This window comes from Flagellimonas lutimaris (assembly GCF_003581615.1).
Classification (GTDB): Bacteria; Bacteroidota; Bacteroidia; order Flavobacteriales; family Flavobacteriaceae; genus Flagellimonas; species Flagellimonas lutimaris.
The window spans coordinates 115,344-173,014 of the sequence record NZ_QXFH01000004.1 but is presented as its reverse complement, the minus strand read 5'-3'; the positions used below and the strand labels follow the sequence as shown (position 1 = coordinate 173,014).

Genomic DNA, 57,671 nt, shown 5'->3' with positions numbered 1-57,671 from the left:
AATGGACCAAGTAAAATGTATCCTCAAATTCCAATAACACACCTTTGGAAGTTCTGTAAAGTTTCATAAACTTAATTTACAAATAGACTGATAATCAATACTGAAATAATAGAAGTTAGCCCGATGACCAAGGTTCCCAAACTGTGAAGTTTATATCCCTTGCCAATGTTCATTCCGCTCATTTGGGTGACCACCCAAAAAAAACTGTCATTTGCATGAGAGACCACCATGGACCCCGCCCCTATTGAAATCACCAACAAGGCTTTATCCATTTCGGTGACAAACCCTAGGCTTCCCATCATAGGAAATACAATGGAAGCCGCTGTAATCAAAGCCACAGTGGACGAACCCTGTGCCAATTTTATGGCCGATGCAATTAAAAAGGGCAGAAAAAAACTAAGGTTCAAATCGCTCAATGCATCTCCCATAACTTCTGCTATTCCAGAATTTTGAAGCATCTTTCCAAAAACACCCCCTGCTCCGGTGATCAACAAAATATTGGCAGAATCCTTTAAGGCCTTACCGACCCATCCATCCGTTGAAATCAACTCCCTGTTCAATTTTTTGGGCAGGGCAAAAGCCAGAAGCATTCCAATGACCAGGGCAATGACCGGTTCTCCCAAAAACATAAGAAATGATTGCCAAGATGCTATTTCCTGCGAGGGAATCAATCGTAATCTGGAATTGACCATGATCAAAATAATGGGAACCACGATTGGCAACGATGCTTTAAATGCTGAAGGTGCAGTTTTCATTCGAAGGTCAATATTTTCCTGAGAAATTTCCGGATTTGGGTCAATATAGGTACGCGCTGCAAATTTGGTGGCAAAGAGCAATGCCATAATGAGCGCAACCATACTTATGGGAATGGCCAAGGCCAATACCAGCCCTAAATCAGCGTTTAGAATACCTGCCGCTGCTATGGGCCCGGGAGTTGGAGGTACTAGATTGTGGGCAATGGTAAGGCCCATGGCCAATGCGATGGCCGAACCTGCCAAACTGATTCCCGCTTTTTTTGACAGACTTTTATTCAATGGGGAAAGCAAGATGAAACCACTATCGGCAAAAACGGGAATGGATACAAAGTACCCCAAAATTCCCATGGCCGTAGGCACTCGCTTCTTTCCCACAACTTTAAGGACCGCTTCGGCCAGTGCATAGGCACCACCTGTATTTTCCAAGAATGCCCCGATGATTACCCCGAAGATGATGACCAATCCAATTTTGCCAAGCGTTCCCCCAAATCCATCGTTTATCGTCTGTAAAATAATTTGATAGTCCATTCCTGCTGCTAAACCAAAAAATATGGCCACCATAAAAAGGGCTAAAAAAGGATGTAGACGTAGGTAATTGATCAAACCGATAATTAGGGCGATGCTCAACAACAAATAAACTACTAACATGATTGGTTCTTTAGATTATGATGGTCAATGTAAATCTCCCTTTACCTCACTGCCAGAACCTCCCACCAAAATATCAAAATCCGCACCCTTGTCGGCTTGCTCTACATGGTTCAGATAAATTTTCACGTAACCTCTATCGGTATGTGGCTGGGGTGGTTTCCAAGCTGCTCTTCTTTTAGCCAGTTCTTCTGCTGTTACATCCAAATGCAATTTTCTGTTTTCAACGTCCAATTCAATGTAATCTCCATTTTTCACCAAAGCCAAGGTGCCGCCGACGGCTGCTTCGGGCGATACGTGAAGCACCACAGTACCGTAGGCAGTTCCACTCATCCGCCCATCGGAAATTCGGACCATATCCTTCACTCCCTGCATAATCAATTTTTCAGGAAGGTCCACATTGCCTACCTCCGGCATACCTGGGTAACCTTTTGGCCCTACATTTTGGAGAACGATTACACTATCCCCATCTATATCTAAATCTGGGTCGTCCACACGGGCATGGTAATCGTCCATACCGTTAAAGACAACAGCTTTGCCCTTATGCTTCATCAATTTAGGAGTTGCAGCAGAAGGTTTTATAACAGCTCCATTTTCACACAGATTTCCTTTTAAAACTGCAATTCCTGCATCTTTTTGAAAGGGAGTATCGATTTTCGCAATGACCTCCTCATTGTAGCAAATGGATTTTTCGCAATTCTCATGATGGCTCTTTCCGTTGACCGTAATGGTTTGATGTAATTTTGATTTCAACTCCTTTAACACCACAGGAAGACCGCCCGCATAAAAATAATCTTCCATCAAATGTTTGCCGGAGGGCATAAGGTTGAGCAGCAATGGAATTTTGCTTCCAATTTCATCAAAATCTTCCAGTTTTAAAGGAACTCCTATCCTGCCAGCAATGGCAAGCAAATGAACTATCAAATTGGTGGAACCTCCAACGGCTGCGTTCACCACTATCGCATTTTCAAAAGCCTCCCGGGTCAATATTTTGGACAGCTTTAGGTCTTGATTGACCATTTCCACGATTTTTCTCCCAGAAAGTTGTGCCATTACCTTTTTCCGGGCATCTACTGCAGGTATTGCCGATGCTCCCGGTAACGTCAATCCCAAGGCCTCGGCCATGGTGGCCATGGAAGAGGCGGTTCCCATGGTGTTGCAATGCCCCGCACTTCGTGCAGCGCATATTTCGGCCTCTAAAAAGTCTTCCTCTGTAAAATTGTCTTTTTTCTGCTTCTCCTTGATCATCCAATTAAAGGAACCGGAACCTATCTCCCCTCCACGGAATTTTCCGTTCAACATGGGTCCGCCAGGTACTACAATGGTAGGAAGGTCCACACTACAGGCACCCATAATGGTCGAAGGGGTCGTTTTATCACATCCTGTAAGCAAAACAATACCGTCCAATGGGTTTGCGCGTATGGATTCCTCAACATCCATACTGGCCAAGTTCCTAAAAAGCATGGTTGTAGGCCTCATAATGGTTTCGCCAAGGGACATCACCGGGAATTCCAGGGGAAATCCGCCTGCTTCCAGCACTCCTTTTTTTACGATTTCGGCAAACTCGCGCAAGTGACCGTTACAAGGGGTGAGTTCCGACCAGGTATTGCAGATGCCTATAACGGGTTTCCCTTGGAACATATCGTTGGGATACCCTTGGTTACGAAGCCAGGAGCGATGCACAAAACCCATTTTGTCGTTGGTACCAAACCATTCTTTGCTCCGAAGGTCATTCTTATTTTTTTTCATCATATATCTATAAACGCAATCGATTGCGGTGAAAATAATAAATTTTACCATCACCAGTGAAGAGATAATATATTTTTCACAAAAAAGTATTGTAAAATTTAAAACATCTATTCTTTTAAGTTTAATACAGTAAGGGTATATCAATAAATTGGCTAACTTTCTTGCAATGAACGGATTTGATATTCAAGAAATACATTCAACCTAACATGAAAAAAACATTTCTCTGCATTTTTACGATAACTAGCTTTATATCAGTGGGTATAAGTCAGGAAAATTCTAAAAAAATAATTCAGCAAGCAGCAAAGGCCAGATTGGATTCCACTTTGCAAAGCTTTGTAAAAAATGGTGAAGTGGCTGGAGCATCAGCTTTGATTTATGAAAATGGAAAAGAGGTGTATTTCAATACGTTTGGTTATGCCGATATGGAAAATGAAATACCCATGAAGCGCAATACTCTGGTTCAGATTTATTCCATGACCAAACCCATTACTGGTACGGCGTTGATGACCTTGTATGAAGAGGGAAAGTTTAAATTGGATGACCCGTTGGAAAAATATGCTCCTGAATTTGCCAATATGCAGGTCTACACAGGTTACGATTCCATTGCTGGCGAAATGATCTTGGAACCTGCAAAACGACCTATTACCATCCGTGACATTACAAGGCATACTGCTGGTTTTTCGGGCCGAAGAGATCTTCCAGGATTGGGAGAAGCCATAGCCGAGGCAGACGCCTTGAACCGTGGGAACACCCTCTCCGAAATGGCTAAAAAATTAAGCACTGTTCCTTTAGGATATCAACCGGGAGAGCACTGGGAATATGGAATTTCCGTGGATGTGCAGGCGTACTTGGTGGAGCTTCTTTCAGGTCAGCCCTACGCCGAATATGTACAGGAGCACGTTTTGGACCCCTTAAAAATGAATAATACGCGATACTTTGTTCCCGAATCGGATAGAAAAAGGATGTCATCAGCCTACCGGCACGAAGGTAATTCCCTAGTTCAATTGCCCAATGAAGAGGCTCATGCCTACAACTATACAAAATGGCCACTGACGCCCGGCGGTTGGGGCTTGACCTCGACGCTTGACGATTATATGCGGTTTGCGCAAATGCTAATCAATAAAGGTACTTTGGAAGGCATCCAGGTCCTTGACTCAAGCACAGTAAAACTGATGAGCACCAACCATTTGGATGAAAGTATTGAGGAACGGTCATGGTTGCCCAGCAAGGGACAGGTAGGTTTTGGGATTGATTTTGCCGTGCGTCTACGACCTCCTGCATCAGTCCAAGAAAACAATGGTGTTGTTGGAGAATTCTTTTGGGATGGTGCGGCCAGTACTTTGTTTTGGGTCGATCCAGTGAATGAACTCACGGCAGTGTTCTTTGTTCAGATTCTTCCTTACAATGGTTCGCTTCATAAACGATTCAGAGATGCAGTGTACGGCCCAATCGTATTGCCAAAAAGCCAGCAATAGGCATAAACTGAATACGGTATTGGTTTAACATTTCACTATCTTTGTGAGGAACGAGTTGATTCTTACATGAGCAAAAAAATTATTGCACCTTCCTTGTTGGCTTCGGATTTTGCCAATTTGCAACGCGAAATAGAAATGGTGAACCAAAGTGATGCCGATTGGTTCCATTTAGATGTTATGGACGGTATGTTCGTACCCAACATTTCTTTTGGAATGCCGGTAATACATGCCATTGCCAAACATGCAAAAAAACCGTTGGACACGCACTTGATGATTGTTGACCCCGACAGGTACATCAAAACTTTTGGGGATTTAGGAGTAGACCATTTAACCGTTCATTACGAAGCATGTCCCCATTTGCACAGAACCCTACAGGCGATAAAAACAGAAGGAATGAAAGCGGGAGTGGCCATAAATCCGCATACCTCCATAAAATTATTGGAGGACACTATTCAAGATATCGACATTGTGCTTGTCATGAGTGTGAATCCAGGTTTCGGTGGACAATCCTTTATTGAAAACACCTACCAAAAGGTGGCCGACCTCAAGGAACTGATCAACCGTAAGAATGCAAAAACCTTAATCGAGATTGATGGGGGTGTAAATGCAGGAAATGCTAAAAAATTGATTGATCATGGTGCGGACGTTTTGGTTGCAGGAAATTTTGTTTTTAAAAGTGAGAACCCAACCGAAACCATTAAAAAATTAAAAGAAGAAATAGCATAATGCAGGAATTTGATGTTGTCATCATAGGAGGTGGTCCCATTGGGATTGCTTGCGGTTTGGAAGCTAAAAAACAAGGTATTACATATATCATAATTGAAAAGGGACCGATTGTAAATTCGTTGTTCAACTACCCTGTGAATATGCAGTTTTTCTCCTCTTCGGAAAAACTGGAAATTGACGAAATCCCTTTTATCAGTAAAGAGGCCAAGCCCAAAAGAAACGAAGCCTTGGAATATTATAGAAGGATCGTAACATCCAATAAGCTCAACATCCATCTTTTCGAAAAAGTTCTGGATACTGAAAAGCAACGAGAAACTTTCTTGGTAAAGACCGACAAAGATGAGTATCTAACCAAAAACGTAGTAGTAGCTACCGGTTTTTACGATTTGCCAAACACCATGAATGTTCCTGGTGAAAATTTGCCAAAAGTATCCCATTACTATAACGACCCACATTTTTACGCCAGTCAAAAATTAGCGGTTGTCGGCGCCAGCAACTCTGCCATAGATGCGGCTTTGGAATGTTGGAGAAAAGGTGCCGAGGTAACCTTGGTGATTCGAGGTCCAGAAGTTGGCCCACGTGTAAAATATTGGGTACGTCCCGATATCATCAACCGAATTGAAGAAGGAAGCATTAAAGCGTATTACAATTCCACCGTCAAGGAAATAAAACCCCATGAAATTATCATCAATTCGCCAGAAGGGGAAGTAACGCTGGAGAACGATTTTGTGCTGGCCTTAACGGGATACAAGCCAAATTTCGCCTTTTTGAAAAAACTTGGCATACAACTATCCGATGACCCTAAAAGACTTCCCAAGTATGATCCAGAAACCATGGAGACCAATGTTGATGGTCTATTTTTGGCTGGTGTCATCTGTGGTGGTATGGAAACCCATAAATGGTTCATCGAAAACTCGCGTGTTCACGCTCCGATTATTATGAATACCATTAAGCACAAAATGCATTTGGCAGCAGAAAAGTCTTGATTTGAGTTAACATTTGTTGCTTTCGGGAAAGGTACTCCCTATAGAGATATGGTTATATTTAAGAGAACTCCAAAAACTTTCAAATGAACACAACTACAAGTCTGACCCAAAATGTTTTTAGGGTTGTATTAGGACTATTAATGATTATGGCAGGTGTTGGTCACCTCACTTTTCAACGTGAAGAATTCCAGGCCCAAGTCCCCAGATGGTTGCCAGCTAGCGATGCTTTTATGGATTTTATTGTAGTTTCCTCTGGAGTGGTCGAAATTCTTTTAGGTCTTACAATGGTACTTTTGGTGAAACACAAAGTCAAAGTGGGAATCGTGTTGGCCATATTCTACGTTTTGATTTTCCCTGGAAACATTTCACAATACACCAATGGCATTGATGCTTTTGGACTGAATACGGATCTTAAAAGATTCGTCCGCCTGTTTTTTCAGCCCGTGTTAATACTCTGGGCACTTTGGTCGACTGGAGCATTAAAATACCTAATGAACAAGCAAAAAAAGTAAATATGGAATTTTACGAGTTTGAAGCAGAGCGACTTGATGGCACCCCGGAATCCATGGAAAAATACAAGGGCAAAACTATAGTTGTGGTGAATACTGCAAGTAAATGCGGATTAACCCCTCAGTACAAAGGTTTAGAAGCTCTTTATGAAAAATATAAAGATCAAGGATTAGTGGTTTTGGGATTTCCCTGCAATCAATTTGGAAACCAAGAGCCTGGCAGTGCCGATGATATTGAAGAATTTTGCCAAACAAATTATGGTGTAAGTTTTCCCATATTTGCAAAAATTGATGTCAACGGCAGCGATGCCCATCCTATTTTCAAATATCTTAAATCAGAATTGAGTGGCCTGTTGGGCGGAAAAATCAAATGGAACTTTACCAAATTTGTAATCGACAAAACCGGTAAACCCGTAAAACGTTTTGCTCCGACAACAGAACCTAGTGGCATGGATAGTTATATTGAAAGAATTCTTTAAAGAGAATTACTGAAACTTCAATTGCGCTTGCAAAGCACCATTCTGTTTTAGCATGGCCCTACCGTCCCTAAAACTTAAATAAGAGTGTCCCTTTTGATTGTTTAGTACACTAATCTCGCACAGCATCCCCCAATGGCGCGCCACCTCTCGCCAAGCCCATAATAAGGAGTGTTTGGGGTCGTAAATATGGGTAGCCTCTCCCCCTGCCCCATTTATTTCGATGATACTGAAATTTTTTCCCGCACAAAGTTCTTCGTAGGTGTTGTAAAGCACATCCAATCGACCATAATGGAACCCCTTTATCTGAGAGCAGATACCATCAATTGTTTGGACCAAATCATCGTTGATACTATGGCTAATATCAACAAACTTTGCACCTCTGGTATGGCTTCCGTAGGGAACCAAAATAAATTCTTCACCTTCATCCAAAACCTTCCGAAGTTGGTCTCCAAACTTTTGCTCCAATACCTTTAACTGCAAATGGCTTCTTGGATTCTTTTTAATGAGTTCCACCATAGTACTTTCGCCATCACCAGTAATAGTCAAAAACTCCTTGGAAACAACACCGGTAATTTTACCATGGGCTTCCCCAGATTTTCTTACATAAAATATACCCACTTCCTTTTGATACGGAATTAATTCCTGCACCAAAAAATCGGAAGGGCTCCAATGTACATATTTCTGGAATTCATCTTTATTATGGATTTTTTCCACCCCAAAGGCCTTCATACCAATATCGGGCTTAGCAATAAAGGGAAAACTGATATCCATGTCCAAAATACGCTCCAAGGCCAATTCAGGTGCCTCATCCTTTTTAATATACAGTGTTTTGGGAATAAACTGGGCAGGAATCATATTATAAATATCCATTTTGGATATCATGGCCATACCTCCATTCTTCATTCCCGGGTTCGCAGCATTAAAAAAGAAAAGGGAACGTGCTTTAATTGAATAATATAGCCAAACAGGGGCCATGGGATAATAAATCAGCCAAAAGGGCCAATATTCCCAATGTGTGATTTTATGCCATATCAATTTAAGGGAATCCATAATTTTTACATGGTAAGTTGAGTAGTAGAAAAAGGTACCTCGAAAAACTTATCGTTCAATAAATCCAAGTGTCGCATAACCATGTCATCATTCTGACCTATGATTACTTGAGTAACACTAAAGGTTTTTAGCCCAGAGTCCCTATCAATAATAAATCCATTCTCAAAATCATTGTGGTTGTTGGAATGAAAATCTACTACCTCATGAGCCGATATTCGTGGATTACCATCAATAAACTTTCGGAACAGTTTTCTTCTGTGATCGACCACTTCATCTTTATAAAGTGTAGGAGAGGACCAAATATGATTTTTAGCCTTGTCCAATGGTCTAAAATACTTTTGATGACCATCCCACCTAAACTCCAATAATTTGCCATTGAACAAGACCAAGGTAAATGGTTCAATTTGGTACAACTCCATTTCTTGAAGTAGCTCAAAAGGGTTTTTCGATGCAATGACATCCAGAAGTACCAATCCACGGCTTCGCATATAATTTCCAGTTGGATTGTGGTTTACAAAACCTCCATTAAGCAGTACGGCGACCGAGCCATTCTCGTTAAGGGCAAACCAAGTACCTCCTGCTTTGGGATCCTTTGGAAAAAGGACTTTTACCGAACCTATGGTTTTTTCCTGTGGCTCCAAAGCCAACGGCCTTGAAACATGCTCATCCCTATTGGATGTGATAAGGTATTGGCCTCTTGAAGAAATAAAACTTACTGTGCACATGCCCTTCTATATTGTATGGTAGATGGTGCCACTCCAAAAGATTCTGGAACCTTCTGATTTGAAAAATGCTCAATACCGACCTTAATCAAAGCCTGATGATGAATGGTATGTTCCAAATTGTACATGACCTCCCTAAAATAATTGGAATCCAAACAGTTTTCCTCTCCAGCCAATTCGTACTTAACTTTTATGGACTTATTGGGTTTTTCCAAATGCTTTTGAATGTACGCCAATTGCTCCAAGGCAAATGCCAAATCCTTTTCGATTTTAAGGTCTCGTTTTCTTCTATCATAAGAAACATCAGCAACATCGTAACCCTTGATTAGACAAAGATACAGTTCTATTACATGCCTCGTATGTTGACCTATGCTGGCGTTGGAAAGTATACTGCACGACTGTGAATAACAATCTTTGGGTAGCTCCGATAGCACTTGTTTGAACTGCTCCAAAGTTTCCAAGGAAGATTTGAACATGATTGTTTAATTATTGGTTTTGTTTTGATTGTTTTTTGACGAATTTGAGTATAAGATATAAAGAATATTCAATTCTTTATTTTCTCCCAGTTTTTATCTGCCTTTGATTTAAGATCAGTTGGGGATTCCTTCAACCAAAACTGCAATGTGTTGTTTTTCCCCTTATTATAGAACAGGTAAAGTTCTCCATTCCTAATTTCATAAGTCTCTGGGTCCACATTTACTTTCTTCCCGTTTACCGCAACTGCATATGCACAGTATCCACCATATTTTGGTAAATATACTTTGGGCTTCGCAATGAACTTTTCCATATTCCCCTTACTAAAAAACTTGTAGTTCACACCATCATATGTTGTGATGAATTCTTTTTTACCCTCCAGGGGTTTCTTATTAAAATAAGAAACTACATCATAGCCATTGACTGCATATCCTTTTTTGGTATTGTAATCTATACTTTGGGAATAGCCTAAAGCTCCCATCACCAAAAAAAGAATCCATATAATCTTGCGCATAATTCTTGACTTTTAAGGACTTTCATCTACCAAAGACAAAGATGTAAATCACCCAATATGCATAGTTTAGTCCATAGTAAAGTAGATTCCTTTCAATTTTTATTGTCATTCATCGATATTTTTTTGGGTTACATCTAATCATTGTCAGTTCCACACTGTTTGAAGTACTAATCGTCAATCATAAACGTTAAAAACTCAAACCAACAAACATGTGATATCCGCTTCCCCAAAAAAGCGGTATCTACAAAGCCTACTTAATGCGTAACACAATTCCCCGAAAGCCATCAACATGGCCCATTATACTTTTCCTTCTTTTCACGATTATTTCCAATGCTCAGTTTGGAGATAAACTTACTGACATCGAAGCCATCTCATTACGTCCTGAAACTTCCGTTTTAATGGCTGGACAAAGGGATTATAGTTTTGATGAAATTAGAAATAACCCAAATCTAGAGTTTGTTCCACTTTCCAGTTTAAAGGAGAACCTAGGTTTTTCCAGTGACAATTACTGGATGTCCTTTACCTTAGAGAACCAAACCTCTGAGTTTGCCCAATACTATTTAGAAACTGCCAGACCCATAACAGACATTGTTAACCTGTACCTTGTAGACAATGAAGGTAACGTACAAGAACAATACAGTGGCGATAAAATACCTTTTTCAAAGAAGACAATCCAGCATAGAAAATCAATTTTTGACATAGAACTGGAGCCATTTCAAAAACTACAAGCTTACATCCATCTTAAAAGTGATGGAGAAGTAGTAATGCTTCCTATGCGCTTATACCAAGAGGATAAATTTTTCAATCTTACCTATAAAGAACAGGTTTTTTATGGTTTCTTTTATGGGATTTTGATCTTAGCCTGCATCATCTATCTGTTTTTCTTTTTCGCTTTAAAAGACAGAGCGTTTATCTACTATGCACTCTACGTGCTTTTTATAGCACTGATGCAGTTTTCGTTGGATGGTTTTTTTCATCAATATTTTACCCCCCAAGGTGGATGGCTTTCCGATAGAGCTGTATTGCTTACCGCTTTTATCTCTCTTTTCTTTTTTGGTAAATATGGTGATATCATTCTTGACCTGAAAAGAAACAGTCCTGTTTTACATGTAGCAAATAAAGCCATTAGCTCGGGAATAATCATAGGAGTTTTGATATTGGCTTTGGTACCAAGTCTTTTTAAGTATTGCTATCCGCTGGCCAATGCCATTGGTATTTTGGTATTGGTTCACATGATTACCTCCCTGATTGCTTTGAAATTGAAAAAAGAAAAGATAGATCCTTACTTTGTGATTGGTATTTCATTTTTGGTCTCTGGGTTTGTGGTCTTCATCCTAAACAACTTCAATACCATTGAAAATTCCTTCTTCACTAGCAATGGGACAAAATTTGGCATTGGATTGGAAATCATCTTCCTATCCATCTCAATGAGCAATAGGATACGAGACCTTCGCATGCAGAATGAAAAAAATCAATTGTTGGCCTTGCAAAGGGCAGAAGATATGAACGAAATCAAATCGTCCTTTCTTTCCAACATCAGTCATGAACTGAGAACACCACTCAACTTGATAATGGGTGTAGCCACTTCACTGCAAGAAAACAAAAAGGAAGACAATCTGGAAGAGAAATGCAAGATGCTACTCAACTCCTCGAAAAATTTATTGGGTTACATAGAGGATATTTTAGATTTTACCGTAATCGAAAAAGGAGACCAAGAGTTGAAAGAGGTTCCTTTCGATTTAAAATCAACCTTATCAAAGGTCATCAAACTTCAAGAGAAAAAGGCGACCGTCAAAGGTTTGGAGTTCAATGTATCAATTTCAAATACTTTACCCGATAGAATTGTAGGAGACAAGGGAAAACTCGTCCAAATCCTTAACCACACTTTGGACAACGCAATTAAGTTTACTAATGAAGGAAGTGTGGCCATAGATGTCAAGTGTAAAAAAGAAAATGACCATGCCACCTTAAATATTACGTTAAAAGATACTGGTATTGGTATTTCCAAAGAAAAGATGAGTACCATATATGAATCCTTTACTAAAAAATCCTTTATGGATAAACGAGAATTCAGTGGTTTGGGGTTAGGTCTATATATCGTAAAAACCTATGTGGATCTTCAAAAAGGAACAATCGACCTTCGAGACAATATAAACCAAGGTACTATCTGTGAAATAAGTCTAAGTTTTGAGATTGACGAAGATCAAACAATAACTACTGATGAATCAAAAACAGTTTCCTCAAATATCCAGTTGAAAACTGGAAATATACTTTATGTGGAAGACAACAAAATGAATCAGACCGTTGTAAAATTATTGTTCAAAAAGAATTGGAGCAACGCAACGCTTACGATAGCCAACCATGGTAAAGAAGCTCTGGAAATCATGAAGAAAAAGAGCTTTGATTTTGTTCTGATGGATTTGCAAATGCCTGAAATGGACGGATTCGAAACAACATCCATAATCAGAAACGGGGAAGCTAATTGTGACGCTCAGATTCCTATAATTGTACTTACTGCTGACAATACGAGCCAAACAAGAAAAAAGATTTTTGAATTGGGTGCCAACGATCTAGTAACTAAACCAGTAAATGGTCCCCTACTCTTTTCTAAAATGAACAAGATAGTATCAACCAAAACAATCAGCAAAGTTGCTTGATAAAGGTTGTGCAATAAAAAAGCACGCTTTTCAGCGTGCTTTTTTATTTATCCGTGACCGCGGAAGGATTCGAACCCTCAACCCTCAGAGCCGAAATCTGATATTCTATCCAGTTGAACTACGCGGCCTTATTTTATAGGTTTAAGAACTTAATTTAGCCTTTACAATAGCAGAAATGGTTTTTCCATCAGCCTGTCCGGCCAATTCTTTGGAAACAATCCCCATTACCTTGCCCATGTCTTGCATACCCGAAGCCCCAACAGAATCAATGGTCATAACAACCACTTTTTCTATTTCCTCTTCGGTAAGTTGCTCTGGCAAAAACTTTTCAATAACCGCTACTTGCGCCAATTCTGGCTCGGCCAAATCTTCTCTACCTTGCTCTTGGTAAATGGCTGCACTATCCTTACGTTGTTTTACCAATTTTTGAACCAATTTAATCTCGTCCTCTTCAGACAATTCAGCACCGCCACCTTTATCGGTCTTGGCCAGTAAAATAGCAGATTTAACAGCTCGCAATGATTCCAAGGCAATGGTATCTTTTGCCTTCATTGCGGCCTTCATTTCTGTCATCACCTTTTCTTGCAAACCCATGTGTTCTGATTTAGTTCGCGAAGATAAAAAATAAACCCGAAAGTTACGTTACTTCCGGGTTTATGCTCTCCATTAAAATGGATGTTAATTTAAACACTACTAATCAACATTATCGTGCAAAAAAGAGTTGTTGGAACGCAACTGCAAATCATCGTTGCTATCCTCGCCCAAAGAAGTTCTGGACACTTTTTGTTCCTTCGGAACATCATTTAGGTCAACTCCCTGACGTTTATAAGCGGGCTCTTTTTCAATATCATCTATACTATTGCGGTTATTCTGGAACTTGTAGTTGAAGTTCTTCAGTTTTCTTCTGCGTTCATCGGCCCGATCTTTTAATATATCGCTGATAGAACTGTTCATTGGATCAAGACTATTCGTAGTCTCTTCGTTTTGCCTTGAACCTTCACTTTTTTCTTCAACCTTTACGGTCTTCTTCTCAAAAACAAGTTCATTCTCAACCAATTTTGGTTCATGGGTTTCTGCTTTTGACTTTGCACCGGTCAACTTGTTTTCCAACTCCATGTACTCTTGTAAATCGTATCGGGTCTCGCCTTCCTTTTTGTATTCCAAAACAGGCTTAACCTCAACATAATCGTTCACTTCAACCTCTCCTACCCCGTCATCTAAATTAAAAGTTACCGTATGTTCTTGCTCATCCTCTTCTTCAGCCTGACTGTTCAATGGCATATCAAAACTTAAGGCAAATTGATCTTCATTCTCCTTAGATGAGACTTCTTCCGCATCAACAACATCAATATTGTTGATTACATTCTTAGCTTCAATGATTACAAAATCATCCTCAACGCTCTCGGCCACAACTTCTTCGTAAAACACATTAAAGTTCCTGATGTAATTGGTGGTCGGAATCAAGTCTGGGTCTTTAGTTTCCATTTTGGGAGCCACCTCTTCCTCTTCCTTTTCCTCCTCCATCTCCAAAGTGTGCTTCACCACAGTTGGTTCTGATTCTGGCTCAGGGATTATTTCCGGTTGAGGCTCAGGAGTTGGCGTTTTCTCCACTTTAACTTCCTGTACCGATGTGGCTTCTGGAGTAAGGTCCTGTTCCGCAGTTTGCTCATCTTCCAAGGTATAAAACACCTTTTTGGACTCGGTATTCACAATGTTGTCTTGCTGATCTACATTGAAACCCGTTGCAATTACGGTTACCGCAATGGCTTCACCTAAGCTTTCATCTTCCCCGACCCCCATAATAATGTTGGCTCCGTGACCTGCTTCAATTTGGATATGATCGTTGATCTCGCCAATTTCATCAATAGTGATTTCTTGTGAACCGGAAACAATGAGCAACAATACGTTTTTGGCCCCGCTGATTTTGTTATCGTTCAACAATGGTGAATCCAAGGCTTTCATGATAGCCTCGGTAGCCCTTGCAGAACCAGACGCTGCCGCCGACCCCATAATGGCCGTACCACTATTGGAAAGTACCGTCTTGGCATCTCTAAGGTCAATGTTTTGTGTATAGTGGTGGGTAATTACCTCTGCGATACCCCTTGCCGCAGTGGCTAAAACCTCATCCGCTTTTGAGAAACCGGCCTTAAACCCAAGATTACCGTATACTTCTCTAAGTTTATTGTTGTTGATTACAATCAAGGAATCTACGTTGGCACGTAGTTTCTCAATCCCAAGCTGCGCTTGCTTGTTACGCATAGCACCTTCGAACTGGAACGGCATGGTAACAATACCTACCGTAAGAACATCCATTTCTTTGGCAATCTTCGCAATAACGGGAGCTGCTCCGGTACCGGTACCACCACCCATTCCTGCGGTAATGAATGCCATTTTTGTATTATGCTCCAACATGGCCTTTAAATCTTCCATGCTCTCCAAAGCGGCTTGCTCTCCAACTTCAGGGTTGGCTCCTGCACCCAAACCTTCGGTAAGGGAGACCCCTAATTGGATTTTGTTGGGTACTGAACTGTTTTGCAATGCCTGCGCATCGGTGTTGCAGATTACAAAATCCACACCATTAATACCGGCCTGAAACATGTGGTTGATAGCGTTACTTCCGCCACCGCCTACTCCGATAACTTTAATTACGTTGCTTTTGTTCTTGGGCAAATCAAAAGCGATGTTGTCAAATTCAGTGTTCTTACTCATGACAGTTGTGTTTCTCTTATGGGGTTATTATTCTGCATTGTCCAAAAAGTCCTTCAACTTTTCTGACCATTTGTCAAAAATGGATTTTCTCTCAGTATGTGAAGCCACATTTGTCTTGGCTCCCATATCGTGTTCTTGGCCTACCAAAACCTCTTCTTCGTGCATCTCTTCCTGATCCACGACATGGTTTTTCTTGTTGGCCTCTAGGGAATTCATTAGCAACCCAACAGCTGTTGCATACAATGGGCTAGCAACCTCCTCATCAGAGTCACCTGCAAGATGCTCATTGGGATAACCTATTCTTGTATCCATGCCAGTAATGTATTCCACCAATTGCTTCAAATGCTTCAACTGGCTGCCTCCACCGGTAAGTACAATTCCCGCGATCAATTTTTTCTTTTGTTCCTCGTGGCCATAATTTTTTATCTCCACATACACCTGTTCCACAATCTCCACTACACGAGCGTGAATAATCTTGGAAAGGTTTTTCAAAGTGATTTCCTTGGGCTCACGACCCCTTAAACCAGGAATGGAAACAATCTCGTTGTCCTTGTTCTCTCCAGGCCAAGCAGAGCCAAATTTTATCTTCAATAACTCAGCTTGCTTCTCAATAATGGAGCAACCTTCTTTAATGTCTTCTGTAATCACATTACCCCCAAATGGGATAACGGAAGTATGACGGATGATGCCATCTTTAAAAATGGCAAGGTCCGTAGTACCACCACCTATATCGATTAAAGCAACACCTGCTTCTTTTTCTTCCTGACTTAAAACCGCATCTGCAGATGCCAGAGGTTCCAGGGTGATGTTCCCCAAATCCAGTCCAGCACTTTTAATACATCTTCCAATGTTTTTTATGGATGATACCTGACCTACCACTACATGAAAGTTGGCTTCCAATCGACCTCCGTACATTCCTACAGGTTCTTTTATCTCGGATTGGCCATCCACCTTATACTCCTGTGGCAACACATGGATGATTTCTTCACCAGGAAGCATCACTAATTTGTACACCTGATTGCACAATTTATCCAAGTCTTCGTTATCTATAACCTCTTCGGAATTGGGTCGGGTAATGTAATCGCTGTGGTGCAAGCTCCGGATATGCTGACCAGCAATACCCACCACAACAGAGCCAATTTTAAGACCTGAATTCAACTCGGCCTGTTCCACCGCCTGTTGAATAGAAGAAATGGTCTGGGTAATATTGTTGACCACTCCACGGTGAACACCCAAACTTTTAGATCGTCCGGTGCCCAAAACCTCTATTTTGCCATACTCATTTTCCCTACCGATGATTGCTACGATCTTGGTAGTTCCAATATCCAAACCAACTGAATAATTACCTTGTTCCATACTTTAAATTTTGGTGCAAACCACTTGATTGTTGAATTCCAAACTAACTGCTGTATATTCTTCCAAGGAATTGTCCTTGGCCGCCTTTGCATAAAAGGCCATAAAATTGCTGAACTTCTTGTTCAGATTATCCACTCCACCCAAATTCACTACAAAATTTTCCATGCGGAACTTGAGCTGATATTTTCCTTCGTCCTCAATATGTATCCCAATGACATTCTTCCTCAGAAAATCATCTTTGTTGATATAGTCCAAAATCACATAGGCATCCTCAAGACTTTTCCCAGTAATTTTCCCTGTAATTATGGGTACCCTTGCCGAATGGTGTTTTGACAAAGGCATACGTTCACCCTTATCATCCAAATAAAACTTGGAGACACCTTCTATTCTTCCAATCGGTTTACGCTGGACAATCTTGGATACAAGCTCCCCGTTTACAGTAAGATAGACCTGGGCATTTTTGACCATATCATTGGATAGTATAACTTCCTCTATGGTATTCAAAACTAACTGTTCTTTAGGCGTATTCTTTAGGGGTCCGTAATTTTGTATTAACAATTTATTAACCGCATCCTCAGTCAAATACAAATTGTTGTCCCCAACAAATTTTACAGAGACATTATCAACCATTCTTTTTTGGTTTCGCTGGTCGGCAAAACCGTAAAGCGCAACTACGGCGACCGACAAAAATGCCAACTTTATGTAATCCCAATTAATGCGCATAACTCAATTCTTTTTTGATTTTTGGTACTTCCAGTCCAATATCCCCTGCGCCCATAGCAACCAACACTCCAGATGCACAGCGCTTCACCTCTTCCAATAATGCTGATTTTGAAATCAGTTTTTTATTAGGGTTGTCTATTTTATCCAATAACCATTGAGAGGTGACTCCCTCGATAGGCTCTTCCCGTGCCGGGTAAATATCCAATAGAATGATCTCATCAAAATCCGAGAGACTTTTGGCAAAATCATCCGCAAAATCCTTGGTTCGTGAAAAAAGATGGGGTTGAAAGATCACAGTAATTTTATCTCCTGGATGCATTTCCCGAATCGCCTGATGCACCGCACTGATTTCTGTGGGGTGGTGAGCGTAATCATCGATAAACACAAAGTCTTTTTCCTTTATCTGGTAAGAGAACCTACGCTGAACTCCTTTAAAAGTCTCTAAAGCTTTGGCAAGGCGGTGTGGTGGGGAACCGGTTTGCACCGCCATCGCAAAAGCAGCTAATCCATTGAGCAAATTGTGTCTTCCGGGTTTGTTGAACTTTACGCTCTTTATAACCTCCGAAGGCGTTACAAGATCAAATATGTAGGCTCCATGTTCAATTTTTATATTTTCTATGCAGTAATCGGCTCCATCTTCAATACCAAAGGTGATGCCTTCCAAAGGAAGCCCCTTGCGCACGAACAATTTTCCATTAGGTTTGATTCTACTCACAAACTCTCTAAAAGAATGCTCCAATTCCTCTTTGGTTCCGTAAATATCCAAATGGTCGGCATCCATCGATGTTACGCAAGCAACCGTAGGAGTCAATCGCAGAAATGATCGATCAAATTCATCAGCTTCCACAACCGAATATTCAGTACCCTCTAATACAAAGTTGCTGTTGAAGTCTTCCGAAATTCCACCCAAAAAAGCAGTCAACGGCAAATCACATTCATTTAACAAATGTGCCAAGATGCAGGTAGTGGTGGTTTTACCGTGCGTACCTGCTACGGCCAAGCAAAAAGAATCCTTGGTTATAATTCCCAAGACTTCCGAGCGCTTTTTAATATCGAATCCTGTATTCTGGTAAAATTGAAGTTCTGAATGCGAAGAGGGTACGGCCGGTGTATACACCACCAACGTATTTGGATTCTTGAAAGTCTCAGAAATCAAATCGACATTGTCCTCAAAATGCACAGAAATACCTTTTTCTATCAACCCATCAGTAATAGGCGTCGGTGTTCGGTCATATCCTGCCACCTCTTTGCCCACAAATTTGAAATAGCGCGCCAAGGCAGACATACCTATGCCTCCGATACCAATAAAATAAACGCTATGTATATCTTTCAAATTCACTTCAACAACTTTTCAATTTCATCCACAATATGTTCCGTGGCCTTGGGCATGGCCATTTTTTTGATGTTCTTTCCTAATTTTTCTCGAACCTCTTCTGAATCCATTACATCCGTAAAACTTTTTTCAAACGCAGCATCAAGCTCACTCTCCCGTAACATTATGGCCGCATCTTTGGCCACCAAAGCTTTTGCGTTTTGGGTTTGATGATCTTCGGCCACATTCGGTGATGGGATAAAAATCACCGGTTTTCCCACTAAACAGAGTTCGGAAACCGAACCAGCTCCCGCTCTTGATATGATTACATCTGCTGCGGCATAGGCCAAATCCATTCGGTTGACAAAAGCCAACACCTTTACTGCATCAGAATCGTATTTTTTGTATTCATCGTGATACAGTTTACCACATTGCCAAAGCACCTGTAATCCTTGCTCTTCAAAAAAACCAAGCTCTTTTTCAATCAATTGATTTATTCTTCGAGCTCCGAGACTTCCGCCTAAAACCAGTACGGTTTTCTTATCGCCATCTAAACCAAAAAATGTAGTCGACTCTTGCTTTCCTGCTTTCGCATCCACCAAATCGGTACGGATGGGGTTTCCTGTTTTTACAATCTTTTCCTTTGGAAAAAAGCGCTCCATACCATCATAGGCCACACAAATCTTCTCCGCTTTTCCCGCCAATAGTTTGTTGGTGATTCCCGCAAAGGAATTCTGCTCTTGTAACACACAGGGAACACCCGAGCTTTCGGCCATTTGCAACAATGGTCCACTCGCAAAACCTCCCGTGCCAATGGCCACATGGGGTTTGAACTGTTTCACTATTTTGCGTGCTTCTAACAAACTACTTATCAGTTTAAATGGAAACATGAGATTTTTTAATGTCAGTTTCCGTTGTATTCCACTTATCCATAAGCCTTTTATTTCATACCCGGCCTGCGGTACTTTTTCCATTTCCATTTTATCCTTGGCTCCAACGAACAGAAATTCTGCATCAGGATATCTCCTCTTCAACTCGTTCGCTATGGCCACCGCGGGATAAATGTGTCCTCCCGTTCCTCCTCCAGAAAGTATAAACCTATATCTGTCCACTTAATACTTCTAAAGGATTTGTTTCATCTATTCCATCGGATTGCTCCTCCAAATTTTCTTTTTTATTGCTCGCGCTCAAAACAATTCCAATAGCCATACAGGTCATCCAAATAGATGTTCCACCCATACTGATCAAGGGCAACGGCTGACCCGTAACCGGAAACAACTGTACCACTACCGCCATATTGATAAAGGCTTGGAACACAATTGGTAAACCAACCCCTATCACTAACAATTTTGAAAAAACCGTTTTGGACGAGTGCGCCACTACTACAATTCGGAACAGCAACAAGAGGTAGAAAAACAACAAAGCTCCCCCTCCCAGCAATCCATATTCTTCAATGATTATGGCAAAAATGAAATCCGATGTACTTTGCGACAACATATTCTTCATCACACTCTTACCTGCTCCTTTACCAACTACACCGCCTTCGGCTACAGCTATTTGAGCCAAGGTCAATTGATGCAAGTCATCTTTATCGGCTTGCTCGGGATGAATAAAAGTTTCTATCCTTGATTTCCATGTTCCCGCTCGTTGCGGCAATACTTCCGGTGCTTTGAACAGCACAAACAGGAACATTCCAGCGAACACTATTCCCGTTGCCACCATGGCAAACAAATATTTTAAAGGATATCCACCTAAAAAACACAATACCAATACCATCAAACAAATGATGGCGGCGGTTGAAAAGTTTTCAGGCAAAATCAACAGTACCACCAAAGCGACTGGTAACCATAATGGCAAAATACTCTCCTTAAAAGTGATTTTGGTTTCCTTTATCTTCGTGAGATATCTAGCTATCCAAATCATTAAAACCACTGCTGCCAAGGTAGAGGTCTGAAAATTGACTCCGACCAACGGAATTTTTATCCATCGATTTGCCGTCACCCCGCCAATTCGAGTTTCCACGGTCAAGGTGTAAATCAAAAGCAGGATAACAATGGGCATCGCAATAATGGAAAGCCCCTTAAAATAATGTGTAGGAATCCTGTGCACGGCATAAATAATACCGAAGCCCAAGAAAAGCAGTACAGCATGTTTTACCAAATGTCCCAAAGTGGTCCCGTCACCATTGACGTACACCAAATTGGTACTGGCGCTGTACACCGGCAAAAATGAGAAAAGTGCCAAGAGGGCTACGACGCCCCAAATGGCTTTATCACCTTTCAGATTTTTGAATATTCCCAACACGTTTTACAAGTTTTTAATTGCTGTTTTAAATTGATCTCCTCTATCCTCATAGTTTTTGAAAAGGTCAAAACTAGCACAGGCTGGTGATAACAATACAGCATCTCCGCGATCGGCCACTTTATAAGCCACCTTTACAGCTTCTTCCATGGAATAAGTTTCGACCATAAGGTCGATTACGTTTCCAAAAGCATCAATTAACTTAGAGTTGTCCACGCCCAAGCAAATGATAGCCTTTACCTTCTCCCGCACCATCGGCATCAACTCGGAATAATCGTTTCCCTTATCCACGCCTCCAACAATCCAAACAATGGGCTTTTTAATGCCATCCAAGGCATAAAAAGTCGCATTTACATTGGTTGCTTTGGAATCGTTGATGTATTCCACATGATTAATTTTCAACACTTTTTCCAATCTATGGGGCACCCCCTGAAAAGATTGGATACTATTGCGAATGGTCTCCTTTCTGACCTTAACCAGCATGGCCGCCATACTTGCTGCCATTGTATTTTTTACGTTGTGCTGACCTTCCAAGGCCAAAATATCTTCACTCATTTCCAAGGTTTTATGTTCTAATTTTATTTTTATCGTTTTATCCTCCAACCAAGCTCCTTCTTCTAATTTTCTTTTGACAGAAAAAGGAACCAATTTGGATTGAACGGGGTATTCTTTTAACCAATGCTGAATCACTTCATCATCGGCGTCATAAATCAGATAATCGTTTTCATCTTGATTCATTGCTATTCTGAACTTGGATGCGATATAGTTTTCAAACTTGTACTCGTATCTATCCAAATGATCAGGTGTTATATTGGTAATCATAGCGATGTGTGGTTTAAAATCCACAATACCATCCAACTGAAAGCTACTTATCTCCAACACATACTGGTCAAAATCTTGTTCCGCCACCATCTTTGCATAGCTATCACCAATGTTACCTGCCATACCAACGTGCAACCCACCATCTTTTAAAAGATGGTATGTAAGCATCGTGGTCGTTGTTTTCCCATTGCTTCCCGTGATTCCAATCAGTATTGCATCCGTATATTTTGATGCGAACTCTATTTCTGAAATCACCGGAACACCTTTTTCGACAAGCGCCTTTACCAAGGGCACATTGTCAGGTATTCCAGGACTCTTCATTACCAAATCGGCGTTCAAAATCTTGGCTTCGGTATGCTCACCGGACTCCCATTCAATCTCAAAATGTTCAAGAACTTCTTTATACTTCTCTTTAATCTCGCCTTTGTCCGAAACAAAGACCTCAAATCCTTCTTTCTTCCCTAAAATGGCGGTTCCAACACCACTCTCTCCACCTCCAAGTATCACTAAGCGACCCATTCTTATCGAATTTTAAGGGTAACGATGCTGATAATGGCCAGCATAATTCCTATAATCCAAAACCGGGTTACTATTTTGCTTTCGTGATATGATTTTTTCTGATAATGATGATGCAATGGCGCCATCAAGAATATGCGTCTTCCTTCGCCGTATTTCCGTTTTGTATGCTTGAAATACCCAACCTGCAACATCACAGACAATGATTCTGCGAAGAAGATTCCGCACAAAATGGGAATCAACAATTCTTTTCTAACGATAATGGCAATCACTGCTATAACACCTCCAATGGTCAAACTACCCGTATCTCCCATAAACACTTGGGCCGGATAGGTATTGTACCATAAAAAGCCGACCAAGGCCCCTACAAATGCAGCGATAAAGACCACTAACTCACCCACTCTGGGCAAGTAAAAAATATCGAGATAGTCAGAGAATTGTATGTTACCAGATACCCATGCAAAAATTCCCAAGGTCAATACTATTATTGCCGATGAACCTGCGGCGAGGCCGTCAATTCCATCCGTTAAGTTTGCACCATTGGAAACAGCAGTAACAATCAAGATTACTACGGGAATAAAAATGAGCCATGCGTAATCTTCGGCTCCTTCGCCCATCCAAGAGATAAAATCCGCATAGTCGAGTTCATTGTTTTTAAAGAATGGAACATTGGTTCGTACTGCTTTGGTCTCTTCACCATATACTTGTTCCACTTTAAAGTTTTTGGTAATGGTGGTGGAATCTTTTTCTTTTATTGTAACCGCTGGATGAAAATAAAGTGTCAACCCAACGATCAACCCCAATCCAACTTGACCCATCACCTTAAACCTTCCTTTAAGTCCTTCCTTGTCTTTTTTAAAGATTTTGATATAATCATCAATAAACCCGATAATACCCATCCAGAGGGTAGTCACAATTAAAAGGATGACATAAATATTTTTGATATCAGCAAAAAGAATTACAGGCAATAAGGTAGACACTATAATAATCAGCCCTCCCATGGTTGGTGTTCCCGCTTTCTGCTTCTGTCCTTCCAAACCTAAATCACGGATACTTTCGCCTATCTGCTTTTTCTGAAGGAAGAGAATAATTCGTTTTCCGTAGACCATGGCAATCAATAGGGACAACAATACGGACATGGCAGCCCTAAAGGTTAGGAACTGAAAAAGTCCCGCGCCAGGCAGTTGGTATTGTTTCTCTAAAAATTCGAACAAGTAGTATAACATGGACTACATTATTTATTTTGGCTCTCCAAAGCCTCTTTAACTTCTTTAAAATCATCAAAATCGACCCGGACACCGTTGGTTTCCTGATAGGTCTCGTGACCTTTTCCCGCCACTAGGATGATATCGTTGGCCAAAGCCAATTTGCAAGCCGTTTTTATGGCCTGCTTTCTATTTTCTATAGACAACACCTTTCTGGTGTTTTGGGGTTCTACGCCTGCCTCCATTTCTTCAATAATGGCTGTAGGCGACTCTGTTCTTGGGTTGTCTGATGTAAAAATGGCCTGACTGCTCATTTCTGAAGCGATATGACCCATAACCGGACGCTTAGACTTGTCACGGTCACCACCACACCCCACTACGGTGATGACGTTTTCATTTCCAGTCCTCAATGCATTGATCGTAACCAATACATTTTTGAGTGCATCCGGCGTATGGGCATAATCAACAATAGCCGTTATTTTTTCTTTTGATATATAATATTGAAACCTGCCATCCACGTTTTCCAATTCGCTCATCAATCTGAGGGTCTCCATTTTTTCGAGTCCCAGAATATCCGCCGTGGCGTAAATGGCCAACAAGTTGTATGCATTAAAATCTCCAATAAGCCTAGACCACAATTCACTGTCATCAACTTTTAACAATTGACCATTGAACTGTTTTTCCAAAATCTGAGCCCTGTAATCAGCAAAGGATTTTAAGGCGTAGGTATATTTTTTGGCTTTGGTGTTCTGCAACATCACCAAACCATTTTTATCATCGATGTTGACCAATGCAAATGCGGTTTTTGGCAAACCATCGAACATTTTTTTCTTGGTGTCCCTGTACTCCGCAAAAGTTTTGTGGTAATCCAGATGGTCGTGAGACAAGTTGGTGAATATGGCTCCTTCAAAATGTAGTCCTTCAGCTCTTTTTTGATGGATCCCATGGGAACTGACTTCCATAAAACAAAACTCCACTCCAACTGCATTCATTTGGGATAGATAATTGTTGATGGTAAGTACATCTGGAGTCGTATGGGTAGTTTTGTACTCCTCATCATTCACTAGTACCTTGATGGTAGAAATTAAACCCACTTTAAACCCTGCTTTTTTAAACAGATTGTACAAAAGTGTAGTCACTGTGGTCTTACCATTGGTTCCCGTAACCCCAACCAATTTTAGGTTCTTGGATGGATTATCATAAAAATTAGAGGCAATTATTGCAAGAGCACTATTACAATCGGCCACTTGCAAATAGGTGACGCCATTGACCATTAATTCTGGAAGTTCTTCGCATACGATGGCTCTTGCTCCTGAATCGACAGCATTTTGGATGTAATCATGACCATCGGTAACGGTACCGCGAATAGCTACAAAAACATCATCCATCTCGACTTTTCTGGAATCAAAATGAACATTGTTCACCATTACATTGGTATCTCCGCTTACCGCGGAAAGGCTTACACCATATAATATGTCCTTCAATAACTTCATGAAAGCTCTAAAATTATTTTTCTGACCTGTTTAATGTTAGTCCCCTGATCAACCGACTGTTTTTTTACTTTGCCATTGCCGTGCACCTCAACTTCGATTCCTAAATTTTCCAACAAGGAAACAGCATCCATACCACACATACCTTTAACATTGGGTATGGTGTTATATTTTTTCTGTACTTCAGCGTAATACTGTTGATATTCTTTTTCTAAATCAGCATCTTCAATAATTTTGCCGTTCACTTCATCCACCATGGGTGAAATGGCATGTATTTTCTGTGCCATGGATTTGAATACCGGACCAGAAACATCGGCACCGTAGTACCCTTCCTCTTTATCGGGTTCATGTATGACCACAATACAGGAATATTTTGGATTATCTGCCGGAAAATACCCTGCAAACGAGGAGATATACGCCAACTTATCCGGGTTCTTTTCCACATAGTTTTTTTGGGTGGTACCGGTTTTTCCAGCCATGGAAAAGTTTTTGGAATAGAGTCTATGTGCAGTACCGTAATTCTTTTCCACGACATCTTTTAATAGTTGCTGTGCCTTTCTCACCGTTTCTTTGGAACAGATAGAGGAGTTCAAGACTTCCTTATCAAATCGTTTCAAAACTTTATTTCCCTCTCGTACTTCTTGAATCAATCGAGGTTTAACATACTCGCCATCGTTAGCAATGGCATTGTAAAAAGCAAGTGTTTGAATAGGAGTCAAGGACACTTCGTATCCATGAGACATCCAACCCAAGGAAATTCCGGACCATCCCTTATCTCCGGGGTATCGGATTACAGGGTCGCCTTCACCTATTATAGGAAGCCCCAATTTTTTATGAAGTCCCATGTTCATCAGACGGTTCACAAATTTTTCAGGCTGCTCCTTATAATTTTCATTGATCATTTTTGCGAAAGCTGTATTAGATGAAACAGCAAAAGCTTTAGAAACAGTAATTTCTCCGTATCCACCCCATTTTGAATCTTTTACAACACCATCATAAATGCGATATCTACCTTTCTCGGTGTCAATCACAGTGCTGGTATCCACCACCTTGTCTTCTAAAGCGGCTACCATGGACATCAGCTTAAAGGTGGAACCCGGCTCATGGGACTCACCAACGGCGTAGTTCAGTTTCTCATAATATTTTCCTTCGGAAGTTATACCCAAATTAGAAATGGCTTTGATTTCACCAGTCTTGGTTTCCATCACCACCACACAACCATGGTCAGCCTTGTATTTTTCGAGCTGCTTCAACAATTCGTGATGCGCTATATCCTGAATGTTTATATCGATGGTGGATACCACATCCAATCCATCTTGAGGCTCCACAATATTATCCAACCCAACAGGCTTCCATTGGCCCTTGGCTATTTTTTGCTTCAATCGCTTACCTTCCTTGCCGCGCAAATAAGTTTCTCCAAAAGCACCATCCAACCCCACTCTTGTGTAGTATCCGTTTTCATCCACGCGCTCGTAACCAATGCTTCTTGCCGCCATTTTACCCAAAGGATATTCACGAACCACACGATGGGTTTCTATAAATCCACCTTTGTATGGCCCAAGGTTGAACAATGGAAATTGCTTGATACGTACATAATCCAGATACCCTACATTACGCGCCACCAACTTATAACGATTGCCATTGGCTCTCGCTTTTCTGAACAATTGTCTGTAATACGAAGATGGTCTATTGAAAAGCTTGCCCAAAGAATCGGACAAGGCAGTGACGTTGTTCTGGAAATTTTCTTTGGAAACGGTCTGGGCGTCAAACCTGATGTCATATTTAGGCACCGATGCCGCTAACAAACTCCCATCTTCCGAATAAAGATTACCACGATTGGGCTCAATAGTGAACATTTTCTCGGTTTTGCTCAAGGCGAGCTCTTTGTATTTATCGCCCTGCACCATTTGAATATCAACCAATTTCACCACTACGGCTATGGCCAAAACAACAAGCCCCCCGGCTACGAGGTACAGTCTGTTCATGATATTTTTTTCGGTAATGGCCACTATTCCGCTGATTTAACTTTTATTTTTCTGGGAGGATTTTCTGATGGCACTAATCCCTTTTCGGCCACCACCTCTCGCAAGGTTGATTCTAATTTCAGTTGCTGAACACTGGAACGAGCTTCGAAAAACTCACTTTTAAGTTTCCGAACCTCCTCGCTCAATTCAGCAATCTCCAATACTTTTTTATCGGCGTTATGGCTACTGGAAATCATTAGCGCCGCCAAGAAAGAGGCAAACAACAAAAACATCCAGTTTTTGGGAGCATCCCCGTTCACCAAAAACTTTCCTTTTAATATGTCCAGTAATCCCTTTCTCATTGTTTCTCAATATTCCTTTTGTCATTCCCGTGTAGATGGTAATCTATCCACACCCCATCTGTCAATTGCGCTCAAGATGACATTTCAACTACACCTTTATATTTTTTCCGCGATGCGGAGCTTTGCACTTCTTGCTCTATTGTTATTGGCTATTTCTTCGGCTGATGGCACGATTAGCTTCCCAACTCTTTTCAAGGGAACATTAATGTTCCCATAAAAATCCTTTTCCGGTTCTCTATCAAACTTACCTGCTCGAATGAAGCGTTTTGCTAATCTATCCTCCAAGGAATGGTAACTGATCAAGCTCAACCTACCACCTTCATTCAGCATCTCCGGCACTTGCTCCAAAAATTCCTTGAGCACTTCAATCTCTTGGTTTACTTCTATCCTGATCGCTTGATAAATTTGTGCCAAAATCTTGTTCTCTTTCATTTTTGGCAAAAACCTGCTCAACACCTTTTTCAGATCATCAGTTGTTTTGATGGGTTCTTCTGTACGTGCCAAAACAATAGTTTTGGCCATGGCATTCGCATTTCGCAATTCGCCATACTGAAAAAGAACCGATGCTAAATCCTCTTGGGAATAGGTGTTCACCACCTGGAAGGCCGACAATTGGTTGTTTTTGTCCATCCGCATATCCAAATCTGCATTGAACCGAATGGAGAAACCGCGGTCAGCCTCATCGAACTGATGGGAAGAAACCCCAAAATCCGCCAAGATTCCATCAACTTTCCGAATGCCATAGAACTTTAAAAACTGTTTGAGGTAGCGAAAGTTCTGGTTGATCAATTGAAACCTATCATCATCTATTGTATTCCGAAGGGCATCCTCATCTTGATCAAACGCGAACAACTTGCCGCTATCACCCAATCTTTTCAAAATTTCTTTGGAGTGCCCCCCGCCACCAAAGGTGACATCCACATACACTCCATCTTCTTTTATATTCAATCCGTCTACCGATTCTTTCAGCAATACCGGATTGTGATACGCACTACTCATCGTCATCAAAAATCTCCTCGGCCAAATCAGCATAATCCTTCTCGCCTTCGGCCAAGACCTTCTCGTACATATCCTTGTTCCAAATTTCAATTTTATCAAAAACCGCATTTAGAACCACTTCCTTCTCAATTCCAGCAAACTCCACTAAGTTTTTTGGAATCTGCAATCTTCCAGAATCCCCGTCAATGGCCACTTCCTTCATGCCCGCCACAAAATTTCTCACAAAAGCATCGTACTTTCGATTGATTTTGCTTTTCTTCATCACTTTCTGCATGAGAACATCGAACTCTGCCTTGGGGTACAACTCCAGACATTGCTGAAAAACCGACCGCTTGATAACAAACCCATCCTTTAAAACAGGCAAAAGCTGGTTCTTCAAAGAAATGGGCAACAATACCCTTCCTTTGGAGTCCGCTTTACAATCATGTTGTCCTATGATATGGGTCACTAGAAATCAATTGGTTAGTTAATACAACTCAAATATATAGATTTTATTTCCACATTTCTCCACTTAATACCACTTTTGTTAATAAATTCCCCACTTTTGGGTAAAATTTTCTGGTTTGGACCCAAAATCAAACTTGCGATACATGAACGGATATGCGATAAGTTTTACCACGAATGAAAATACTTACCCCAGTTATGATAAAAACCTAAAATCTTTGTGATATGAAATTCCTATATTTGCGCCTCTTACTACCAACTGACTATAGATGGAAGAGCATTTAATTGAGGATGGCAAATACCGATATATAGAAAAGGGAGAAGGAACTCCCATGATTATATTGCACGGTTTGATGGGAGGCTTGAGCAACTTCCAAGGTGTATCTGAATATTTTCCACCTAAAGGATACAAGGTTTTGATTCCCGAATTACCCATTTACGATATGCCGATCCTTAAAACCACGGTAAAAAACTTTGCCACATTTTTGGAAGGATTTATTGAACATAAAGGGTTGAAAGATGTAATCTTGTTAGGAAACTCCCTTGGTGGACATATTGGTCTTTTGCACACTAAAATGTTTCCGGAAATGGTCAAAGCATTGGTAATTACCGGAAGCTCTGGGCTATACGAAAGCGCCATGGGTGATGGATATCCCAAGCGTGGTGATTATGAGTTCATAAAAAAGAAGGCTGAAGATGTTTTCTACGATTCAAAAGTGGCCACCAAGGAAATCGTGGACGAGGTTTTTGCAACTGTAAACGACAGGATGAAGTTGGTGAAGACATTGGCCATCGCCAAAAGTGCCATTCGCCATAACATGTCCAAGGATTTACCCCACATGAATACGCCGACCTGTATTATTTGGGGAGAAAACGATACCGTAACCCCACCAAACGTGGCCAAGGAATTCCATGAATTATTACCAGATTCTGACCTTTATTGGATAGAAAAATGTGGTCATGCCCCAATGATGGAGCACCCGAACGACTTTAACCGCATTCTTGAAGCTTGGCTGAAAAAGCGTAACTTCTAGGCATGAAAATTACCTCAGCAGAATTTGTGATGAGCAACACCAATGTTGCCAAATGTCCCAATGAGCCCTTACCCGAATATGCATTTATTGGTAGGTCGAATGTTGGAAAATCTTCCTTGATCAATATGTTGGTAGAACGCAAATCGTTGGCCAAAACATCGGGAAGACCGGGAAAAACGCAGCTCATTAATCATTTTAAAATCAACAACAATTGGTTTTTGGTGGATTTACCAGGTTACGGTTACGCCCGTGTTTCCAAAAAAGATAAAAAAACCTTTCAGAAGTACATCACGGAATATTTCCAAAAAAGAAAGCAGCTTGTTTGTGGTTTTGTTTTGGTGGATATTCGTCATGAGCCACAACCTGTTGACTTGGAATTTATGGAATGGTTGGGCACTAACCAGATTCCGTTTGCTATAATTTTCACCAAAGCCGATAAATTAAAACCTGCTGTTATCGAAAAACAAGCAAATGCCTATCTCCAAAAATTATTGGAAGGGGCGTGGGAAGAAGCTCCTCCGCATTTTACCACCTCATCCTCCAACCGAATGGGACGTGAAGAACTTTTGGAGTTTATCGATGGCATCAACCAGCAGTTTTTCCAGAGTAATAAATAGTAGTAAAATCCTATTTTCCTCATTCACCAAAACGGTAAGATTATGTTGATCTGTACGACTAATCCAATATCTAAAAATTGATATTTTAACTCCTAAAAGATTGACAAGATGAAATCTGTATTGCACAAAGCCGCCACTCGTGGCCATGCCAACCATGGTTGGTTGAATTCACATCATACTTTTAGTTTTGCAGGCTATCACGACCCTGAGCGTATGCATTTTGGGGTTTTGCGGGTTCTTAATGATGATCAAGTGGCTCCAGGTCGAGGCTTCGGTACCCACCCACACGATAATATGGAAATTATCTCCATTCCCTTGGAAGGCGATTTGGAACACAAGGACAGTATGGGAAATACTACTACCATTAAGGAAGGAGATGTACAGGTGATGAGTGCAGGAACCGGCATCCAACATAGTGAATACAATAAAAACAACGACCAAGAGGTAAAGTTTCTACAAGTATGGGTTTTCCCAAACAAGCGAAATGTAGAGCCTAGATATGACCAAATCTCCATTCGAGAGATTGAGAAAAAGAATACCTTTTATCAAGTACTCTCCCCAAATCCTGAAGATGAAGGTGTTTGGGTGCATCAAGATGCTTGGTTCCATTTAGGAAAATTTGAAGCCGGTACCACCGATACCTATAAGATTAAAAAAGAAGGTAATGGTGTTTACGCTTTCATCTTGGAGGGTGAAGTGGAAATAAACAGGCAGAAACTGGAAAAAAGAGATGGATATGGTATCTGGGAAACAGATTCCTTCGATTTTAAATCCATTTCTAACAGTAGGGTTTTACTCATGGAGGTTCCGATGAGTCTTGAGCAAATCGGACAATAATTCTTTTACAGCCTTAAATAGAAAAGCCCCGACATTGGGGCTTTTCTATTTAATTCACTAATATCATTTTAATATTTTGATTCTCGACACCCTGAAAGTTATCTTTCCCATAAAAACACCAAAGCTAAAGGCATTTATTGAACCTTAAGGGAAATGGAAAGTCAAGAATAGATCATTTATATGAGTCCTTGAATTAAAGCCCTATTTTTTTAGCTCTAGTTTTTCGGCGAAATAATCGCAAAAGTCCTTCATTGTAGCAGTCATTTTTTCGTCCTGCGTAGCTTTGAAAAATGTATCGGCCATGGTTACCAATGTTTGATGAAAAAACACCTTCATCTCGTCAACTGGCATATCCTTGGTCCAAAGATCTATTTTTAATGACTCTTGATTTTTACTGTCCCATACAGACAACATCATCGCTTTGGCCTCTTCCTCATTAATTCCACCATCTTGTGCCGACCATTTCAATTCCTCAGGCACTCGGTTTTCATCCAATCCAACCGTCAATGTTATCTCCGAAGTGTGTTCTACTGCCATTTATCTTTTTGGTTTGTAATTTGATTGTTTTAAAATTTCATCCGCTGGCATCCCCAACATCTGTTTTAGACCTGTGTCGGTTTTCTCCATAAAGGCCCTTACAATTTGCCAACCCATATACCTGCCCAAACGTGGAGGTGATTCGTTGTCCAATTCCAATCCGAATTTGGAAAAAGGTGCTGGGTCCAAGAATTTTCTATCCAGACCCGTATCCGTACTGTACAGCAACTCCCGCTCTACAAAATACTTCCACATTTGTTCTTCGTTCGCCTCGGCCCATTCCATTCCCTCTTCGGAATAACCAATTTTTTGGGCATCCGTAGCTGACGGAATCAATTTATCTTTTAGATAAAGTTCCTTTCCGTAATACACCATTCGTGACAGAAGGGTTCGGTTACGAGGATAGGAAAGTACTTTTTTGGCAAAAGCGCTTGCAACATCCGAGGTCAAAAACTTTTTATCCAAAGAAGATGAAATATATCGTTGCATACCTTCATAAAAGTGATGGTCCTCGCCCAAATAGTTGTCTAGACCAATCAACAAAAGTGAATCTGCCAAAATAATACGATTATCATATTTAACATCCGAAGTTAGTGTTACCACATGGGGTATCTCGGTCTCGGGAAAATAGTACTTTATATGTTTAAAAAGTGACTCTAAATCGGCTGATTCCTGCTCAAAATCACCAAAAGTTTTGGCAACCTCATCAGAAAGTTCAACTTGGATTGTATCCGTCAATTTAGCCACCCAAACACTGTCCGGAAACTGCTCTGGGAACAAATATGGGTACTCCGTCTTCAATTTAGGGATATCACTAGCAGTTGCCTTGGCAAATTCTTGATCAAACCTTGAAATACTTAAATCAATGGAAACTTTATCGATTTCCTCCTCCGTTTTATCAGTTTCCCCACAGGATGATAGAAGCAAAACCATTATTAAAAGAAAACTTCTAAATACCGGAACACTAAAGTATTTGAACAACCACTTCATTTTTATGGGCACAGGGTTTAAATTTACAGGGCACAAAGGTAATTTATAGAATCTAAATAGTAAGATATGCAAACAGAAAAGGTTATCACCCATATTGTTGATTGGTTAAAAGAGTATGCCGAAAATGCAAAATGCAAAGGTTTTGTAATTGGGGTCTCTGGCGGAATTGATTCTGCTGTAACATCCACACTCTGTGCCAAAACCGGATTGGACCTTTTGTGTTTGGAGATGCCTATTCATCAAGGTAAAAACCAAGTTACGCGCGCGGATAAACATATTGATTGGTTGATTGAAAATTTTTCAAATGTTTCCAGACAGCCTGTAAACTTAACTCCGGTGTTTGATAGTTTGGTCGATGCATTCCCAAAAGTGGACAATGAAGAAGAACGTTTTATGTCCTTGGCAAATACAAGAGCTAGGCTTCGAATGACCACCCTTTACTATTTTGCTGCCCTAAAAGGCTATCTAGTAGCTGGTACGGGAAACAAGGTTGAAGATTTCGGCATCGGTTTCTACACGAAATACGGTGATGGCGGTGTTGACCTGAGCCCGATTGCCGACCTTTTAAAAACAGAAGTGTACGAGCTTGGAAGGGTACTCGGGGTAAACCAAGATATTATGGAGGCCGCTCCAACCGATGGTCTTTGGGGAGATAGCAGAACCGATGAGGATCAAATTGGCGCCTCTTACCCCGAGTTGGAATGGGCCATGGAAATGGATGATAATGGAAAAATCGCAGATGACTTTTCGGGCAGACAAAAAGAGATATTCACCATCTTTAAAAAATACAACTCTGCCAATAAACATAAGATGGTTCCTATCCCAATATGTAAAATTCCAAGTAGCTTAAAGTAACACTTCATCCAAAAAACCCCTGTTTAAGACGAAAAAAACCATAGAAAAACTATGGTTTTAAGAAAAAAGTTACAGTTTTACATGAATTAATTGTTATCTTGCCCGCTATATATTGTAGGTATTTAGCCACTAACCATTCATTAAATTAAACCTAACACAATGATAAAAGTATTGATAGCTGATAACCATCCCGTTGTAAGGCTTGGTATCAAAAAGGTACTTGAATCCAGCTCTGATATTGAAATCATTGCGGATGTTTCAACTACCGAGGAGCTTTTTAATACATTGAAAACTGTAACCCCCGATGTAGTAATTTTAGAGATGGATATTCCAGAAATAAACGGAATTGCCACACTTAGAAAAATGAAATTGGAGTTCCCTGACATTAAAACATTGATGTACAGCGGGCAGTCCGAAGATGTTTATGCCCTGAGCACTATTCGTGCCGGCGCTTTTGGTTACTTATCCAAAACTGCCGATCTAGAATACATTGTTTCTGCGGTAAAAAAAGTAAGCGAAGGCAATATGTTCATCACAAACGAACTTGCACAGCGCTTAGCCTTTGATGAAAGCACACAAAAACCTCGAAGATTCTTCAGAAAACTTTCTTCCAGAGAAGTCGAAGTACTCAAACTTTTGGCCAGCGGAAAAAGAAACAAAGAGGTTGCAGAAGGATTGAACCTTAACGAAAAAACAGTAAGTACATATAAAGCCCGTTTGATGAAAAAGTTGAACGTGGATAATTTGGTAGACTTGCTACAACAGGCAAAGGCCTTGGAACTATATTAGAAATACCCAACCAAACCAACTATTGTGGAAGCCCCTTTCAATTAAAATTGAAAGGGGCTTTATATTTTAAGAGAGTACACGGTTCAGTTTTGCATTCAACAATTTATTAAGTTGAAGGTAATTCACTATCTCCTCCAAGACTTCCGTGTTGTCTCCTATATTATCCTGGGTTCTTTCCTGTAGTTTTTCAATACGGTTTTTAATCAAGTTACAACGCAGTGTAAGTATAGTTTCCCCAACCAATTGGGCCACTCCTATTTTTTTCTCTTTTGGATAGATATCCCTTCGTTCCCAATCGTGCAAAACATACTGTTCTTCCTCCATCAAAATTGAGGACACTTGTGAAACGGTTTCTTGGTCCAAATCAGATAAAAAAGTATTAATGGAAAAATCAGTATCCTCATTTAATTTTTCGATCAACTTATAATAAATGGTTTTGAATTGTTCGTTCGTCAATTCAATTTCATCATCCTGAAGGTCCAAATATACTTTTTCATACACTTTGGCCTCTACAATTTCGGGTTCCAGCACCAGTTCACCGTCTTCATTTTCTTTAAGCACCAAATCTTCAAACTCCTGTTTTTGATTGCCGTAAAGTAAGAGCACCTCGATAATCTTTCGTTCCAGCTCATATTGAACATCAACCTTCTCAACTACTGCATCGTTCTTGACAACTTCGAAGGCCTTTTGTTCTTGCTTTGCCTTTCTAGTGGTATCTGTTTGATGTTTTTTATCAATCTGAGCCAAGGTATTGTATAGCACCTCTTCGGAAATCTGCATAATTTTTGCACATTCCTGAACATAGATTTCCTGCTGAATACGATCAGGTATCTTTCCGATGCTATTCACAATATCTCTTACCGTATCAGCACGTTTTATAGGATCGTTGGCCGCTTCCTTGGCCAACAAAGATGTTTTGAACTGAATAAAATCTTTGGAATTTTCTTGGAGATACGAGACTATATCCTCGTAGGTATTGTTTTTGGCATAACTATCGGGATCCTCTCCTTCAGGAAAAGTACAGACCTTCACATTCATACCCTGTTCCAAGATAAGGTCTATACCGCGTAGTGATGCACGCAACCCCGCTGCGTCACCATCAAACAAAACTGTAATATTTTTGGTAAGCCTGTTAATGAGTCGAATCTGCTCTGGGGTCAGCGCAGTTCCACTGGAGGACACTACATTCTCCACCCCTCGCTGGCACATCTGAATGACATCCGTATAGCCTTCAACTAAAAAGCAATTATCCTCTTTGGCAATGGCCTGCTTCGCACAATAGATACCATAAAGCACTTTGCTCTTGTGGTAAATCTCGCTTTCGGGAGAGTTTAAATATTTAGCCGCTTTTTTGTTATTGGTCAATATACGCCCACCAAAACCAAGAACTCGACCACTCATAGAATGTATGGGGAACATAACCCTTCCCTTGAACCTGTCAAACCTTCGAGTTTCACCTCCAGCCTGCTCCTTAACAATGGTAAGTCCCGTTTTTTCCAAGAACTCCATTTGGTATCCTTTGTCCAATGCAGCTTTTGTAAAAGCCTCCCATTCGTCCAAACTATACCCTAGACCAAATTTTTTGATGGTCTCATCAGTAAATCCTCGCTCTTTAAAATAGCTCAGCCCAATAGCTTTGCCCAGCTCACTCTCCCAAAGGGTTTCCGTGAAATACTTTTGGGCGTATTCAGAGACCAGATACATACTTTCCCGCTCATTGGCTTCCTCTTTTTGTTCATCCGTCTGCTCGGTCTCCTCTACCTCGATATTGTATTTCTTGGCCAGATATTTAATCGCCTCTGGATAGGTAAAGTGTTCATGCTCCATCAAAAAAGCAACCACGTTTCCCCCTTTTCCGCTACTAAAATCTTTCCAAATCTGTTTCACAGGAGACACCATAAAGCTCGGTGTACGCTCATCGGTAAATGGACTAAGTCCCTTAAAATTGGAACCTGATTTTTTCAATTGAACAAAATCGCCGATTACCTCCTCCAAACGGGCGGTTTCATATACTTGGTCTATGGTTGTTTTTGAAATCAAGGCGTTCTGTTAAAATAGCTGTTAAAGGTAAATAAAAACAAAGTTTTGGTGAATTCAAAAACCAAATCCCTGTTTAAGATTTAGTATATTGGGAACACCTTATTAAAGAATGTAAGAATAAAAAAATGATTCTATGATAAAGAGAGAACCAAAAAGTTATTGGGCATTGGCTACACTTCTAATTTTCTTTGTTTTAGTGGCCAAAGGTCAAATGGCAGAAAAAGCCGGACCTATAATTGAAAATGGTGAAGCACAAGTAGTTGAGGCCTTTTCGGACCCTAGCAAATGGATACGCCATGATCTTTGGGTAGAAACGGAATTTGATTCTGATGGTGATGGTGAATTAGATAGGATGCATGTGGATGTTACTCGTCCTGAACAAACAGAATCAGAAGGCCTGAAACTTCCAGTAATTTATGAATCCAGTCCGTACTATGCGGGGACGGCCGGTTTGGGCAAAGGCATATTTTGGGATGTACAGCATGAACTCGGTGAACTTGGAAAACCAAGAAAACACCCTAGTGTTACACGTATAGGGGAACGGCCCATAATTTCAAACTCACAAGTGAGAACATGGGTTCCCAGAGGCTATATTGTGGTCCACTCCTCCTCTCCTGGCACAGGACTTTCCGATGGAGCTCCAACCGTTGGTGGCGATAATGAATCCTTGGCCCCAAAAGCGGTTATAGATTGGCTCAACGGAAGAGCCAAAGGATACACAGAGCGTAACGGTGATAAAGAAGTGAAAGCTTACTGGTCCACAGGAAAGGTAGGGATGACGGGCACCTCATATAACGGAACCATTCCACTTGCTGCTGCGACTACGGGAGTTGATGGTCTGGAAGCTATAATTCCCATTGCACCGAACACTTCGTACTATCATTATTACCGCTCGAATGGCCTTGTGCGTTCACCAGGCGGTTATTTGGGAGAAGATATTGATGTGCTCTACGATTTTATCCACAGTGGTGATGAATCCAAAAGAGCTAGGAACAACAAAGTTGTTCGTGATACCGAAATGAAAAACGGTCAAGACCGCATTACCGGAGACTACAATGATTTTTGGGCCGGAAGGGATTATTTGAATGATATGAAACCCATGAAAGCAGCCCTTTTGATGTCGCACGGCTTCAATGATTGGAACGTGATGCCAGAGCACAGCTACCGTATCTATAAAAAAGCCAAAGAAATGGGATTGCCCGTACAGATTTTTTATCATCAGAACGGGCATGGTGGACCACCACCCATCTCCATGATGAACAGATGGTTCACACGCTACCTGTACGGTGTGGAAAATGGCGTGGAAAATGAGCCAAGAGTATGGATAGTTCGGGAAAACGACAAAAAAGACAACCCTACTCCATACGAGGATTATCCCAATCCAAATGCAAAGGATGTTCAGCTTTATCTAAGCTCAGGAGCTCCTGCAAAAGGGGAATTGACCATTAACAAACCAAAAAAGCAAGGAACCGAGACGTTGGTAGACAATTATTCTTTTTCTGGTTCCAGTTTGGCAAAAGCTGAGACCACAGAACACCGACTTCTTTATACTACAGCTCCTTTAAAAGAGGACGTTCATATATCGGGAGTGGCAAAAATCAAGATTAAACTCAGCAGCAGCAAGCCTGCGGCAAATTTATCCGTCTGGTTGGTATCCCTACCTTGGACCGAGGCCTTAAATACCAAGATTACCGATAACATTATCACCCGAGGATGGGCGGACCCCCAAAATCATAGCTCATTAACAGAGAGTGAACCTTTGGTTCCCAACAAATTTTATGAAATGGAATTTGAGTTGATGCCCGATGATCAAATTATTCCAAAAGGACAACAAATCGGATTGATGATTTTTTCTAGTGATAAAGAATTCACTCTTTGGCCAAAACCAGGAACCGAATTGACGGTTGATTTAGATGGCACTGTACTCACCCTGCCGATAGTGGGAGGAAAATTATAGGCGGTACTAACTGACCAAAATCATGTATAATATCAAAAATATTCCGTGACTTTAGGGTTGTGTAATCATCAACCCAATAGTCATGAAAATTTTGATAATTTATGGTACTGTAGAAGGCCAGACTCGAAAAATCGCCAGATTTATGGAAAATGTACTCCAAGAAAATGGTCATCAAGTAGTTATTGCAAATGCCGTTGAAGACCCTCCTGCTCCCAATGATTTTGATACAATTCTAGTAGGTAGTTCGATTCACATTCATAAATACAACACGTTGATCAAGGACTATGTTCTAGAAAATATTGATACCTTAAATGGAAAACCGAGTGCTTTTTTCTCGGTAAGTATGGCCGTGGCATCCGATATTAAAGAAGAACACGAGGAAGCTGCACAGATTGCCGAAGACTTTTTAAAAGAAACCGCATGGAACACAAAAACGATATGGCATATCGCAGGAGCTTTAAAATACACTGAATATAATTATTTTAAAAAACTGATCATGCGTTCCATTGCCAAAAAAGAAGGCGGTTCTGTTGATACTAGCCAAGATCATGAATATACCGATTGGCCCAAAGTGAAAGAACAAGTCTTACAATTTATAAATAGTTTAAAAGCATAATTTAATATATGGACAAGTATAGTTTTAGCACACTTTCCGAAGCTGTAAATACCCTCACACAGGAGGAGGGCTATAAAGAAGATTTTGAAGCAGAGGAAACCTGTATCAAGGCATTGTATTCCAAAAAGGAATACCAACCCAAGGATTTGGTCATTATCAACTCCTACCGTTTTGAAGGAATGACAAATCCAAGTGATGAATCCGTTGTATTCACAATTGAGGCCAAAGACGGTACCAAGGGCACCTTGGTTATGTCCTACGGTGCATCAACTACACAAAATGAAGACTTGATTCAACAGATTCCATACAAAAAGGACTGATCAAACAATTAGCTTTCCAACCGATGAGGGCTGGTACAACAGCCAACCAGTGAGGCTAAATCTACTTTTGCGGGCCTCCAAGACTGCATGGGGCACCTCTGCACTTTTGAACATGACACAACGAGCTGCAAAGGGCTCGACCAAAAAGCTTGTTCTGTCCTTTTCAAAAATTTCCAGTTCCCCGCCATCTTCCTGTTTCCAATCATCATTCAAATAAATGACCATGGAAATCATTCGGTTGTTCCGGTTTTCGAACTGATCTAAATGTTTATCGTAATGCCCTCCGGACGGGTAGTGAGCCAAATGAAATTCGAAACCCGATATACTGAGATAACAATATCGGTTAAAAAGGTGGATGGTTTCATCCAAAAGGCTCCAATAGGTTTCCAATTCAGTATCTCGCTGCCTGTCCAACCAATAGGTAAAATCACCACGTATTTTATTATCGATTTGGTTATCGGAATGGGCACCTATCCCCGCTTCTTTAAAATTGGGCAATTTTCCCAGAAAAAAAGATTTGATTTCAGTATATAGTTCGTCCCGAAGAAAACGGTCAATAACTACATAATCCTTACTGGAGATGTCATCCATCCAGGACAACCAGTCCTCTAAGCCATGGTAGGCGTTCAATATTTCATAAATGTGGGCGAATGTAGGTAATATTTAAAAGTAAAATGATTTTTTTAATTTAAAACTCTTCAGAGCTATGGCACAAATTTTGACTTATCTAACTTATTATGAGAAAAATACTTCCAATTCTTACCATATCCCTCTTTTCCCATACTATACGGAGCCAAATTGTTTTTAAGGAAAATGCTGACTTCAAAGCAGATTACTTAGTTTTTGAAGTAGATCGTGAATATAAGGCTGATCTTTTGGTATATATAGTTGATCGGGATTACAAAGCTAAAGGTGATGAGGGTCTCTGGTTTTTCCCAGATGGTGACTTCAAGGCTAATTTCACAGTTTTCTTTGTGGACCGGGATTACAAAGCAGATTTCACCGTTTTCTTTGTGGACCGGGAGTACAAAGCAAGCTGGAGAAACAAAACCAAAATGCTTGAACAAAATCTTCCGGTTTTGGAATAAGTCAAACATAGTATCTTTGCAGCATACAACTCTTATATGATATTTTTCTTTGGAACAAGACCAGGTAAAAAAGAAACCAAAGTACTAAACGATGTTACCTGCCCTTACTGCAATCAAACAGGTACGCTGACCGCAGTGGCCCAACCCAACTATGCCCATTTGTTCTGGATTCCTCTTTTTACCATTAACAATATCCGTTACGCGGAATGTTCGCATTGCAAAAAAGTATATTACAAAGAAGATTTTACCCAAGAAATGGAGCGGGCATTGTCAAAATAAAAAACGGCCAGAAAAAAAATCCCTGACCGTAAGTTTTAAGGTTCGTAAAATGGTTAAATATCAAACCGAAGGCCCAGTGATATATTGTTTTGCTTTACATCCGCATCTTTAAAAATTGGATTTAGATCATATTTTAAATACAGCAGCACACCATCAAATCCCATATAGCCACTCACCCCATAAATTAGATCACTGCTGTTATAATCTCGCTTGAGTTTATCCTTAACATTCTCTCCATCTCGATTGTACTTTAATTTTTGACGCGTACCCAGATTAAATCCACCATACCCGCCAAAACCTAATCTGAATTGATCTCTTATGGAATAACGCATGCTACGCTCGGACTTTCGCAAACGGGAAGGACCTACTTCAAAATGAACAGGGAAGACGAGGTTGTCCATTCGGAATTTGGATTTATCCAAATTATACTCAAATTCTTCCAAAACAGTCTGATCACCTTCCTGAACAAATATTCTGTTGCCATCTGGCTTCAATCCATTGAATTGAAAAGAAAAGCCATAATTGAAGCGCAACCAATTGGAACGTTTAAACACTCTTGTTCGCCATTGCCATCCCATTTCAAAAAAACGGCTCCCCCCTATTTTATAAGGTGAATCGGAGAGCGACTGACCTTCGATCAAAGCATTATTAAAACCTATTGCCATCACAAAATCGGAGTAGGTGCGTCTATCGTATTTTATTTTCTTTTTCCATCTGTGAGAATTAAAGGTAATGGCAGGTTTACCATCAAGGAGAAGACCAATCCGCATTCTATCACCATAAATGGTATCTATTTCGGATAATGTAAGTACATCTCCTTTGTTGCGCTCCAACAAAGCAATCCTGTTTTCGATTATCGCCACTCTATTTTCAATGTTCAGAGCTCTTTGTTTCGCAACTTCTTCTTTTAATGTTTTAGCTTCATTTTCGGAGATGTCTCCTTTCTCCAACCGTTTGTTGATATCTCGCACCTCAAACTTTAAGGCATCTTTCTCTTGCTCAATAATGCGCTGTTTTTCAATTTTCAACGCCTCGATTTTCTTTTGATAGTCCTCTTGCCCGAACATAGTTTGGGAAACTAAGAACAAGAATAAAACTGCTGAATAAAATGTAATTGTTTTCATGATTGAATTTTGATTATAAACCTCCCTCCTTCCCGCCCGTGTAGGACAGGAAGTTTTTGAAGGTTTGTCTTGATTGATGAATAATTTTATTGATTTCGGTCTGCCACTGCCGTACGAAGTTTAAGATAACCTGTTTTCAAGGCATCAAAAATTTGGTCTCGGAACGATTCGTCCAGTTCATCCTCTACCTCGGCAAGTAGGGACATCGCATCTACAGAACCACTTTCGGAGAATAATTTATCGGTTAAAATTTGCCGTTGCGCTGCCCGCAACAAGGAATCTACTTCGGCATCCGAAACATCTTGCTGAGTAGTTTCCATTAGCTCTACCTGTGCTACTACTTCTTCCACCTTTTGGGCAATCAACTTATCCGAATTTATAATGACCTCATCCTTTAAAGGTTGTTTCACTTCGTGCTTGGCAACTGCTGTGTTGGAAATAGGTGGTTCTGGACTTAATTCTTCGTTTATTTCTGCTGGCACAATAGCTTCAGATTTTGTCTCAACAACCTCGGTTTGCTCCTCTGGTACAATCTCTTTCAGAACCTCACCCTCAGTCTGGGTTTCAGCTTCCGTTTTAGTTTCGGTTTCCACCATCTGTATTTGTTCCACTTCAGGATTATCTTGTGTAAAAAAGAAAACCGACACCAATACAATACCTACAACACTTGCGGCTATAGCATATGGGAACCACACATTCTTTTTTCTTTGTGATGGCTGCTTCACTTGCGATGCAATTTTGTCCCAAGCACTTGCTGATGGGGCAATGTTTCGCTCCTCCAACTTCTCCTTGATATGTTTCTCCAGTTTATCCATACCCTCTATTTTTTGTTCGCCGATCTTGATTTTGGCGACATTCCTTTTAAATTTAAATTCTCTTGAAGCATCCTTCTAGCCTTGAATAATTGAGATTTTGAGGTTCCTTCAGAAATTTCCAGCATTTCCGCAATCTCTGTATGGCCATACCCTTCCATGGTATTAAGCAAAAAAACTGCTTTGTACCCTTCTGGCAGTTCATCAATTAGGTGCTGTACATATTCTACATCCAAGAGACCTTCATTTGTTGGCGAAATCTGTTCGTTCACCTTGACAGCATCATCATCATAAACTACAAACTGCCTTTTGCGCAGGTACGAAATACTTTCCCTAACCATAATGGTTCTGACCCAACCTTCAAAGCTTCCTTTATTTTGAAAAGAACTTAGATGATTAAAAACCTTTACAAAGCCATTGATCATAACATCCTCGGCAAAATGAAGATCTTTGATGTATTGTCTGCAAACCCCAAACATTTTGGGCGAAAACTTATCGTACAACAGCTTTTGAGCTTTTTGGTCGCCTTTGATTGATTTTTTGATCAATTGTTTTTCGTTGCTATGTAGCGCGATGATCTTCAAAAGTTTGGTTTATATAAGTGCTTCTATTTTAATAGACGGGATATAAACATGAATAGTTGCCTGAAACTAAAGATTTTCAGCATTTAATTGATATTCAAGTTTTTAAAATTTTATTTTTTACGGTCCACCACGTAGTTTACCATAAGTGTGAGGGCACTTTTGTATTCAGAATCGGGATAATTGTCCAAAATGGCCAAAGCTTCATCTTTGAACTCCAACATTTTTACAACGGCATAATCCAGGCCACCTTTTTCCTTTACGTACTCAATGACCTCTTTTACCCGTTTTTTGTTCTTGTTATGCTTTTTGATGGAATTGATCAACCACTTCTTCTTTTCCTTGTCGCTATGGTTCAAAGCATAAATCAAGGGAAGGGTCATTTTTTGTTCTTTGATATCGATTCCCGTTGGTTTTCCGATTTTCTCGGCACCGTAGTCAAAAAGGTCATCTTTTATTTGAAAGGCCATTCCGCAAAGCTCACCGAACTTTCTAAAAGCCTCTACTTCCTCAGAATCAGGTCGAACTGAGCAAGCTCCCATGCTACAGCAAGCAGCAATCAAGGTTGCGGTTTTCTGGCGGATGATGTCGTAGTAAACATCTTCCGTAATATCTAACAATCGTGCTTTTTCAATCTGAAGCAATTCCCCTTCGCTCATATCCCGAACCGCATTGGAAATAATCTGAAGAAGGTCGTAATCTTTATTTTCCAAGGAAACTAATAGGCCTTTGGAAAAAAGGAAGTCGCCCACTAAAACGGCAATCTTATTTTTCCACAAAGCATTGATAGAGAAAAACCCCCGGCGCTTGTTACTATCGTCGACTACATCATCGTGCACTAAGCTCGCGGTATGAATCAACTCAATTATAGAAGCTCCTGTATAAGTGCGCTCATTAACCTCACCATTCAATAATTTGGCGGTCAAAAATACGAACATGGGGCGCATTTGTTTGCCCTTTCTGTTGACTATGTAGTAGGTAATTCTATTGAACAATGCCACTTTAGAGGACATGGATTTGAGGAATTTTTCCTCAAAAAGTTGCATCTCATTCTCTATAGGTTCCCTTATCTGCGAAACGATTTTCAACGTAACGGTGTGGTGTTTGGTTTTGAATGTCTAAAAGTAGGGAAAATGCAAGAGTTGTTGGAATGAAATCGAAGTTTTAAGATACAGTTCTAAAAGTATCGATGATTTGCAAGAGCATGGGGTAAAGTTTGATGGGCGAAAGGAAAAAAGGGGGGAAAGGTTTTATTGTAGCATTGATTATTGCCAATTCGATATTGAAAAGTCTAGCTTTTATTCGCTAGCTGTCCACAGGCGGCATCTATATCCTTACCTCGCGACCTACGTACCGTTACCGTAATACCATTTCGCTCCAAGGTATTTTTGTACATTTCCACAGCTTTGTTTGATGCTTGCTGAAACTCACCGTCATCAATAGGGTTATATTCGATGATATTGACTTTGGAAGGTGCAAACTTGCAAAACTTGACCAAGGCATCAACTGCCTCTTGGGTATCGTTTATTCCTTTCCAAACCACATATTCGTAGGTAATTCTGTTTTTTGTCTTGCTGTACCAATATTCCAAAGCCTCCCTTAAATCTTTCAATGGGAATGTGGAATTAAAGGGCATTATGGAAGTACGCACCTCATCAATGGCTGAATGTAGAGAAACGGCCAAACCGAACTTTACTTCTTCGTCCGCCATTTTTCTAATCATTTTGGGCACACCGGAGGTAGAAACCACAATCCGTTTGGGAGACATGCCCAATCCTTCGGGTGATGTTATCTTGTCGATGGCCCTCAAGACATTGTTGTAGTTCATCAAAGGTTCGCCCATGCCCATAAAAACGATGTTACTTAATGGGCGGTCGAAGTACAGCCTGCTTTCATTATCTATGGCCACCACTTGGTCATAGATCTCATCAGGATTTAAGTTTCGCATCCGCTTTAACCTAGCCGTGGCACAAAACCTGCAATCTAAACTACAACCAACTTGACTGGACACACAGGCGGTGGTCCGGGTTTCTGTAGGAATCAAAACGGATTCAACAATCAAACCATCGTGCAAACGCACGGCGTTTTTAATGGTTCCGTCTGAACTACGCTGCATTTGGTCCACCCGAATGTGGTTAATCACAAAATTATCTTCCAACATTTTTCGGGTTTCCTTGGAAATATTCGTCATAGCATCAAAATCGTGGGCAGATTTCTGCCATAACCATTCATAGACCTGGTTGCCACGAAATGCCTTGTCTCCCTGCTCCACAAAAAAGTTGCGAAGCTGCTCCTTGGTTAATGCGCGTATGTCCTTTTTCTTGATTTCCACTACTTAAAGATAAGCAAGAAAAAATCCCGCTGGCCATATAGCGAACGGGATTTTTCTTTTATGAAATTTTGTTTTTATAGAATCAACATTGCATCCCCGTAGGAATAAAAGCGATACCCTTCCAAAATAGCTTGTTTATATGCTTTTTTGATAAGGTCGTGACCTGCAAATGCAGATACCATCATCATCAAAGTTGATTTTGGTAAGTGGAAATTTGTAATCATACAGTTCGCAATACTGAATTCGTATGGAGGAAATATGAACTTATTGGTCCAACCTTCAAACGTGTTCAATGTATGTTCGGATGAAACCGCACTTTCCAAGCCTCTCATTACTGTTGTACCTACGGCACATACCTTTCTCTTGTTGGCTTTAGCATTATTTACAATTTCAGTAGCCTTTTCATCGATAACAAGCTCTTCGCTGTCCATTTTGTGTTTGGACAAATCCTCTACTTCAACTGGGTTAAAGGTACCCAAACCAACGTGCAAAGTTACCTCGGCAAACTCGATTCCTTTGATTTCCAAACGCTTCAATAAATGCTTGGAAAAATGCAAACCTGCAGTTGGTGCAGCCACGGCACCTTCATGTTTTGCATAAATGGTCTGGTAGCGCTCCTCATCTTCTGGTGTAACCTCTCTTTTAATATATTTTGGTAGTGGAGTTTCACCCAACTCCCTGAGCTTTCTTCTAAAATCAGTATACGAACCATCATAAAGAAAACGTAATGTTCTCCCTCTTGAGGTGGTGTTATCGATAACCTCGGCCACCAAGCTTTCATCTTCACCAAAATAAAGTTTGTTTCCGATACGGATCTTTCTTGCTGGATCTACCAATACATCCCAAAGACGTTGTTCTTGGTTTAGCTCCCTTAGTAAGAAAACTTCAATTCTAGCTCCAGTTTTTTCCTTGTTACCAAAAAGTCTCGCAGGAAATACCTTGGTATTGTTCAAGACCATTACATCGTCTTCATCAAAGTAATCTACAATGTCTTTGAACATTTTATGTTCAATTTTTCCTGTATCCCTATGAACCACCATGAGTTTGGATTCGTCCCTGTGTTCTGCAGGATATTCTGCCAATAATTCTTTAGGCAATTCAAAACTGAAGTTCGATAATTTCATGTGACTTTTTTTCGATTTTTTTAAAGAATGGCAAATATACAACCTCGCGATAGCGGATGTCAAGTAAATTGATGATTAAATGTGATTTACGATTCCACAATGTCGAATCCAAGGGTTTTAAGATCGTTCCAAAAGTCTGGATAGGATTTGGAAACTACCTCTGCATCATTAACCATAAAATCTGCTTTTAGTGCCAAGGGGCCAAAGGCCATGGCCATTCTGTGGTCGTTATAGGTATCCACGGCCACTCCAATATTGAAATTTGATTGGGGTTGCAGGGTCAAACTTTCGGAATCGATGTCCACCGTAGCCCCAAACTTACCAAGTTCGATCTGTAGTGCGGCCAAACGATCTGTTTCTTTGATTGGCAAGGTGTGCAGTCCCGTTAGATGGCACCCAACGCCCAAACCTAAGCAAGTAACAGCAATAGTCTGAGCAATATCGGGAGCATTAGAAAGGTCGTATTCTAAATGTTCCGATTTGATCTCAGTTGTTTTTTTAAGAAGTATGGTATTGTTTGAAAACGTGGTTTCAACACCAAAGTCCTTATAGATTTCTGCCAAAACACTATCGCCTTGCAAGGAACTTTGTTTGTAAGATGAGAGTTGAATCTCAGTACCAGCCTCACACATGGCGGCAATGCTATAAAAATAACTAGCTGAACTCCAATCGGATTCCACCACCAAGGTATTATCCTCCACTTTTTGTTTGGGGGCTACTTTGATTTTATTTCCCTCGAAAGAAGTTTGGACACCGATCTGCTCCAAAAGTGCCAAGGTCATTTTTATGTAGGGAACCGACGTTATTTTGCCTATCAATTCCAATTCGAGACCATTTTCCAGGCTGGGTGCTATCAACAACAAGGCAGAAATATATTGACTGCTTATATTGGCTGGAAGCGAGACTTGGCTTTTTTTCAACTTTTTCCCTATGATTTTTAGTGGTGGATACCCCCCTTCTTTTTCATATTGAATATCAGCACCCAGCGATTGAAGTGCTTCTACCAATACTTTTATGGGTCGTTCCTGCATCCGTTTGGATCCTGTAAGCACCACTTGTTTTCCTTCTTGCGAAGCAAAATAGGCCGTTAAAAAACGCATAGCGGTACCTGCATGGTGAATATCCACTTCTCCAGACGATTTGGCCAATCCCCTTTGCATTACCTCCCCATCATCAGAATTGGAAAGGTTCTCAATTTTGATGTTTGGAAAAAGTGCCTGTAGCAACAAAGACCGATTCGTTTCACTTTTAGAACCAGTAATTGCAATGGTTTTTTGAATCTTTTTATTGTGTGGTGCGAAAAGTTGGAGTCTCAATTCTTAAGGGTTTGGATGAATTGTCAAAACTAGAAAAAACACATCTAAAGACCCTTTACAAGGGCAACTTTATTTGAGCTTTTTGTTATTTTGATGTCGGTCGTGATCACGTTTGGTCTTAAGATCCAGTTTTTTATCGAAAGCCTCCTGTAAATCTATCCCGGTTTGGTTGGCCAAACAGAGTACCACAAATACCACATCGGCGAGTTCCTCGCCTAAATCCTTGGCCTTATCGGATTCTTTTTCGCTCTGTTCCCCGTAGCGTCGTGCAATTATTCGAGCTACCTCCCCAACTTCTTCGGTAAGTTGGGCCATATTGGTGAGTTCGTTAAAATAACGGACCCCATGGTTCTTAATCCATTCGTCTACAGCTTTTTGTGCATTTTTGATGTTCACCTTTTCACTTTTATTGTTGAGATACAAAGGTAAGCACAACCTGTCTATTCCCTTTCGAGAACTAAATAAGTTTGGTTTTGGGTGGCCACAGCTTTTCCGAAAAACTCCTTTATAAATTGATATCCTTCACTTTTATATTGTGTTGCCCTAAGTTGAAATGAAAATACTACCATGACATCCCCTTTCATTTTACTGGTATTAAAGCGTAATACCCCGCTACCATCTGGGAGCGCCAAATTTATGGGTTTGGGAAGCTCCTTTACCTTATACCCTTCAGGAATCGCAATGTTGGCCATGTAGTTAAACTTCCTAAGATATCCGAAATCAACAGGGTAGTTTCTGGTTTCCGCTTTAAATGGGTTATTTTTAAAATAACGCACCAAAAAAGGATTAAAATAAATGGTTTCGGAGGGTTGCAATTCCTCAGCCTCAAAAGAATACCGCTCCACTAAGTTTTTTTCATCCGATTTTTCTTGGACGATTTCATAATCGTCAACGTAAAAACCATCAATATTTTCCTTTTCTATATCTTCCAAATATTCCTCCTCCGTTACTGAGGCTATATGGGTTCTTTTAAAATAAGCATCGTATCCTTTTGAAGTTTCATCAACAACACCGTTTGCCAAACCATTCTCTGGGTCCAACTTTACCTGAACCCTTATTGCACGGCTATTTTGTTTCTGTGGGGCTATATCATACCAGTAGCTGTCACCATCCAACTCCATTACCCTGCCATAATAGTTTAAACATCTGTAGGGCAACATACCAAATGGTAATTGTTTTTCGGTCGCATCCAACAAATATGTAGTTCCTTCAATCTCCACCTTGGCTACTACATAGTTAAAATCGGACATTACCGGATGTGATTTTTTGGGCAAACCATGCTTGCGTGTGGAGAGCACCATCAAATCTGTATCAATTCCGGAAGCATTCAACAAGTTGATCAAAGTAATATTTATCTCCGCAACATTACCAGTTCCTTCATTAAAGGCTTTTTTTACATTGTTGTCCCTAAATATTCCAAACTTACCGTTCCATGTGTAATGCAGTTTGACAAAGTTGTATAAGTTTTTGGCCTTGACAAGATCGTCTTCATTTCCAGAAATGATTTCCAAAGGGATATTCCGTTCAAAATAATTTTTCTTGCGTAGTTGCCCTCCAATATCCCCATCGGTTCTGAACTCTTTGTCAACATCTTTCCAGGATTTTGTAAAATTCTGTGTTATTCCGTCGAACCCTTGATATTCTGAAAGTTCAAATTCCAATCGAGATCTATAATTGGAAGGAGCCAACATATATTCCTCATCATTTTTGAAAGCAGGCACATCTTTCATTGCATATTTTAAAACTTCACAATCAGCTTGCTTTCCTACACCGGGAACACTAAAACAATCCGATTTGATGGAAGCTTCGTTCACATCCAAAGAAAATTCTCCCAATAATGACCGGTTGTATATATAATTTCCCGGAATTTCGGCATTGTATTGAGTGTATATTTTGGGTATATGTTCTTGAAACGCCCATCCGTTTAAATTGTAAAAAAAGGGAGATTGAATTTCATAGGTATACTCCAGTATGGAGCCTACCTGTACATTGGGAAAAGTGAATCTTTTTTCCGACCAGCGTTCATTTACCTCCACATCATAAATTGTGCTTTGCACCACATTGTATTTGAGTCCTTGGGTATGGCTTATACCTTCGATATTACCGACTATCTCTGTTCTGCCACCGGAATGGTAATATGGAATGGTGATTTCTGCTTCCGAAAAGCCCTCCTTGTCCAATATTTTAATCCTGGCATGATACTTTTTTATCAATCGAACATACCCTCGCCTTACCTCAAAATAGTTTTCGCCTTTCTCATAGAGGTAAACAGCGTGGGCGGTAGTATCCTTTTCATAAGTTTTAAACTCCGATTCAAAGTTGGACAATTGTCCAAAATATACTTCTTGACCTATTACAGAAATACTCTGAAATAATACTAACAGTACTATTACTTTTTTCATTTATCCCCCTTTTGTGTTTTTGCCAAAACGATTTTTTCCGATTCCTTTTTAATAATATGACTGTAAAGCTCTTGGAGGTCGGCATAATAATGTGCTGGAATAACTGAGCTATTGAGTGACGTTTCTATCTGTGCGCTTATTAGGTTTTGATTTGCTGAAATATTATACCTGAATTGACCCAGATTTTCGGGTAACGCCACCGCAATAGGTTCCGGAATGGACTCAACGGTATATCCATCGGGTACATTTATTGAAATTATGTACTTATCTTCCCATGGATACCCATAATCAACCGGGAATTCTCTTTTTTCAGCTTTAAAGGGATTCTCCCTTGTGGTAAGGTGAAACAAAGGTGAAATATAAAGTTTACCTGAAATATTCTCAAAAGCAGCTTCTTTTTCAAACTCAAAGGATTGCACTATTGGCTTAGATAGGTCTTCGATATTCTGCAAATCAAAAGCGGAAATTTCAAGATCACCGTGCTTTTTTTCCAAATCGTCCAAATAAGAATCTTCGGAACCACTAGTGTAGTTATTTCTAAAAACAAAGGCATTATTGGCCGTATATTGTTCTCTATATTTTCCTTTTATGGATCCATCTTGGTTTAGGTCGATACTCATCATAATGGCATCCATGGATTTAACACCGGGCATTAAGTCTATCTGAATGGAGCTACCATCTTCCCGGATTAATCTTCCAATCCAATTCAATGCGCGCATGGGCAAAACATCGGGAACGGTATTCTTATCCGTTGCATCAAACAGTATCAGTTCATCTTCCATTTGAACACCGGAAATAACATAATTAAAACCGTTCCTTGTTGGGAACAAAGGTATTCCATGTAACCGGGTACTTACCAAAACTGGATTTGCATCGAAACCGGCATATCGGAACATCGATGTAAGCATTAAATTGATTTCGGCTACATTTCCAACGCCTTCTTTATATGATTTTCTAACGCCCTGACTGCATCCTACACCGGTATACCCGTCCCAATTCATTTTAGATTTTACATATTGAAAAATGGCAATTGCCTTTTCAGCATCAGTCGACAAACCTGATATCAACTGGTCCACATCTTCATCAAAATAATTATGCTTGTTCAATTCAGCTCCGAAATCATCATAATCATAAATGGATTTGGCCACATCATCCCAGGTAAGACTATAATTTTTATAAGGTCTATTGGGGAATCGGGTCGATGCCAATTCGAATTTAATGGAGGTCCTAAAGTTATCAATATTACTAGTATACTTTTCATCCAATAGCGCTGGAAGGTCAGAAACACTAATATTATAGACGTTTTCAAAAAAGCTCAAAGTGCCACTTTTACGTGTAGTTCCCAACCTCCCTGTATTATCAGTAGACCTGTAAGAAACATTGAGGGAACGGCTTTCCTTGGTCTGAGAAAATTTTACTGGATAGGAACCTCGACTGTATTGTTTAAAGAAGAAGTATTCGGGGATATCCAAACGTGCCTCTGCTTTGTTCACCGGTATATCGTACTGGAACTTAAACTCATCGATATGCCAGTAAATAGGTGAGGTTATCCTGTACTCGATATCAAGTACACTTCCTTCCCGTACCTCAGGCATCGTAATGGAGGCTTTGTTCCTATATTTATTTACTTCTTCAATAAATACACCATCATTTTTAAGTTTTTGGCTGACCACCTTTCCATTTTCCATGTTGAATGTTACGCCTTTTACCGCTCCGATATCCTCCTTATCACTACTGGCTTTATATAATGGAACTTGCAAGGTTGCCCAATCAAAACCCTCTTTCTTATATATCTTTATACGATAATGAACCTCTCGGACCTGAGACCATCCTGTCTCATACTGGTAATTAAATCGCACCAATTCTTTTTTATAAAGTAGGGCCGCGTTGGCATCTGGGTATGAGGCATGTTGTTTGGCAGCTACTTCATCCTTGGAAACTTTTCCAAATTTCACTTCGTTGGAGCTTACTGTTTGCTGTACAAGCAAAAGCAGAAAAAACAGTCTTAATCTCATGATTCTTTTTTACTTAAAACGATTTTGGTATTATCATATCTTGCGACTTTTTTTCTGAAGTCTCGATACAGTTTATAGTCTTCTTTCGAATATTCTCCCGACTTAATGAGCAGTTTCCTTTTGTACAAAATCACCCCAGATTCTTTAGGTTCAATAGCAACCGAATAGGAACCAAACTTGGTTTCTTCCTTAAAAGGCTTTACCCAGGTTTCGGGCGTATAACCCGCCGATAAATGAATTATAAATTCGTCCTCATCCAAATAGCCACGTTTTAACACTAAGGGCCTTTTTCTATCTCGGCATCTGTCCGGCACTCCCAAATTGCGGTTGGACAAGTTAGGGGCAAGCAATAATTTATCCCCTGCGGTGGTCAGGTAATTCTCCACACTGAACTCTACGTCTTCAACAAACTCTATGTTTTTGACATCGTTTTGATATTTGACTTGACCCAGGGATAGGTTCTGTACATAGTTCCAGTAGGATTTATAGAACTCTTCCTGTTCTGATCTGGTATTGGCCGTCCTCCAATATTTTTGATCGTATTGCGATCCTTTGGAAAGAATCTTTACTTTTCCTTTTACATCTTTTTCCTCACTAATAATGAACTCGCCTTGGGTAAACTGATAGTTCTCTTCATCTGAATAGGCCCTAGTCCTTACCAGTTCACCACCTTTGGGAGTAATCTTCAAAACATTTCTGTTGTCCGTAAAAGTACCTAGGTGATTTACAGGGGTCTTTTGGCTTGTGCACTCCAACCAAACCTCTTTTTCTTCTAAGGGAACATTTAAAAAAACATGGTTTCCTTGCATGGATGGAAAATCTTCATCAAGACTTTTCATTTGCCTGCCTGCCTGCACCACCGTATAATAGGACTCCACTCCAACAGCTCTCAGCAAAGCCTTTGTATAGTTGGTAAGTCCTTTGCAGTCCCCATATTTTACACGATCAACATCCAATGCGCTTATAGGCATCCATCCGCCAATGCCCAGTTGAACACTTATGTATCGGGTGTTTTCCTGTACGTACTTATAAATTATTCTGGTTTTCTCTAAGGGGTCGGATACACCTTTCACCAAATTTTTAACATATTGGATGGTGCCGTCATCCAAATCATCCCTTCCTTGAAGAAGCTCATCATTCATCCATCTACCAAGTTCTTGCCATGATTTGGCTTTGCCATCAACACCTTCCAGGTGGAATTCGTTCAAGGCAATTTTTACCTGAGGGGCAAAATCCCTAAACGCTGGTGACAACGGTTCACGTTCCAATGCCTTCAAGTTTTTAGCTTTATAACTTATACCTTGAGTAGTTGCCTCGGTTTCTATTTGATATGGTCCAAAATTCTCCTCTTTATTCCTAAAAGGTATGCCACATTCTACCGTAAAGGAAAACTCACTTCTTTCTGTTCCAACCCTATAATCATCCAAGAACATCCAATTGGGAGCAAATGCAGTGTTCGGTGTGGAATACTCCTTGGTGAATTTGACTGTATAGGGATATTGGTTTGGTGTGTACCTCATTACCAAAACCCTTGAATCCGAATAAAGGGTGCCTCCTCCAATGGCGCTTTGGTCCAAGAAATCTCTTTTCTTGATTTTTTTGATTACTTCGCCCTGGGCATTATATATTATAGCTTCAATAGCTGATACTTTGTCCTTTTTCTCATAGAAGGCATAGGCTTGTACATGTTCATTTCCTTCCTCATTGAACACGGTAACAACTCTTTTACTATTCACCTCCATCTGGTCTTTGGACCTTATAACAACATCCATTTTATCCAAGCGCACCACGGCATCTGCATTTTGGCGAACTCCCTTAGGAATGTTGTTTACATTATAGTCTTGAGAAAATAAAAAGTGAAAAGATAAGCTAAGTAGGAATAAAAAATAGAATCGCATTTATGTTTAGAAATTGGTAATTTAGGTAACGGTAAAGTGGTTAATTTCCTACAATAAAGATATTTTTTTCGACATAAAGTAATTATTCTTTGTTTTTTGTATCCATTGTAATGGTCACAGGGCCATCATTTAGGAGTTCCACTTTCATGTCGGCACCAAAAATACCCGTGCCGACTTTTTTTCCCAGTCTTTGCTCCAACACCTCAACAAATGCCTCATACATGGGAATGGCAACATCAGGTTTCGCCGCTTTAATGTACGACGGGCGATTTCCTTTTTTTGTTTGTGCATGCAGGGTAAACTGGCTAACTACTATAATATCACCATTGATATCTACGACCGAACGGTTCATCACATCATTTTCATCACTAAAAATTCGAAGGTTTATTATTTTATTCGCCAACCAATCAATGTCCTCTTTACCATCAGCATCCTCTACTCCCAACAATACCAACAGACCATTTCCGATAGATGAAACTACCTTGTCCTCAACTGTTACACTTGCTTTTGAAACTCTTTGTAATACAGTTCTCATTTATCTTTCTCTATATGGATTATCTTCATCACCGGTTAACATCTGAACATAGCTTCGGTATCGGCTTGCAGCTATTTCATCATTCTCCAAAGCTTCTTTAACGGCACACTTTGGCTCATCCAGATGGAGACAGTTATTGAACTTACACTCGGATTTCAAGGCAAAAAACTCAGGGAAATAATTACCAATCTCATGCTTTTCCATATCTACAATACCAAAACCCTTTATCCCTGGAGTGTCAATGATTCGGGCATCAAAAGAAAGATCGTACATCTCGGCAAAAGTGGTAGTATGTTGCCCTTGCATGTGCTGCTCTGAAATTTCGGCGGTTTTTAACTTGAGACCTGGCTCCAATGCGTTTACCAAAGTGGATTTTCCCACTCCAGAATGTCCAGCAAACATGCTAGTGTTACCGAACATCAATTCTTTTACTTTATCGACATTTATGCCTTTTTTGGCTTCAATTTGAATACATTGATATCCAATTTTGGTATACAGGCCTACCAGGTAATCAACCTCAAACTTTTCCTCTTCACTATAAACATCCATCTTATTAAAAAGAAGTACTACGGGAATTTCATAGGCTTCGGCCGTAACCAAAAATCGATCTATAAAACTGGTAAAGGTGGGCGGATTGTTCAGCGTAACCAAAAGAAAAACCTGATCAAGGTTGGAAGCTATAATATGGGTCTGTTTGGAAAGCTTCACCGACTTGCGAACAATATAGTTTTTTCGCTCACCTATTTCGGTAATTATACCAACAGTCTCATCTCCAATTGTTTCCAAATCGAAACCAACATGATCGCCAACCGCTACCGGATTGGTGCTTTTAATACCTTGTGTTCGGAACTTTCCTTTAATACGGCATTCATAAAAATCTCCCTCTTCAGATTTCACCGTATACCAGCTTCCAGTTGATTTATAAACAGTCCCGTTCACTAATTGTTCATATTTTGACTACAAAGAAACAATATTACTTCTTTTTCGTCGTATATCTTTATTGAGAGTTTTAACAATCATTAACTTAATTTATTATGAAAAAAATCATTTTGGCAGTAGTTGTGCTATTTGCAGCCTCATTCACTGTGAGCGCACAACAGTACCATGTAGTAACCAGTGTCGAGTCCATTGTTCCTAATGGGCTTGGAAGATCAAGAATTATAAATGCCTTGGAAGACAAGGATTACAAAGAATTTACAAGCGTTCAGACCGAGGATGACAATACCCGTAACAAATCTAAAAGAAATGAAATTCGCGTAAAGAATTTTGAGGAAACCAAACTTTTGAATTTTTACAACATCGGTGGTATCCGTTTTCAGAACATTGCTGCCAACGATGCCCTGATTACTTCCATGATCAATGATATGATTTCCAATGGTTGGGAATTGGCTTTTGTGGTAAGTGGAGTAGAGAGCGAAGGTGGTAAAGGTGATGGACAAGGCATCTTTATTACGCGTTACATTTTCAAAAAGTAATATTGCCAAAATAACCCCATAAAAAAGCCCTCCAAACTTTTTGGAGGGCTTTTTCTTTAGCTACAAGTTTCACTAATCCTTAATATAGACCCTTCCGCCTACAAAAGTTTTTTTATGGACCGTTTGTGGGTTTCCGTAAACATATACATCTCCACCGGCCTTGACATTAATATCCACAAGTTCCGATGCGAATACATCTGCCTCACCTCCTGCTGAAATCTTTACATCTGTTGTGGCGGTTCTTAGCTCTCTTCCTTCAAAAATACCGCCTGTATTGATAACAACCGTTTGATTTTTTGCCAATCCGGAAGCTCGAACAATTCCACCTGTCACCGCACGTATATCAGCATAATCCACATCCATTCCAATGTGAATCACGGCTCCTTCTTGTGCCCTGAGCTCTATTTTGCTCTTATGGACCATCTCATTACAAGTAATTTGTGCACCTTCGTTACTATCGATTACATCCAAATTGGTGTAGTAGACTTCGATCATGGTATCCTCTCCTTGAAACTTTTTGTCCAGCTGCATTCTTAGTTTCAGCACCCCGTTTTTGTTGGTCCATTTAATATCATCGACATTCCAGCCTTTGATCATAATCTTGTTCTCGTCGGATTGGATCAAGTTGACCTCGATCAAATCAAAAACTTTAATCTTGTTGAACTCTCCAACTTCTGTATCAATGATTCGTTGTGAAAACATAACCAAGGGAAGTAAAAGAAGACCTAGTGTGTATATTTTTTTCATGATAGTGTGTTTTTACTTCTGAAAGATTATGTTTTTGTTGAATTGTTACAGTTTGAAACAAAAAAACTATTTGCAACAACGGAACTTTACCGAAGCTACAAATAGTTCTTCAAAAATCCTGATTAAAAAACCAGTCTATTTATTGATAATTTTTTCTTGGTGGTTAATTGATTCCTGGTGAATTGCCTTGAACATTTTCAATACAAATTCCTCGCTCAATCCTCTTTGCTCTCCTTCCAAGATCATATTGCCCAGAATAGCATTCCAACGGTTACTCTGAAGCACTGCTACGTTCTTTTGCTTTTTCAGCTCACCGATTCCATCAGAAACTTTCATTCTTTTCCCCATTAAATCAATCAATTGATTGTCCAGTATGTCAATCTGTGCTCTAAGGTTGCTCAAATTGT

At 40.2% G+C, this 57,671-nt stretch carries 57 protein-coding genes and 1 tRNA gene (2 of these 58 cut by a window edge); 17 read left to right on the top strand and 41 right to left on the bottom strand.

All coding sequences use genetic code 11. The annotated features are described in order from the left end of the window. The 3 genes in view from D2V08_RS00795 to D2V08_RS00785 are tightly spaced (at most 24 nt apart) and all read right to left on the bottom strand, a layout consistent with a single transcriptional unit that may run on beyond the window. On the bottom strand, positions 1 to 67 hold the 5' portion of the coding sequence (locus tag D2V08_RS00795) for a fumarylacetoacetate hydrolase family protein (protein WP_245980449.1). The gene continues 701 nt to the left of window position 1, outside the view; only the first 67 of its 768 coding nucleotides appear in the window; the start codon lies at positions 65 to 67; its stop codon lies off the left edge, out of view. A gap of 4 nt (positions 68 to 71) precedes the next feature. After that, entirely contained in the window at positions 72 to 1,403 is a 1,332-nt protein-coding gene (locus D2V08_RS00790) for a GntP family permease (RefSeq protein WP_119606246.1), read from the bottom strand. A 24-nt stretch (positions 1,404 to 1,427) separates the two neighbouring features. Then, entirely contained in the window at positions 1,428 to 3,152 is a 1,725-nt protein-coding gene (locus D2V08_RS00785) for an IlvD/Edd family dehydratase (protein ID WP_220473365.1), read from the bottom strand. 203 nt (positions 3,153 to 3,355) lie between these two features. Here D2V08_RS00785 and D2V08_RS00780 point away from each other — a divergent pair, with 203 nt between their 5' ends. The 5 genes from D2V08_RS00780 (at position 3,356) to D2V08_RS00760 (ending at position 7,324) form a co-directional block, all read left to right on the top strand. Continuing rightward, positions 3,356 to 4,624, top strand: a complete 1,269-nt coding sequence (locus D2V08_RS00780) for a serine hydrolase domain-containing protein (RefSeq protein ID WP_119606245.1) — start codon at positions 3,356 to 3,358, stop codon at positions 4,622 to 4,624. A 66-nt stretch (positions 4,625 to 4,690) separates the two neighbouring features. Continuing rightward, the gene (gene rpe / locus D2V08_RS00775; RefSeq protein WP_119606244.1) at positions 4,691 to 5,350 is read left to right on the top strand and encodes a ribulose-phosphate 3-epimerase; all 660 of its coding nucleotides are present in this window, start codon (positions 4,691 to 4,693) and stop codon (positions 5,348 to 5,350) included. Beyond that, positions 5,350 to 6,336 (top strand): YpdA family putative bacillithiol disulfide reductase, encoded by a 987-nt coding sequence (locus D2V08_RS00770; RefSeq protein WP_119606243.1) that lies wholly within the window; start codon positions 5,350 to 5,352, stop codon positions 6,334 to 6,336. The genes rpe and D2V08_RS00770 overlap by 1 nt, the downstream gene beginning before the upstream one ends. A gap of 83 nt (positions 6,337 to 6,419) precedes the next feature. Next, complete coding sequence (locus tag D2V08_RS00765) at positions 6,420 to 6,848, top strand: DoxX family protein (protein ID WP_119606242.1); 429 nt, start codon at positions 6,420 to 6,422, stop codon at positions 6,846 to 6,848. Between the two features lie 2 nt (positions 6,849 to 6,850). Continuing rightward, the gene (locus tag D2V08_RS00760; protein ID WP_119606241.1) at positions 6,851 to 7,324 is read left to right on the top strand and encodes a glutathione peroxidase; all 474 of its coding nucleotides are present in this window, start codon (positions 6,851 to 6,853) and stop codon (positions 7,322 to 7,324) included. Positions 7,325 to 7,330: 6 nt separating this feature from the next. Here D2V08_RS00760 and D2V08_RS00755 read toward each other — a convergent pair whose 3' ends face one another. From D2V08_RS00755 to D2V08_RS00740, 4 genes are all read right to left on the bottom strand, one after another. Further along, on the bottom strand, positions 7,331 to 8,374 hold the full coding sequence (locus tag D2V08_RS00755; RefSeq protein WP_119606240.1) for an ATP-grasp domain-containing protein: 1,044 nt from the start codon (positions 8,372 to 8,374) through the stop codon (positions 7,331 to 7,333). 5 nt (positions 8,375 to 8,379) lie between these two features. After that, positions 8,380 to 9,099, bottom strand: coding sequence for an NRDE family protein (locus tag D2V08_RS00750; protein WP_119606239.1), 720 nt, complete (start codon positions 9,097 to 9,099; stop codon positions 8,380 to 8,382). Beyond that, positions 9,087 to 9,572 carry a DinB family protein gene (locus tag D2V08_RS00745; RefSeq protein ID WP_119606238.1) on the bottom strand — a complete coding sequence of 162 codons (486 nt, stop codon included), beginning with the start codon at positions 9,570 to 9,572 and terminating at the stop codon, positions 9,087 to 9,089. The genes D2V08_RS00750 and D2V08_RS00745 overlap by 13 nt, the downstream gene beginning before the upstream one ends. Before the next feature lie 68 nt (positions 9,573 to 9,640). Continuing rightward, complete coding sequence (locus tag D2V08_RS00740; RefSeq protein WP_119606237.1) at positions 9,641 to 10,084, bottom strand: YHS domain-containing (seleno)protein; 444 nt, start codon at positions 10,082 to 10,084, stop codon at positions 9,641 to 9,643. Between the two features lie 257 nt (positions 10,085 to 10,341). Between D2V08_RS00740 and D2V08_RS00735 the strand changes: the two genes are divergently transcribed. After that, the gene (locus tag D2V08_RS00735) at positions 10,342 to 12,741 is read left to right on the top strand and encodes a hybrid sensor histidine kinase/response regulator (protein WP_119606236.1); all 2,400 of its coding nucleotides are present in this window, start codon (positions 10,342 to 10,344) and stop codon (positions 12,739 to 12,741) included. 54 nt (positions 12,742 to 12,795) lie between these two features. On the opposite strand, the gene D2V08_RS00730 is transcribed toward D2V08_RS00735, so the two are convergent. The 15 genes from D2V08_RS00730 to D2V08_RS00660 all read right to left on the bottom strand — a co-directional run bounded on the left by D2V08_RS00730 (position 12,796) and on the right by D2V08_RS00660 (position 28,948). After that, positions 12,796 to 12,869 (bottom strand) — tRNA-Arg (locus tag D2V08_RS00730). A gap of 13 nt (positions 12,870 to 12,882) precedes the next feature. Next, positions 12,883 to 13,335 (bottom strand): GatB/YqeY domain-containing protein, encoded by a 453-nt coding sequence (locus tag D2V08_RS00725; RefSeq protein WP_119606235.1) that lies wholly within the window; start codon positions 13,333 to 13,335, stop codon positions 12,883 to 12,885. Between the two features lie 99 nt (positions 13,336 to 13,434). Next, positions 13,435 to 15,450: a cell division protein FtsZ gene (ftsZ, locus tag D2V08_RS00720; RefSeq protein WP_119606234.1), complete on the bottom strand. Its 2,016-nt coding sequence runs from the start codon at positions 15,448 to 15,450 to the stop codon at positions 13,435 to 13,437. Between the two features lie 27 nt (positions 15,451 to 15,477). Further along, positions 15,478 to 16,806, bottom strand: a complete 1,329-nt coding sequence (gene ftsA / locus D2V08_RS00715) for a cell division protein FtsA (RefSeq protein ID WP_119606233.1) — start codon at positions 16,804 to 16,806, stop codon at positions 15,478 to 15,480. A 3-nt stretch (positions 16,807 to 16,809) separates the two neighbouring features. Further along, positions 16,810 to 17,529, bottom strand: coding sequence for a cell division protein FtsQ/DivIB (locus D2V08_RS00710; RefSeq protein ID WP_119606232.1), 720 nt, complete (start codon positions 17,527 to 17,529; stop codon positions 16,810 to 16,812). Further along, complete coding sequence (gene murC / locus D2V08_RS00705) at positions 17,519 to 18,868, bottom strand: UDP-N-acetylmuramate--L-alanine ligase (RefSeq protein ID WP_119606231.1); 1,350 nt, start codon at positions 18,866 to 18,868, stop codon at positions 17,519 to 17,521. Before murC ends, D2V08_RS00710 begins: the two co-directional genes overlap by 11 nt. After that, entirely contained in the window at positions 18,865 to 19,953 is a 1,089-nt protein-coding gene (murG, locus tag D2V08_RS00700; protein ID WP_119606230.1) for an undecaprenyldiphospho-muramoylpentapeptide beta-N-acetylglucosaminyltransferase, read from the bottom strand. The genes murC and murG overlap by 4 nt, the downstream gene beginning before the upstream one ends. Beyond that, a complete protein-coding gene (locus tag D2V08_RS00695; protein WP_100817379.1) occupies positions 19,940 to 21,145 on the bottom strand; it encodes an FtsW/RodA/SpoVE family cell cycle protein in 1,206 nt (401 codons plus the stop codon). The genes murG and D2V08_RS00695 overlap by 14 nt, the downstream gene beginning before the upstream one ends. Before the next feature lie 3 nt (positions 21,146 to 21,148). Further along, a complete protein-coding gene (gene murD / locus D2V08_RS00690) occupies positions 21,149 to 22,483 on the bottom strand; it encodes a UDP-N-acetylmuramoyl-L-alanine--D-glutamate ligase (RefSeq protein ID WP_119606229.1) in 1,335 nt (444 codons plus the stop codon). Positions 22,484 to 22,485: 2 nt separating this feature from the next. Continuing rightward, the gene (gene mraY / locus D2V08_RS00685; protein ID WP_119606228.1) at positions 22,486 to 23,706 is read right to left on the bottom strand and encodes a phospho-N-acetylmuramoyl-pentapeptide-transferase; all 1,221 of its coding nucleotides are present in this window, start codon (positions 23,704 to 23,706) and stop codon (positions 22,486 to 22,488) included. Between the two features lie 8 nt (positions 23,707 to 23,714). Continuing rightward, the gene (locus D2V08_RS00680) at positions 23,715 to 25,178 is read right to left on the bottom strand and encodes a UDP-N-acetylmuramoyl-L-alanyl-D-glutamate--2,6-diaminopimelate ligase (protein ID WP_119606227.1); all 1,464 of its coding nucleotides are present in this window, start codon (positions 25,176 to 25,178) and stop codon (positions 23,715 to 23,717) included. Continuing rightward, complete coding sequence (locus D2V08_RS00675; RefSeq protein ID WP_119606226.1) at positions 25,175 to 27,184, bottom strand: PASTA domain-containing penicillin-binding protein; 2,010 nt, start codon at positions 27,182 to 27,184, stop codon at positions 25,175 to 25,177. Before D2V08_RS00675 ends, D2V08_RS00680 begins: the two co-directional genes overlap by 4 nt. Further along, positions 27,184 to 27,501, bottom strand: coding sequence for an FtsL-like putative cell division protein (locus tag D2V08_RS00670; protein ID WP_119606225.1), 318 nt, complete (start codon positions 27,499 to 27,501; stop codon positions 27,184 to 27,186). The genes D2V08_RS00675 and D2V08_RS00670 overlap by 1 nt, the downstream gene beginning before the upstream one ends. Before the next feature lie 96 nt (positions 27,502 to 27,597). After that, positions 27,598 to 28,500, bottom strand: a complete 903-nt coding sequence (gene rsmH / locus D2V08_RS00665) for a 16S rRNA (cytosine(1402)-N(4))-methyltransferase RsmH (RefSeq protein ID WP_119606224.1) — start codon at positions 28,498 to 28,500, stop codon at positions 27,598 to 27,600. Continuing rightward, complete coding sequence (locus D2V08_RS00660) at positions 28,493 to 28,948, bottom strand: division/cell wall cluster transcriptional repressor MraZ (protein ID WP_119606223.1); 456 nt, start codon at positions 28,946 to 28,948, stop codon at positions 28,493 to 28,495. The genes rsmH and D2V08_RS00660 overlap by 8 nt, the downstream gene beginning before the upstream one ends. Positions 28,949 to 29,213: 265 nt before the next feature. On the opposite strand from D2V08_RS00660, the gene D2V08_RS00655 reads away from it, so the two are divergent. From D2V08_RS00655 to D2V08_RS00645, 3 genes are all read left to right on the top strand, one after another. After that, positions 29,214 to 29,978 carry an alpha/beta fold hydrolase gene (locus tag D2V08_RS00655; RefSeq protein WP_119606222.1) on the top strand — a complete coding sequence of 255 codons (765 nt, stop codon included), beginning with the start codon at positions 29,214 to 29,216 and terminating at the stop codon, positions 29,976 to 29,978. Positions 29,979 to 29,980: 2 nt separating this feature from the next. Beyond that, on the top strand, positions 29,981 to 30,595 hold the full coding sequence (gene yihA, locus D2V08_RS00650; protein ID WP_119606221.1) for a ribosome biogenesis GTP-binding protein YihA/YsxC: 615 nt from the start codon (positions 29,981 to 29,983) through the stop codon (positions 30,593 to 30,595). A gap of 108 nt (positions 30,596 to 30,703) precedes the next feature. After that, the gene (locus D2V08_RS00645; RefSeq protein WP_119606220.1) at positions 30,704 to 31,432 is read left to right on the top strand and encodes a pirin family protein; all 729 of its coding nucleotides are present in this window, start codon (positions 30,704 to 30,706) and stop codon (positions 31,430 to 31,432) included. A gap of 201 nt (positions 31,433 to 31,633) precedes the next feature. On the opposite strand, the gene gldC is transcribed toward D2V08_RS00645, so the two are convergent. Next, positions 31,634 to 31,969: a gliding motility protein GldC gene (gene gldC / locus D2V08_RS00640; RefSeq protein ID WP_014033322.1), complete on the bottom strand. Its 336-nt coding sequence runs from the start codon at positions 31,967 to 31,969 to the stop codon at positions 31,634 to 31,636. Beyond that, positions 31,970 to 32,959: a gliding motility lipoprotein GldB gene (gene gldB, locus D2V08_RS00635; protein WP_182835449.1), complete on the bottom strand. Its 990-nt coding sequence runs from the start codon at positions 32,957 to 32,959 to the stop codon at positions 31,970 to 31,972. A 66-nt stretch (positions 32,960 to 33,025) separates the two neighbouring features. On the opposite strand from gldB, the gene nadE reads away from it, so the two are divergent. Together nadE and D2V08_RS00625 are read left to right on the top strand one after the other, a co-directional pair. Then, complete coding sequence (gene nadE / locus D2V08_RS00630) at positions 33,026 to 33,814, top strand: NAD(+) synthase (RefSeq protein WP_119606218.1); 789 nt, start codon at positions 33,026 to 33,028, stop codon at positions 33,812 to 33,814. A 159-nt stretch (positions 33,815 to 33,973) separates the two neighbouring features. Next, entirely contained in the window at positions 33,974 to 34,603 is a 630-nt protein-coding gene (locus D2V08_RS00625; RefSeq protein WP_100817366.1) for a response regulator, read from the top strand. A gap of 66 nt (positions 34,604 to 34,669) precedes the next feature. Here D2V08_RS00625 and dnaG read toward each other — a convergent pair whose 3' ends face one another. Further along, a complete protein-coding gene (gene dnaG / locus D2V08_RS00620) occupies positions 34,670 to 36,643 on the bottom strand; it encodes a DNA primase (RefSeq protein ID WP_119606217.1) in 1,974 nt (657 codons plus the stop codon). 133 nt (positions 36,644 to 36,776) lie between these two features. Between dnaG and D2V08_RS00615 the strand changes: the two genes are divergently transcribed. The 3 genes from D2V08_RS00615 (at position 36,777) to D2V08_RS00605 (ending at position 39,536) form a co-directional block, all read left to right on the top strand. Further along, positions 36,777 to 38,600 carry a Xaa-Pro dipeptidyl-peptidase gene (locus tag D2V08_RS00615; protein ID WP_119606216.1) on the top strand — a complete coding sequence of 608 codons (1,824 nt, stop codon included), beginning with the start codon at positions 36,777 to 36,779 and terminating at the stop codon, positions 38,598 to 38,600. 82 nt (positions 38,601 to 38,682) lie between these two features. Beyond that, positions 38,683 to 39,216 (top strand): flavodoxin domain-containing protein, encoded by a 534-nt coding sequence (locus D2V08_RS00610; RefSeq protein WP_119606215.1) that lies wholly within the window; start codon positions 38,683 to 38,685, stop codon positions 39,214 to 39,216. 8 nt (positions 39,217 to 39,224) lie between these two features. Beyond that, positions 39,225 to 39,536 (top strand): phosphoribosylpyrophosphate synthetase, encoded by a 312-nt coding sequence (locus D2V08_RS00605; RefSeq protein WP_119606214.1) that lies wholly within the window; start codon positions 39,225 to 39,227, stop codon positions 39,534 to 39,536. Here D2V08_RS00605 and D2V08_RS00600 read toward each other — a convergent pair whose 3' ends face one another. Further along, positions 39,537 to 40,166: a 2OG-Fe(II) oxygenase gene (locus tag D2V08_RS00600; protein WP_245980446.1), complete on the bottom strand. Its 630-nt coding sequence runs from the start codon at positions 40,164 to 40,166 to the stop codon at positions 39,537 to 39,539. It abuts the gene before it with no gap. 107 nt (positions 40,167 to 40,273) lie between these two features. Between D2V08_RS00600 and D2V08_RS00595 the strand changes: the two genes are divergently transcribed. Further along, positions 40,274 to 40,624, top strand: a complete 351-nt coding sequence (locus D2V08_RS00595; RefSeq protein WP_220473364.1) for a 7(1) septoil knot domain-containing protein — start codon at positions 40,274 to 40,276, stop codon at positions 40,622 to 40,624. 36 nt (positions 40,625 to 40,660) lie between these two features. Further along, positions 40,661 to 40,903: a zinc-ribbon domain-containing protein gene (locus D2V08_RS00590; RefSeq protein ID WP_119606213.1), complete on the top strand. Its 243-nt coding sequence runs from the start codon at positions 40,661 to 40,663 to the stop codon at positions 40,901 to 40,903. 53 nt (positions 40,904 to 40,956) lie between these two features. Here D2V08_RS00590 and D2V08_RS00585 read toward each other — a convergent pair whose 3' ends face one another. The 13 genes from D2V08_RS00585 to rsgA all read right to left on the bottom strand — a co-directional run bounded on the left by D2V08_RS00585 (position 40,957) and on the right by rsgA (position 55,981). Further along, positions 40,957 to 42,027 (bottom strand): coiled-coil domain-containing protein, encoded by a 1,071-nt coding sequence (locus tag D2V08_RS00585; protein WP_119606212.1) that lies wholly within the window; start codon positions 42,025 to 42,027, stop codon positions 40,957 to 40,959. Between the two features lie 86 nt (positions 42,028 to 42,113). After that, entirely contained in the window at positions 42,114 to 42,842 is a 729-nt protein-coding gene (locus D2V08_RS00580; protein WP_119606211.1) for a hypothetical protein, read from the bottom strand. Positions 42,843 to 42,847: 5 nt separating this feature from the next. Then, the gene (locus D2V08_RS00575; protein WP_119606210.1) at positions 42,848 to 43,423 is read right to left on the bottom strand and encodes an RNA polymerase sigma factor; all 576 of its coding nucleotides are present in this window, start codon (positions 43,421 to 43,423) and stop codon (positions 42,848 to 42,850) included. Between the two features lie 110 nt (positions 43,424 to 43,533). Then, the gene (locus tag D2V08_RS00570; RefSeq protein ID WP_119606209.1) at positions 43,534 to 44,508 is read right to left on the bottom strand and encodes a polyprenyl synthetase family protein; all 975 of its coding nucleotides are present in this window, start codon (positions 44,506 to 44,508) and stop codon (positions 43,534 to 43,536) included. 203 nt (positions 44,509 to 44,711) lie between these two features. After that, positions 44,712 to 45,752 (bottom strand): dual-specificity RNA methyltransferase RlmN, encoded by a 1,041-nt coding sequence (rlmN, locus tag D2V08_RS00565; protein WP_119606208.1) that lies wholly within the window; start codon positions 45,750 to 45,752, stop codon positions 44,712 to 44,714. 74 nt (positions 45,753 to 45,826) lie between these two features. Further along, positions 45,827 to 46,876: a tRNA preQ1(34) S-adenosylmethionine ribosyltransferase-isomerase QueA gene (gene queA / locus D2V08_RS00560; protein ID WP_119606207.1), complete on the bottom strand. Its 1,050-nt coding sequence runs from the start codon at positions 46,874 to 46,876 to the stop codon at positions 45,827 to 45,829. Between the two features lie 86 nt (positions 46,877 to 46,962). Then, complete coding sequence (locus D2V08_RS00555; protein ID WP_119606206.1) at positions 46,963 to 48,192, bottom strand: 3-phosphoshikimate 1-carboxyvinyltransferase; 1,230 nt, start codon at positions 48,190 to 48,192, stop codon at positions 46,963 to 46,965. 69 nt (positions 48,193 to 48,261) lie between these two features. Then, positions 48,262 to 48,588, bottom strand: coding sequence for a nucleotide pyrophosphohydrolase (locus D2V08_RS00550; protein ID WP_119606288.1), 327 nt, complete (start codon positions 48,586 to 48,588; stop codon positions 48,262 to 48,264). A 44-nt stretch (positions 48,589 to 48,632) separates the two neighbouring features. Beyond that, positions 48,633 to 50,594 (bottom strand): DUF3858 domain-containing protein, encoded by a 1,962-nt coding sequence (locus D2V08_RS00545; RefSeq protein ID WP_119606205.1) that lies wholly within the window; start codon positions 50,592 to 50,594, stop codon positions 48,633 to 48,635. After that, a complete protein-coding gene (locus tag D2V08_RS00540) occupies positions 50,591 to 52,609 on the bottom strand; it encodes a transglutaminase family protein (protein ID WP_119606204.1) in 2,019 nt (672 codons plus the stop codon). Before D2V08_RS00540 ends, D2V08_RS00545 begins: the two co-directional genes overlap by 4 nt. Further along, positions 52,606 to 54,507: a DUF3858 domain-containing protein gene (locus D2V08_RS00535; protein WP_119606203.1), complete on the bottom strand. Its 1,902-nt coding sequence runs from the start codon at positions 54,505 to 54,507 to the stop codon at positions 52,606 to 52,608. Before D2V08_RS00535 ends, D2V08_RS00540 begins: the two co-directional genes overlap by 4 nt. A gap of 82 nt (positions 54,508 to 54,589) precedes the next feature. After that, positions 54,590 to 55,042 (bottom strand): D-aminoacyl-tRNA deacylase, encoded by a 453-nt coding sequence (gene dtd, locus D2V08_RS00530; RefSeq protein ID WP_119606202.1) that lies wholly within the window; start codon positions 55,040 to 55,042, stop codon positions 54,590 to 54,592. Then, positions 55,043 to 55,981, bottom strand: a complete 939-nt coding sequence (rsgA, locus tag D2V08_RS00525; RefSeq protein WP_119606201.1) for a ribosome small subunit-dependent GTPase A — start codon at positions 55,979 to 55,981, stop codon at positions 55,043 to 55,045. A 95-nt stretch (positions 55,982 to 56,076) separates the two neighbouring features. On the opposite strand from rsgA, the gene D2V08_RS00520 reads away from it, so the two are divergent. Beyond that, entirely contained in the window at positions 56,077 to 56,517 is a 441-nt protein-coding gene (locus tag D2V08_RS00520; RefSeq protein ID WP_119606200.1) for a hypothetical protein, read from the top strand. Between the two features lie 72 nt (positions 56,518 to 56,589). Here D2V08_RS00520 and D2V08_RS00515 read toward each other — a convergent pair whose 3' ends face one another. Next, positions 56,590 to 57,264, bottom strand: a complete 675-nt coding sequence (locus D2V08_RS00515) for a head GIN domain-containing protein (protein WP_119606199.1) — start codon at positions 57,262 to 57,264, stop codon at positions 56,590 to 56,592. Between the two features lie 135 nt (positions 57,265 to 57,399). Further along, positions 57,400 to 57,671: the 3' end of a bifunctional 3-deoxy-7-phosphoheptulonate synthase/chorismate mutase type II gene (locus tag D2V08_RS00510; protein WP_119606198.1), read on the bottom strand. Its footprint extends 811 nt past the window's final position; the window shows 272 of its 1,083 coding nt (coding positions 812–1,083); its start codon lies beyond the right edge, outside the window; it ends in the stop codon at positions 57,400 to 57,402.

Excerpts from the sequence above, each read along its gene's own strand:
- mraY (WP_119606228.1), bottom strand. The coding sequence starts at position 23,706 with ATGTTATACTACTTGTTCGAATTTTTAGAGAAACAATACCAACTGCCT.
- D2V08_RS00645 (WP_119606220.1), top strand. The coding sequence starts at position 30,704 with ATGAAATCTGTATTGCACAAAGCCGCCACTCGTGGCCATGCCAACCAT.
- ftsA (WP_119606233.1), bottom strand. The coding sequence starts at position 16,806 with ATGGAACAAGGTAATTATTCAGTTGGTTTGGATATTGGAACTACCAAG.
- dtd (WP_119606202.1), bottom strand. The coding sequence starts at position 55,042 with ATGAGAACTGTATTACAAAGAGTTTCAAAAGCAAGTGTAACAGTTGAG.
- nadE (WP_119606218.1), top strand. The coding sequence starts at position 33,026 with ATGCAAACAGAAAAGGTTATCACCCATATTGTTGATTGGTTAAAAGAG.
- murD (WP_119606229.1), bottom strand. The coding sequence starts at position 22,483 with ATGGGTCGCTTAGTGATACTTGGAGGTGGAGAGAGTGGTGTTGGAACC.
- D2V08_RS00590 (WP_119606213.1), top strand. The coding sequence starts at position 40,661 with ATGATATTTTTCTTTGGAACAAGACCAGGTAAAAAAGAAACCAAAGTA.
- D2V08_RS00515 (WP_119606199.1), bottom strand. The coding sequence starts at position 57,264 with ATGAAAAAAATATACACACTAGGTCTTCTTTTACTTCCCTTGGTTATG.
- D2V08_RS00655 (WP_119606222.1), top strand. The coding sequence starts at position 29,214 with ATGGAAGAGCATTTAATTGAGGATGGCAAATACCGATATATAGAAAAG.
- D2V08_RS00520 (WP_119606200.1), top strand. The coding sequence starts at position 56,077 with ATGAAAAAAATCATTTTGGCAGTAGTTGTGCTATTTGCAGCCTCATTC.
- ftsZ (WP_119606234.1), bottom strand. The coding sequence starts at position 15,450 with ATGAGTAAGAACACTGAATTTGACAACATCGCTTTTGATTTGCCCAAG.
- D2V08_RS00710 (WP_119606232.1), bottom strand. The coding sequence starts at position 17,529 with ATGCGCATTAATTGGGATTACATAAAGTTGGCATTTTTGTCGGTCGCC.
- D2V08_RS00770 (WP_119606243.1), top strand. The coding sequence starts at position 5,350 with ATGCAGGAATTTGATGTTGTCATCATAGGAGGTGGTCCCATTGGGATT.
- D2V08_RS00755 (WP_119606240.1), bottom strand. The coding sequence starts at position 8,374 with ATGGATTCCCTTAAATTGATATGGCATAAAATCACACATTGGGAATAT.
- rpe (WP_119606244.1), top strand. The coding sequence starts at position 4,691 with ATGAGCAAAAAAATTATTGCACCTTCCTTGTTGGCTTCGGATTTTGCC.
- D2V08_RS00765 (WP_119606242.1), top strand. The coding sequence starts at position 6,420 with ATGAACACAACTACAAGTCTGACCCAAAATGTTTTTAGGGTTGTATTA.
- D2V08_RS00625 (WP_100817366.1), top strand. The coding sequence starts at position 33,974 with ATGATAAAAGTATTGATAGCTGATAACCATCCCGTTGTAAGGCTTGGT.
- D2V08_RS00790 (WP_119606246.1), bottom strand. The coding sequence starts at position 1,403 with ATGTTAGTAGTTTATTTGTTGTTGAGCATCGCCCTAATTATCGGTTTG.
- D2V08_RS00740 (WP_119606237.1), bottom strand. The coding sequence starts at position 10,084 with ATGCGCAAGATTATATGGATTCTTTTTTTGGTGATGGGAGCTTTAGGC.
- D2V08_RS00605 (WP_119606214.1), top strand. The coding sequence starts at position 39,225 with ATGGACAAGTATAGTTTTAGCACACTTTCCGAAGCTGTAAATACCCTC.
- D2V08_RS00545 (WP_119606205.1), bottom strand. The coding sequence starts at position 50,594 with ATGAAAAAAGTAATAGTACTGTTAGTATTATTTCAGAGTATTTCTGTA.
- D2V08_RS00750 (WP_119606239.1), bottom strand. The coding sequence starts at position 9,099 with ATGTGCACAGTAAGTTTTATTTCTTCAAGAGGCCAATACCTTATCACA.
- D2V08_RS00615 (WP_119606216.1), top strand. The coding sequence starts at position 36,777 with ATGATAAAGAGAGAACCAAAAAGTTATTGGGCATTGGCTACACTTCTA.
- D2V08_RS00585 (WP_119606212.1), bottom strand. The coding sequence starts at position 42,027 with ATGAAAACAATTACATTTTATTCAGCAGTTTTATTCTTGTTCTTAGTT.
- queA (WP_119606207.1), bottom strand. The coding sequence starts at position 46,876 with ATGAAATTATCGAACTTCAGTTTTGAATTGCCTAAAGAATTATTGGCA.
- D2V08_RS00610 (WP_119606215.1), top strand. The coding sequence starts at position 38,683 with ATGAAAATTTTGATAATTTATGGTACTGTAGAAGGCCAGACTCGAAAA.
- yihA (WP_119606221.1), top strand. The coding sequence starts at position 29,981 with ATGAAAATTACCTCAGCAGAATTTGTGATGAGCAACACCAATGTTGCC.
- D2V08_RS00735 (WP_119606236.1), top strand. The coding sequence starts at position 10,342 with ATGCGTAACACAATTCCCCGAAAGCCATCAACATGGCCCATTATACTT.
- gldC (WP_014033322.1), bottom strand. The coding sequence starts at position 31,969 with ATGGCAGTAGAACACACTTCGGAGATAACATTGACGGTTGGATTGGAT.
- D2V08_RS00760 (WP_119606241.1), top strand. The coding sequence starts at position 6,851 with ATGGAATTTTACGAGTTTGAAGCAGAGCGACTTGATGGCACCCCGGAA.
- D2V08_RS00780 (WP_119606245.1), top strand. The coding sequence starts at position 3,356 with ATGAAAAAAACATTTCTCTGCATTTTTACGATAACTAGCTTTATATCA.
- gldB (WP_182835449.1), bottom strand. The coding sequence starts at position 32,959 with ATGAAGTGGTTGTTCAAATACTTTAGTGTTCCGGTATTTAGAAGTTTT.
- D2V08_RS00785 (WP_220473365.1), bottom strand. The coding sequence starts at position 3,152 with ATGATGAAAAAAAATAAGAATGACCTTCGGAGCAAAGAATGGTTTGGT.
- D2V08_RS00580 (WP_119606211.1), bottom strand. The coding sequence starts at position 42,842 with ATGGATAAACTGGAGAAACATATCAAGGAGAAGTTGGAGGAGCGAAAC.
- D2V08_RS00670 (WP_119606225.1), bottom strand. The coding sequence starts at position 27,501 with ATGAGAAAGGGATTACTGGACATATTAAAAGGAAAGTTTTTGGTGAAC.
- D2V08_RS00595 (WP_220473364.1), top strand. The coding sequence starts at position 40,274 with ATGAGAAAAATACTTCCAATTCTTACCATATCCCTCTTTTCCCATACT.
- D2V08_RS00745 (WP_119606238.1), bottom strand. The coding sequence starts at position 9,572 with ATGTTCAAATCTTCCTTGGAAACTTTGGAGCAGTTCAAACAAGTGCTA.
- D2V08_RS00680 (WP_119606227.1), bottom strand. The coding sequence starts at position 25,178 with ATGAAGTTATTGAAGGACATATTATATGGTGTAAGCCTTTCCGCGGTA.
- D2V08_RS00535 (WP_119606203.1), bottom strand. The coding sequence starts at position 54,507 with ATGCGATTCTATTTTTTATTCCTACTTAGCTTATCTTTTCACTTTTTA.
- rsmH (WP_119606224.1), bottom strand. The coding sequence starts at position 28,500 with ATGAGTAGTGCGTATCACAATCCGGTATTGCTGAAAGAATCGGTAGAC.
- D2V08_RS00540 (WP_119606204.1), bottom strand. The coding sequence starts at position 52,609 with ATGAGATTAAGACTGTTTTTTCTGCTTTTGCTTGTACAGCAAACAGTA.
- D2V08_RS00725 (WP_119606235.1), bottom strand. The coding sequence starts at position 13,335 with ATGGGTTTGCAAGAAAAGGTGATGACAGAAATGAAGGCCGCAATGAAG.